Annotated in this window: 40 protein-coding genes (1 of these 40 running past the window's edge); 29 read left to right on the top strand and 11 right to left on the bottom strand. The window is 64.7% G+C overall.

Annotation, left to right across the window (positions count from 1 at the left end; all coding sequences use genetic code 11):
- The first annotated feature begins 870 nt into the window (after positions 1-870).
- The gene (locus R3P93_RS18665) at positions 871-1,488 is read left to right on the top strand and encodes a DUF6188 family protein (RefSeq protein WP_317533751.1); all 618 of its coding nucleotides are present in this window, start codon (positions 871-873) and stop codon (positions 1,486-1,488) included.
- On the opposite strand, the gene R3P93_RS18660 is transcribed toward R3P93_RS18665, so the two are convergent.
- The gene (locus R3P93_RS18660; protein ID WP_255183387.1) at positions 1,467-2,216 is read right to left on the bottom strand and encodes a YqjF family protein; all 750 of its coding nucleotides are present in this window, start codon (positions 2,214-2,216) and stop codon (positions 1,467-1,469) included. The genes R3P93_RS18665 and R3P93_RS18660 overlap by 22 nt on opposite strands.
- A gap of 23 nt (positions 2,217-2,239) precedes the next feature.
- Positions 2,240-2,908, bottom strand: coding sequence for an SIMPL domain-containing protein (locus R3P93_RS18655; protein ID WP_317533750.1), 669 nt, complete (start codon positions 2,906-2,908; stop codon positions 2,240-2,242).
- 87 nt (positions 2,909-2,995) lie between these two features.
- On the opposite strand from R3P93_RS18655, the gene R3P93_RS18650 reads away from it, so the two are divergent.
- Positions 2,996-3,988 (top strand): isopenicillin N synthase family dioxygenase, encoded by a 993-nt coding sequence (locus R3P93_RS18650; RefSeq protein WP_317533749.1) that lies wholly within the window; start codon positions 2,996-2,998, stop codon positions 3,986-3,988.
- Here the strand turns inward: R3P93_RS18650 and R3P93_RS18645 are convergent.
- A complete protein-coding gene (locus tag R3P93_RS18645) occupies positions 3,982-4,410 on the bottom strand; it encodes a DoxX family protein (RefSeq protein WP_149407892.1) in 429 nt (142 codons plus the stop codon). The genes R3P93_RS18650 and R3P93_RS18645 overlap by 7 nt on opposite strands.
- A 34-nt stretch (positions 4,411-4,444) precedes the next feature.
- On the opposite strand from R3P93_RS18645, the gene R3P93_RS18640 reads away from it, so the two are divergent.
- Positions 4,445-5,512, top strand: a complete 1,068-nt coding sequence (locus R3P93_RS18640) for a DNA polymerase IV (protein WP_317533748.1) — start codon at positions 4,445-4,447, stop codon at positions 5,510-5,512.
- Here the strand turns inward: R3P93_RS18640 and R3P93_RS18635 are convergent, their stop codons facing one another.
- The 3 genes from R3P93_RS18635 to R3P93_RS18625 all read right to left on the bottom strand — a co-directional run bounded on the left by R3P93_RS18635 (position 5,513) and on the right by R3P93_RS18625 (position 9,325).
- Complete coding sequence (locus tag R3P93_RS18635) at positions 5,513-6,217, bottom strand: TerD family protein (RefSeq protein ID WP_068051137.1); 705 nt, start codon at positions 6,215-6,217, stop codon at positions 5,513-5,515. It lies immediately after the preceding gene.
- A 117-nt stretch (positions 6,218-6,334) separates the two neighbouring features.
- Positions 6,335-8,086: a pyruvate dehydrogenase gene (locus R3P93_RS18630; RefSeq protein ID WP_317533747.1), complete on the bottom strand. Its 1,752-nt coding sequence runs from the start codon at positions 8,084-8,086 to the stop codon at positions 6,335-6,337.
- Between the two features lie 186 nt (positions 8,087-8,272).
- Positions 8,273-9,325 carry a LacI family DNA-binding transcriptional regulator gene (locus R3P93_RS18625; protein ID WP_317533746.1) on the bottom strand — a complete coding sequence of 351 codons (1,053 nt, stop codon included), beginning with the start codon at positions 9,323-9,325 and terminating at the stop codon, positions 8,273-8,275.
- Positions 9,326-9,437: 112 nt separating this feature from the next.
- Between R3P93_RS18625 and R3P93_RS18620 the strand changes: the two genes are divergently transcribed.
- The 10 genes from R3P93_RS18620 (at position 9,438) to R3P93_RS18575 (ending at position 20,188) form a co-directional block, all read left to right on the top strand.
- The gene (locus R3P93_RS18620; protein WP_317533745.1) at positions 9,438-10,472 is read left to right on the top strand and encodes a formamidase; all 1,035 of its coding nucleotides are present in this window, start codon (positions 9,438-9,440) and stop codon (positions 10,470-10,472) included.
- A gap of 159 nt (positions 10,473-10,631) precedes the next feature.
- The gene (locus R3P93_RS18615) at positions 10,632-11,264 is read left to right on the top strand and encodes a flavin reductase family protein (protein ID WP_317533744.1); all 633 of its coding nucleotides are present in this window, start codon (positions 10,632-10,634) and stop codon (positions 11,262-11,264) included.
- Positions 11,261-12,154 (top strand): carbon-nitrogen hydrolase family protein, encoded by an 894-nt coding sequence (locus R3P93_RS18610; RefSeq protein WP_317533743.1) that lies wholly within the window; start codon positions 11,261-11,263, stop codon positions 12,152-12,154. Before R3P93_RS18615 ends, R3P93_RS18610 begins: the two co-directional genes overlap by 4 nt.
- Positions 12,132-13,163, top strand: coding sequence for a hypothetical protein (locus R3P93_RS18605; protein ID WP_283347516.1), 1,032 nt, complete (start codon positions 12,132-12,134; stop codon positions 13,161-13,163). The genes R3P93_RS18610 and R3P93_RS18605 overlap by 23 nt, the downstream gene beginning before the upstream one ends.
- A 1-nt stretch (position 13,164) precedes the next feature.
- Positions 13,165-14,424, top strand: coding sequence for an FAD-dependent monooxygenase (locus R3P93_RS18600; protein WP_317533742.1), 1,260 nt, complete (start codon positions 13,165-13,167; stop codon positions 14,422-14,424).
- Complete coding sequence (locus R3P93_RS18595) at positions 14,421-15,851, top strand: MFS transporter (RefSeq protein WP_231893678.1); 1,431 nt, start codon at positions 14,421-14,423, stop codon at positions 15,849-15,851. The genes R3P93_RS18600 and R3P93_RS18595 overlap by 4 nt, the downstream gene beginning before the upstream one ends.
- Entirely contained in the window at positions 15,851-16,702 is an 852-nt protein-coding gene (locus tag R3P93_RS18590; RefSeq protein ID WP_317533741.1) for an FAD binding domain-containing protein, read from the top strand. The genes R3P93_RS18595 and R3P93_RS18590 overlap by 1 nt, the downstream gene beginning before the upstream one ends.
- Complete coding sequence (locus tag R3P93_RS18585) at positions 16,699-19,065, top strand: xanthine dehydrogenase family protein molybdopterin-binding subunit (protein WP_317533740.1); 2,367 nt, start codon at positions 16,699-16,701, stop codon at positions 19,063-19,065. Before R3P93_RS18590 ends, R3P93_RS18585 begins: the two co-directional genes overlap by 4 nt.
- Entirely contained in the window at positions 19,062-19,565 is a 504-nt protein-coding gene (locus R3P93_RS18580; protein ID WP_149407882.1) for a (2Fe-2S)-binding protein, read from the top strand. Before R3P93_RS18585 ends, R3P93_RS18580 begins: the two co-directional genes overlap by 4 nt.
- Positions 19,562-20,188, top strand: coding sequence for an SRPBCC family protein (locus R3P93_RS18575; protein ID WP_317533739.1), 627 nt, complete (start codon positions 19,562-19,564; stop codon positions 20,186-20,188). The genes R3P93_RS18580 and R3P93_RS18575 overlap by 4 nt, the downstream gene beginning before the upstream one ends.
- Before the next feature lies 1 nt (position 20,189).
- On the opposite strand, the gene R3P93_RS18570 is transcribed toward R3P93_RS18575, so the two are convergent.
- The gene (locus tag R3P93_RS18570; RefSeq protein WP_317533738.1) at positions 20,190-20,855 is read right to left on the bottom strand and encodes an aspartate/glutamate racemase family protein; all 666 of its coding nucleotides are present in this window, start codon (positions 20,853-20,855) and stop codon (positions 20,190-20,192) included.
- Between the two features lie 3 nt (positions 20,856-20,858).
- Positions 20,859-22,277 carry an MFS transporter gene (locus tag R3P93_RS18565; RefSeq protein ID WP_094639858.1) on the bottom strand — a complete coding sequence of 473 codons (1,419 nt, stop codon included), beginning with the start codon at positions 22,275-22,277 and terminating at the stop codon, positions 20,859-20,861.
- Between the two features lie 199 nt (positions 22,278-22,476).
- Between R3P93_RS18565 and R3P93_RS18560 the strand changes: the two genes are divergently transcribed.
- The 5 genes from R3P93_RS18560 (at position 22,477) to R3P93_RS18540 (ending at position 26,106) form a co-directional block, all read left to right on the top strand.
- On the top strand, positions 22,477-23,151 hold the full coding sequence (locus R3P93_RS18560) for a GntR family transcriptional regulator (protein WP_094639859.1): 675 nt from the start codon (positions 22,477-22,479) through the stop codon (positions 23,149-23,151).
- A gap of 210 nt (positions 23,152-23,361) precedes the next feature.
- Positions 23,362-23,661, top strand: a complete 300-nt coding sequence (locus tag R3P93_RS18555; protein WP_317533737.1) for a type VII secretion target — start codon at positions 23,362-23,364, stop codon at positions 23,659-23,661.
- Entirely contained in the window at positions 23,658-24,665 is a 1,008-nt protein-coding gene (locus R3P93_RS18550) for a WXG100 family type VII secretion target (RefSeq protein WP_317533736.1), read from the top strand. The genes R3P93_RS18555 and R3P93_RS18550 overlap by 4 nt, the downstream gene beginning before the upstream one ends.
- Complete coding sequence (locus R3P93_RS18545; RefSeq protein ID WP_317533735.1) at positions 24,662-25,579, top strand: hypothetical protein; 918 nt, start codon at positions 24,662-24,664, stop codon at positions 25,577-25,579. Before R3P93_RS18550 ends, R3P93_RS18545 begins: the two co-directional genes overlap by 4 nt.
- A complete protein-coding gene (locus R3P93_RS18540) occupies positions 25,576-26,106 on the top strand; it encodes an LpqN/LpqT family lipoprotein (protein WP_317533734.1) in 531 nt (176 codons plus the stop codon). Before R3P93_RS18545 ends, R3P93_RS18540 begins: the two co-directional genes overlap by 4 nt.
- On the opposite strand, the gene R3P93_RS18535 is transcribed toward R3P93_RS18540, so the two are convergent.
- On the bottom strand, positions 26,103-27,470 hold the full coding sequence (locus R3P93_RS18535) for an MmgE/PrpD family protein (protein WP_317533733.1): 1,368 nt from the start codon (positions 27,468-27,470) through the stop codon (positions 26,103-26,105). The genes R3P93_RS18540 and R3P93_RS18535 overlap by 4 nt on opposite strands.
- A gap of 178 nt (positions 27,471-27,648) precedes the next feature.
- Between R3P93_RS18535 and R3P93_RS18530 the strand changes: the two genes are divergently transcribed.
- Positions 27,649-28,461 (top strand): cyclase family protein, encoded by an 813-nt coding sequence (locus tag R3P93_RS18530; RefSeq protein ID WP_068051189.1) that lies wholly within the window; start codon positions 27,649-27,651, stop codon positions 28,459-28,461.
- Positions 28,458-29,885 carry an MmgE/PrpD family protein gene (locus tag R3P93_RS18525; RefSeq protein ID WP_317533732.1) on the top strand — a complete coding sequence of 476 codons (1,428 nt, stop codon included), beginning with the start codon at positions 28,458-28,460 and terminating at the stop codon, positions 29,883-29,885. The genes R3P93_RS18530 and R3P93_RS18525 overlap by 4 nt, the downstream gene beginning before the upstream one ends.
- Before the next feature lie 67 nt (positions 29,886-29,952).
- On the opposite strand, the gene R3P93_RS18520 is transcribed toward R3P93_RS18525, so the two are convergent.
- Together R3P93_RS18520 and R3P93_RS18515 are read right to left on the bottom strand one after the other, a co-directional pair.
- Complete coding sequence (locus tag R3P93_RS18520; RefSeq protein WP_317533731.1) at positions 29,953-30,780, bottom strand: HpcH/HpaI aldolase/citrate lyase family protein; 828 nt, start codon at positions 30,778-30,780, stop codon at positions 29,953-29,955.
- Positions 30,777-31,565 (bottom strand): IclR family transcriptional regulator, encoded by a 789-nt coding sequence (locus R3P93_RS18515; RefSeq protein WP_068051171.1) that lies wholly within the window; start codon positions 31,563-31,565, stop codon positions 30,777-30,779. Before R3P93_RS18515 ends, R3P93_RS18520 begins: the two co-directional genes overlap by 4 nt.
- 210 nt (positions 31,566-31,775) lie before the next feature.
- Here R3P93_RS18515 and R3P93_RS18510 point away from each other — a divergent pair, with 210 nt between their 5' ends.
- The 9 genes in view from R3P93_RS18510 to R3P93_RS18470 are tightly spaced (at most 20 nt apart) and all read left to right on the top strand, a layout consistent with a single transcriptional unit that may run on beyond the window.
- Positions 31,776-32,996 (top strand): ABC transporter substrate-binding protein, encoded by a 1,221-nt coding sequence (locus R3P93_RS18510; protein ID WP_068051173.1) that lies wholly within the window; start codon positions 31,776-31,778, stop codon positions 32,994-32,996.
- Positions 32,993-33,982: a branched-chain amino acid ABC transporter permease gene (locus tag R3P93_RS18505; protein ID WP_094670731.1), complete on the top strand. Its 990-nt coding sequence runs from the start codon at positions 32,993-32,995 to the stop codon at positions 33,980-33,982. Before R3P93_RS18510 ends, R3P93_RS18505 begins: the two co-directional genes overlap by 4 nt.
- Positions 33,979-35,022 carry a branched-chain amino acid ABC transporter permease gene (locus R3P93_RS18500; protein WP_068047081.1) on the top strand — a complete coding sequence of 348 codons (1,044 nt, stop codon included), beginning with the start codon at positions 33,979-33,981 and terminating at the stop codon, positions 35,020-35,022. The genes R3P93_RS18505 and R3P93_RS18500 overlap by 4 nt, the downstream gene beginning before the upstream one ends.
- Positions 35,019-35,741 carry an ABC transporter ATP-binding protein gene (locus R3P93_RS18495; protein ID WP_317533730.1) on the top strand — a complete coding sequence of 241 codons (723 nt, stop codon included), beginning with the start codon at positions 35,019-35,021 and terminating at the stop codon, positions 35,739-35,741. The genes R3P93_RS18500 and R3P93_RS18495 overlap by 4 nt, the downstream gene beginning before the upstream one ends.
- Positions 35,738-36,442 (top strand): ABC transporter ATP-binding protein, encoded by a 705-nt coding sequence (locus R3P93_RS18490; protein WP_068047080.1) that lies wholly within the window; start codon positions 35,738-35,740, stop codon positions 36,440-36,442. Before R3P93_RS18495 ends, R3P93_RS18490 begins: the two co-directional genes overlap by 4 nt.
- Before the next feature lie 13 nt (positions 36,443-36,455).
- The gene (locus R3P93_RS18485) at positions 36,456-37,088 is read left to right on the top strand and encodes a hydantoin racemase (protein WP_317533729.1); all 633 of its coding nucleotides are present in this window, start codon (positions 36,456-36,458) and stop codon (positions 37,086-37,088) included.
- Complete coding sequence (locus tag R3P93_RS18480) at positions 37,085-38,458, top strand: FAD-dependent oxidoreductase (RefSeq protein WP_317533728.1); 1,374 nt, start codon at positions 37,085-37,087, stop codon at positions 38,456-38,458. The genes R3P93_RS18485 and R3P93_RS18480 overlap by 4 nt, the downstream gene beginning before the upstream one ends.
- A 20-nt stretch (positions 38,459-38,478) precedes the next feature.
- Entirely contained in the window at positions 38,479-39,945 is a 1,467-nt protein-coding gene (locus R3P93_RS18475; RefSeq protein ID WP_317533727.1) for a dihydroorotase, read from the top strand.
- Positions 39,942-40,462, top strand: the 5' end (the start) of a protein-coding gene (locus R3P93_RS18470; RefSeq protein WP_317533726.1) for a CaiB/BaiF CoA transferase family protein. It continues 670 nt past the right edge of the window; only the first 521 of its 1,191 coding nucleotides appear in the window; the start codon lies at positions 39,942-39,944; its stop codon lies beyond the right edge, outside the window. The genes R3P93_RS18475 and R3P93_RS18470 overlap by 4 nt, the downstream gene beginning before the upstream one ends.

Here is a 40,462-nt window from a genome sequence, read left to right as displayed (position 1 = left end):
CCCGGAAGCTAAGCCCTCCAGCGCCGATGGTACTGCACTCGACAGGGTGTGGGAGAGTAGGACACCGCCGAACACAACATCCCAGAATGGCCCCCGACCACGGTCGAGGGCCATTCTGCATTTCGAAACCACACACACCACAAACTATCCACGAGCATCCGACGAACGCGCGCGCATTCGCGACGATCCGGGCCTGACCTCGGCGGGCAGACTGACGACGCGACCGCGGACGCTCTTACGAACGCAGACGCGCGCGCATTCGCCATCCGCGCGCACAATCGCGCCCCGACCAGACACCAATTCCCGCGCACCCGACGAACGCGCGCGCATTCGCTTACAGCCCAGGCCTGGACCTGGATGCGGTCAGACGACGCGACCGCGGACCACGAATACGAGCGCAGACGCGCGCGCGTTCGCTATCCGCGCGCACCCGGCGAACGCACGCGCATTCGCGGCGATGCATAGGCGGCAGCAACTGCCATGCCTGCAATAGCGGACCCACGAGCTGCCCGGCACCCCAGCCCCCACCCCCTCCGACACACACACGCGCGCGTTCGCTATCCGCGCGCGGAATCGCGCCCCGACCACTCACCATTCCCCGCGCACCCGACGAACGCGCGCGCATTCGCGACGATCAGGGTTTGGACCCGGGTGCCGGCTCCACACTGTCGCCCCCGAGTTGCCTACGATGGTGGTCCCGACACAGACGCGCGCGCGTTCGCCATCCGCGCGCACAATCGCGCCCCGACCACTCACCAATTCCCGCGCACCCGACGAACGCGCGCGCATTCGCTCGCCGCCGGGTCCAACATCCTCTCCCCGGCGAGGCTTTGTGGGTGTCGACGAGATTCTGTGGCACAGTCGATGTCGATGAAACTTCCCGTCGAACGGCGCCGTGTCAGCAGAATTCTGCTCGATTTCGATCTGAGTATCGAGTTCGACAACGGTGCCAGCGTTGCTTTCAGTGAGGTAGTGATCGATGGCCTCACTGTCGATGAGGACAATCAGTTCGAGGGTCTACGAGCCTTCGCAACACTGCACGGTCTTGTCTGCGAGGACGCAGACTACGACGAAGCCGGTGTTCTCCGTCTGACGTTCGCGGGCAGGCAAAGGGTGGTGGCCGCCCCGCGAGACGAAGTCGAATCCTGGGAGTACAGCGCGGTGGACGGTTCGACCGTGTTGTGTGGACCGGGAGGGGCCGTCGAATCGTGGCCCGCACCCGAGCGTCAGAAGGCAGAGCCACCGACCGTCGAAAGGCTTCCTTCGATCGGTGCCACTGTGGTCCGGCTCTCGACCGGCGACGATCCTGCCGTCGAGTTCTCGGACGGCACGAAGCTGTTGTTCGACCTCGCCCTCGACGCCGGGTATCTCGTACTGCGGGAGAGTGTGACGTCGAGTTCCCACTCGGACGGTGCTGCCACAGAGGGGGATTGGGTCGTCGAACTATCCTCGGGTCACGTGATCTTCTACCGGCCCCGCACGGTGTAGGGCTTGCCGAACTGAGTTTCGACACCGGGGGAGTACAGCACCGAGTCGGGTGGCCGAGTACTGACATCGGGTAGGCCTGCCGCAGCGACGAGTTCGTCGGAGCAGTGGGTGAGTTCAGCATCGACCAGCTGCCAGTGTCGGTGCACGTTCGGCACGTAGAGCAATCGCCCGGCCAACGATGTGTGCAAGCCCCACCTCGCGGTGAGGAAGACCGCGAGCGCGTCCTCGGACATATCGCGAGTTCCTCGGACGATTCCGAAGTCGGTCGTGGCACCGCGATGCGGGGGAGCGAGCCGCCGACTTCGATAGCTGATTGTCGTCGTGTCGTCGTCTATGTCGATCGACGACCAGCGATACGGAATGCGAGCGGCATTGGTGCCCAACACGACTGCGAGTCTGGACGCCTCGAGAGATCGGAACACGACGCCGCGTCGACCTTCCGCGTCGATCGAGTACAGGCGCACGTTGATCTCACCGAACGTGCCGAAGTACGGAACGGGGTGACGGTAACCGAGGCCGGCACCGACCATGTGGAAGCCGATCAGCCCGACCCACGACGAGCCGTCGAATTCGTCGGGCGTGCACCCGCGAGGCAACAGCGGGGCGACGGCCGAACTCGGAACTCGCCAATGCAGAAAGACGAGCCGTTCCCAGCGCTGATCCATCAGGATCGGACGAGGCAGCAGCGGCGGCCGCGGCCAGAGGCGTCGGGCATCGTCTCGATTCATGATTCGAGCCTAGGCGCGACGCGTCAGGAGGCCGTGAACCGGGCGTGCACGCTCGCGGAGATCGTGATGTTCTCGGGTTTGAGTGCGAATCCGGCAGGGGAAGACTGCGCGGCGAACATGCGTGCGGAGGGCTGTGCTCCACCATGTTCGGTGGTCCCCGGAAGCAGGCCCGGGTCGGCTATCGCCACAGCGTGCACGCCTGTACGGCCCAGGCTCGATGCATAGGCCTCGGCCTTGGAGACGGCGTCGCGCACAGCGAGTTCTCGGACCGCGAGAGTCCGAGCAGTTCTGCTGGATTCGGTGAGGTCCCAGTCGAAGTGGTCGATCGACACTCCCTCCAGTGCAGAGGCTGCGTAGACGAACGCGTCCACCAGATCGAGTTGGCTGAACTGCACCTCCACCGACGCTTCGGCTTGGTAGACGTAAGGGAGTTGTTCTCCGTCGTTGTTGAACGGGCGGTGGCGCGAGTGGCGCACCTGGTCCACCGACCAACGATCGATCGGTCCGCCGTCGCTGTTGTAGAGCGGCTCGACCAGTCTCGTGAGTTCCCGGACGAGTTGCTGAGCGGGTTCGGACGCGGACTCCGCCGTGCGGCCGTCGGTGCGAACGGTGAGCGAGAGTGTGCACTGCTCTGGTGGGTAGGTCGCTGCGCCGTGACCGACGACGGTGATGTCGAGTGCTTCAGGGCTCATGGCGTCCAGTCTGGCATCCACGCGCCGATATTCATCGAACCTCAACAGTGCTGGCCGACGCGTCAGGTGCGGAGGACAATTGCGAGCATGCTTCCCGTTCTGGATCTCGGTCTGGCCGATGACGACCCCCGCTCGTTCGAGCTGTCGCTGCGTGAAGCGGCTCACGGGTCCGGCTTCTTCTATCTCGTCGGACACGGGATCGAGAACGCACGTATGCACGATGTGCTTCGCCTAGCGCGTGAGTTCTTCGCCGTGCCGGACCATGTCAAGGACGAGATCAGTCAGCTGAAGAGCCCGCACTTCCGCGGTTACTCGCGGGTGGGTGGCGAGCTGACCAACGGTCGGGTGGATTGGCGGGAGCAGATCGACATCGGTCCCGAACGTCCGGCGATCGAGGGTGCGGCGGGCTACTGGAATCTTCAGGGCCCCAATCTCTGGCCTTCGCAGCCCGCACGATTCAGAGAGACGTTCGAGCAGTGGGAACGGACGGTGTCGGGTCTTGGACTCCGGCTGCTTCGGCACTGGGCACATTCCCTGGGAGCGCCCGAGACCGCGTTCGACGACGCTTTCGCCACCGCGCCCGCGACACTGATGAAGGTCGTGCGTTACCCGGGCACTTCCGATCATTCGCAGGGCGTCGGTGCGCACAAGGACTCCGGGGTGCTGACGCTGCTGCTCGTCGAGCCGGACTCGACCGGCCTGCAGGTGGAGACGACGCCCGACACCTGGATCGACGTGCCGCCAATGGACGGGGCGTTCATCGTCAACATCGGCGAGCTGTTGGAAGTGGCGACCGGCGGCTATCTACGGGCGACGCGGCATCGGGTGGTCGCGCCCGGGCCCGGCACCGATCGAGTCTCCGTGCCACACTTCCTGAGCCCCGCCCTCGATGCCGTCGTACCTGTCATCGAACTGCCACCGGAGTTGGCGCTGCAGTCACGAGGCGTCGAGAACGATCCCGACAACCCCATCTACCGCACCTACGGCGAAAACGCGTGGAAGTCCCGAACGCGAGCGCACCCTGACGTGGCGCAGTTGCACCACGGCATTGCCCCAGCAGAGCAACGGTCGACCTACTGACTCCTGCTGCGTCCATGTCGTGACTGTCGGTACTGCGCCCATGCCCCGGTGCACCACAGTGCCCAGAGGATCAGCAGGGGCTGGAACAGCAATCGGATTCCTCGCGCAGTGTCGGAGTCGAGGCCGAACGCATCGGTGTGCGTGAGGAACTGTGAGATGTTGCCGGGGAAGACCGCGACGAAGAACGCTGCGACCACCCAACCCACGAGCGGCGCGCGAGCCGTCCAGAACAGCAGTGCCAAGCCGAGCACGATCTCCACGACGCCCGATGCCAGTACGACGAAGTCGGTGCTCAGCGGCACCCACTCGGGAACCTGCGCTGCGAACGTCTCGCGCGCCCAGAAGAGATGACTGAGGCCGGCGAAGACTAGGAACGCTCCCAGTACTACTCGCCCGATGGTGCGAGATATCGATTTCGTCATGGCGTCATGAGACACCACGGGCAGACTGAGCACTATGACCGGGAGTACACCGACCGACTCAGCGCGGCACCGATGGGTACTGCACGTCGACCTCGATCAGTTCATCGCTGCCGTGGAAGTGCTCCGCAATCCGGATCTGGCGGGCAAGGCAGTGGTGGTCGGCGGCAGGGGAGATCCCACCGAGCGTGGGGTGGTCTCGACCGCCTCCTACGAGGCGCGTGCGAAGGGCGTCGGATCCGGAATGCCACTGCGCGTCGCCGCGAAGAAGATTCCCGACGCCGTCTTCCTCCCCGTGGACAAGCCGGCGTACGACGAGGCGTCGGCGATGGTGATGGACACTCTGCGGACGTTGGGATTCGTCGTCGAGGTGATCGGTTGGGACGAGGCTTTTCTCGGTGTCGAGACCGATGACCCCGAGGGGGTAGCGAAGACAGTGCACGACGCTGTCTTCGACGCGACGGGGTTGCATTGCTCGGTCGGTATCGGGGACAACAAGTTACGAGCCAAGATCGCCACCGATTTCGACAAGCCGCAGGGCGTCTACCGGCTCACACAGGACAACTGGTTCGAGGTGATGGGCGATCGCAGTACCGATGCGTTGTGGGGGATCGGCAAGAAGATCTCGAAGAGGCTGGCCGCCCTCGGCATCTCGACAGTCCGAGAACTTGCCGATGCCGAGGACGCGGACCTCGCCGCCGCGTTCGGGCCGAAGATCGGTCCGTGGCTCGGTACGAAAGGACGAGGCATCGACCTCGCACCGGTGACGTCCGAGCCGTGGGTTGCACGGTCGCACAGTCATGAGATCACGTTCCAGACCAACGTCGCCGACTGGGCGGTCATCCGAGACGAGGTGGCCGGTTTGACGTCGAAGGTGTTGGCCGACATCGAGGCCGAGAACCGGCCGGCAGTTCGAGCTGCACTGAAGATTCGCTACGCGCCGTTCGAGACGCATACCGTCAGCGCACCGATCGTCGGCGCGCCGACCTTCGATCCGGAGATTCTGACCTCTGCTGCGGTGGCGCTCGTCGATCGCCTCGACCACACGAGAGAGGTTCGATTGATCGGCGTCCGGCTGGAAATGATTCCGCCGCAACCTCTCTGACTACTTGCGGCCCGCCGCCCAGCGCAGTCCCCAGCCGTACTTCTTGTCGAGATCGGCCTGGCTCCCCTGGATGTACTCGACCTCGCGGGTGACGGTAATGCCCGCAGAGGTGTTCTCCAACAACGCGATCGAGCAGATTCGCGCGGAGTTCTCGGCAGAGTCGAGGCGTACCTCTACCTGCGGTCCGCTGGTGGGGTAGAGCGTCACCACTCCGTCCACTGCGGCCCAGTTCGGTGCGCCGTCGTAGATCATCGCGAAGATCAGGATTCGAGCGAACTTCTCGGGATGGGCAAGGTTGATGTGCATGTTCTCGCCGCCGCTGACCGAACCGGAGCGATCGTCACCGTCGAGCGCGATGAACGGGGCATCCTGCAGTGAACCGAAGCTGTTTCCGAGTGCCTGGACGACGCCTTTGGAACCGTCGCGCAGTTCGTAGAGGCAGCCGAGGTCGAGATCGACACCGCCGGAGCCGTACGACGCCGCGGCCAGCTTGGCCAGGAAGCCCTTCTTCTTCGGCTGTGCCGCGGGTGCGCCGGTCGACCAATTAAGGTTCACCCGCATCGAACCCTGCTTCTCACCGGACTTGGTGAGGCTGATCGTCGGTGACGCCTTGGACAGCGTCACTTTGCTCAGGCTGACGGGAGCTCCGCTTTGCTGCGCTGGGTTCTGCCCGGTCGAGGGCTTGCGGGTGTAGTCGATGGCCATGGTTGTGCCTTCCGGAACGGTCGGTTACCGGATCGAGGTGTCCGGTTTGGGCGGTGTGTCGACAATAACTGCCCGCCCGATCACCTCGATGATCGCACCGCTGCGTACGAGACGTTGCTACGGCCGTGGCACGTTGCGCAGATTCGACTTGGCCATCCGGACTGCCTCGCCGACGCCACCGTTGAGCACGACCTTGCTCATCGCGAGCGCGAATCCCTTGATCTGCTCCCCGGTGATGGTCGGCGGCACCGACAGCGCCATCGGGTCGGTGATCAGCTGGACCAGTGCCGGACCGTCGACCGCAAAAGCGGTTTCGAGTGCGCTGCGAATGTCACCGGGCTGTTCGACGCGTTGTGCGTGGATGCCGGCGGCGGCAGCGATGCCGGTGTAGTCGACCTGCGGCACGTCGACGCCGAAGTCGGGCAGACCGTCGACGAGCATCTCGGCCTTGACCATGCCGAGTGTGGAATTGTCGAACAGCACGATCTTGACGGGCAGCTTGTACATCGCGACGGTCAGGAGTTCGGAGAGCAGCATCGAGAACCCGCCGTCGCCGGAGATCGAGACGACCTGGCGGCCCGGGTTGGCGAATTGCGCGCCGATGGCGTGCGGCAAGGCATTGGCCATGGAACCGTGCAGCATCGACGCGACGAAGGCCCTTCTGCCGGTGGGGTTGATGTAGCGCGCGGTCCACACGTTGCACATTCCGGTGTCCGTGGTGAAGACGGCGTCGTCGGCGGCGAGGTCGTCGAGCACCGACGCGGCGTATTCGGGGTGGATGGGAACGAGCTTTTCGGCGTTGCGGGTGTATGCGCCGATCGTCTTGCCCATGAGGTCGTTGTGCTTGTCCACCCACTTCTCCACGTACCGGCGGTCGGTTTTGCGAGTGACCAACGGCTGCAACGCATTCAACGTCGCGAGAACATCACCGTGGATCGGGTACTGCACCGAGGTTCGGCGTCCGAGCTTCGTCGGATCGATATCGATCTGTGCGGTGGTGACGTCCTCCGGCAGGAACTGCTGGTACGGAAAATCGGTGCCGAGCAGGATGAGCAGGTCTGCGTCGTGGATACCCGCATGGGCTGCGCCGTACCCGAGCAAGCCCGTCATTCCGACGTCGTACGGGTTGTCGTACTGGATGAACTCCTTGCCGCGCAACGAATGTCCGACGGGAGCGCCGATCGTGTCGGCGAACGCGACCACCTCGTCGTGGGCGCCCTTGACGCCGTAGCCGGCGAAGATGGCAACCTTCTCGGCGTTGTTGATGGCGTCGGCCAGCTTCTGGATGTCCGCCGCAGGCGGTGTGACGACCGGTGTGGACGGAACGGCAATGGGATCCATCGTGCCGGACGCCGACAGCTCGGCGATGTCTCCGGGGAGTGTCACGACCGACACCCCGCCGCCGGTGATGGAGGCGTTGATCGCCGCGCGGAACACCCGGGGAGCCTGGTCGGCAGTGGAGACGAATTCGTTGTAGAGCGAGCATTCACCGAAGAGACGGTCGGGGTGCGTTTCCTGGAAGTAGCCCGAGCCGATCTCGCTGCTGGGAATGTGCGACGCGATCGCCAGAACCGGTGCGCCGGAACGGTGTGCGTCGTAGAGGCCGTTGATCAGATGCAGGTTCCCGGGCCCGCAGGAGCCGGCGCAGACGGCCAACGTGCCGGTGGTCTGCGCGTCGGCCGAAGCAGCGAACGCCGCCGCTTCCTCGTGTCGGACATGAATCCAGTCGATACCGCCCTTGGCCGATCCACCGGTACGGCGCACCGCGTCGACCACCGGATTGAGACTGTCGCCGACGATGCCGTAGATGCGCTGAACGCCGGCGTCGACGAGTCCTCGAACGAGTTGATCGGCCACTGTGGTGGGCATGTCACTGTCTCCTCAAAATTCGGTGACGCACCGATGTGCCTCGGCTGCGTCTTCTCGACGCCTTCCCTGGACCGAGGGTCTGCCAAACATGGAAGTGCACGTCGATGAGGGCCGTCACGAGGAAAGTGCTGGTAGAACGCCGTGGCGATCTCCGTCACGTCGCACTACGCCCACCGATGACTGCGGTTACCCGCCGACCGGCGAGAACTGTGTCGGTGCAGTTCGCCCCGGAACCGTGGAATCGCGGACGACCAGTGTCGGTGTGAGTGCCACCGAGGACACCGGCAGTCCGTGGGTGACGGCCAGCAGCATTTCGGCTGCGCGTGTGCCGATTTCGCGGTGCGGACTGTGAATTGTCGTCAAGGGCACCGTCAATTCGCTGCAGATCGAGATGTCGTTGTAGCCGACGACCGCAATGTCGCGTCCCGGCTGTAGTTTCGCTTCGCGCAGGACTCCGAGGACTCCGATGGCGCTGAAATCGTTGGTCGCGAAGATCGCGGTCGGAGGTGTCGGTAACGCCAGAAGTGCTGTGGCCCCGCGTCGTCCGGCCTCGGGATCGAAGCCCTCTTCCCGTACGTACTCGTCGGGAACGTCGATGCCTGCATCGCGGAGGGCAGCTCGGCAGCCCTCCGATCGGTCGATTCCGGTGCTGGCCCACGCCGGGCCGGACACGATCCCCACTCGGGTGTGGCCGAGCCTGGCCAAGTGCTCGCCGGCAAGGTAGCCGCCCCGATGGTCGTCGCACGTCACCGAGGTCATCCCCGGGTATCTACGGCTGATGAGTACGAACTTGATCCCTCGGCGGTGAAGGTCCTCGAGGTTCTCGCTGTCGAGGCGAGCATCACCGAAGATCAGGCCGTCGACGTTGCGGCCGAGCAACAGATCGATGCGGCGACGCTGCTGAATCGGATCGTCGTGGGTGTTGGCGACGAAGGTCTCGTACCCGGCCCGGTTCGCTGTTTCCTCGATGGCGTCGTACATCGCCGAGAGCACCACGTCGGTCAATCGTGGGACGAGTACTCCGAACGCGGTGGACTTCTTGGTGGTCAAGCTCGCCGCGTTGGGGTTGGGGACGTACTCCATCTCGCGGGCCAGCTCGAACAATCGCAGATCTCCGGCGCTGGCACCGGCCGGGTCGAGCGCGACGCGTCGTAGAGCTCGGGAAACGGTCGAGACATGCACTCCCGCAGCAGCTGCAACCGTTTTGAGCGTGACGCTTCCCGACGTAGTGCTGTCCACTGGCGGTTCCCCTCGGTCCTCCGTCGGCGCTGCCCCGACCCCTGATGACCCCTAAGCTAGCACCGTGCGCAATCGTTTGCGCAACAAGTTGCTCTCGAGGAACGGACATTCGATGACAGGTTTGGGTGGTCTCAATCCATCGCCGACGTCGCTCACACTCGGCCTGGTTCAACAACAGGTTCCGCTGATCACCAGCATGGCCGACGTGGATGCGACGACCGATCGCGTATGCAGGCAGTTGCGTGAGGCGAAGGCTGGATTCTCGGCCCTGGATCTCGTGGTGTTCCCGGAGTATTCGCTGCACGGCTTACGTAAGTCCTCGTGGGCATCCGACGAGGTGATGTGCGATATGGACGGTCCGCAGGTGGAGCAACTGCGTGCCGCGTGCCGCGAGTCGAAGGTCTGGGGGTGCTTCAGCATCATGGAACGCAACCCGGGCGGGGCGCCGTTCAACTCCGGAATCATCGTCGACGACCGAGGCGACGTAGCCCTGTACGTCCGCAAACTGCATCCCTGGACGCCCAAGGAGCCCTGGGAGCCAGGCGATATGGGTCTGCCGGTCTGCCCGGGGCCCAAGGGTTCGGTTCTGTCGTTGTTGATCTGTCATGACGGGATGTTCCCCGAAGTCGCCAGGGAGGCGAGCTACCGCGGTGCCAACGTGCTGCTGCGCACGGCCGGGTACAAGTTTCCGCTGCGGCAGTCCTGGCGTATCACCAACGAGGCCAATGCCTTTCACAACTTGGCGTACACGGCATCGGTGTGTCTGGCGGGGGAGGACGGCAATGGCATCCCGTCGATGGGCGAGGCGATGGTGTGCGACTACGAAGGAACCATCGTCGAGCGCGGCGATTCGACACCCGATCGAGTGGTGACGGTATCGATCGAGCCGTCCCGCGCCGATGCGGCACGTCGAGAATGGGGAGTCGAGAACAACATCTACCAACTGGGGCATCGCGGGTTCACTGCCCTGGCCGGTGGCGCGCAGGACTGCCCGTACACCTACGTTCGCGACCTGGCCGACGGAACCTATCGACTGCCGTGGGAGGACGAGGTGCGCATCGTCGACGGGACGTCGGAGGGGTACGGGCCCCCGCGTAGACCCGACAGTGCAACCGATTCGGCGCGGGCCGGTCTGCGCGGCGAGTAAGGCGGAGGTTACGCGGCCGGTGCCCGTGTAACGGTGCCATTAATTGGTTCCGGATTTGTCGCCCAAAGCTCGACATCGAGCTCGAAACCCCTCTATCGTCAGAGCAACGCAATCGGTTGCACGATCGGTTGCACAGCAAGCGAAAGAAGGCTCGTTTCGATGACTTCCCAGGTAGGCGACTCTCTGGAGCTCACGGATCGCACCCGCCACGACATCGATTCGATGTCTTCGGGGGATGTGTACAAACTGCTGTCCTGCGCGGTGCAACCTCGTCCGATCGCGTGGATCTCGACCGTCTCCGGCGACGGCGTTCGCAACCTGGCACCGTTCAGCTTCTTCAACGTCGCCTCGCGCAATCCGGCGACGCTGATGATCTCCATCGGCGAGCGCATCGGGTCCCCCGGAGAGCTCAAGGACACGTTGGTCAACATTCGCGACACCGGCGAATTCGTCGTCAACATTCCGTCCGCCGACACCGTGGATGCGGTGACCGCGAGTTTCGCCACCGTCGATGCGGAGATCGACGAGTTCGAGCTCTCGCAGATGACCGCGGTGCCGTCGGTGTCGGTCTCGGCTCCGTCGGTCCTCGAATCCCTGGTCTCGCTCGAATGCCGAACGTTGCAGGAAATTGCGCTCGGCTCGGACACCCTGGTACTCGGGACCGTGACGACGGTGACCAGCAGGCCCGGGTTGCTCACCACCGACCTGCATGTCGACACACTCCAACACCGATTCCTCGGCAGGTTGGCCGGCCCGTTCTACACCACCGACATGAACCGGGTGGCGCAATGACCACGTCGGCCCGCCTGCGCGGCGTCGACACCCAGCCGGTGGTCGACACGTTCGATATCGCTGTGGTGCAGACCGGTTCGCGGACCGGTGCCTGGCAGCAGAACATCGATGCAGTGGCCGCAGAAGTGCGTACGCTCGCCGCCGCCGGGTCCAAGCTGATCGTCCTACCCGAATTGTTCGCCAGCGGTTACGATCTCGACGACCTCGATTCGATGGCCGAGTCGGTACCCGGTCGTACATCGATCGCGCTCGGTGAGCTCGCTGCCGATACCGACACGGTTCTGGTGACGGCCATCGTGTTTCGTGACTCCGCAGGAGTCGTCTTCGACAGCTCGCTCGTCGTGGGTCCGGACGGCCTGCTGGCTGTGGGACACAAGCGTTTTCTCTGGGACCGAGAGAAATCGGTGTTCACTCCTGGCGCGGAGAGCGGACTGCTGGTCAGCACTCCGTTCGGCACCATCGGCGTCGTGATCTGCTACGAGGCAGGCTTTCCCGAGACGGTCCGCGATCTGGTCCAGCGAGGAGCCGATGTCATCGCCGTGCCGTCCGCATTCGGGCACGTTCGCCTGCACGTGTGGAAGCTACTCACCCGGTCCCGTGCACTCGAGAACGGCGTCGTAGTCGCGGCCGCCGGACTCACCGGACAGGCCGGCGACGGCCCACGGTTCGCGGGCCACAGCGTCATCGTCGGACCGCAGGGGCGCACCATCGTCGAGATGGACGAGGGCGTCGGATCGGTATCGGCCACAGTGACTCGACGCGAGATGCTCGACGCACGCGACGAAGTGCCCTATCTGAAAGACCTTGCCCTACTGGGCGGTATCACCGAGACACGGACGACCGAGAACGATCACGAGAGGAACCGAGATGTTCGATCTGCGATCAGCTGATCTGTTGCGCGCATTCACCCGTCAGCTCGAGCTGTGCAAAGTTCAGCCCGGAGAGCAGGTGGTGATTCTCGCGGAACCGTCGAGCCGCGGTGATTACATCTCGGCTGCCTTCGGTGCGGCCCAGAGCCTGGGTGCCCAGGTGCTCGCGGCAACGGTCCCCGGCGGTAGTCCGGCGCCGATGCCGAGCACCCACACCGGGGCAGGCCCCGGCCTGGTGTCGGTCATGAACAGTTCGGTGGCTCAGGACATGCTCAAGGGCGCGGACCTCGTGGTCGACCTCACCAGTGAAGGCTTCATCCACGCGCCCATCCAGCAGGAGATCCTGGCCGCCGGAACGCGCATCATCTTCGTCTGCGACGCCCCGGACGTGTTGATCCGCAACATGCCCCAGGACGGCGACAAGGAGCGAGTACAGGCCGGTGTCGACCTGATCCGCAACGGTTCGACCATGCGCATCACCAACGAGGCCGGCACCGATCTCACCGTGCAACTGAGCAATTCGCAGCCCGAGTTCCAGGTGGGCTTCGCCGACGACAAGGGCCGCTGGGATCATTGGCCGTCGACGATGGTGCTGTGCTGGCCGGAGATCTCCAACGGAAAGATCGTGCTGTCCGAGGGCGACATCTTGTTGCCGTTCAAGGAGTACGTCCGAGACGAGACGACGCTGACGGTCACCAACGGTCACATCGACGAGGTCACCGGCGGCGGCGAGGCGGCGCTGCTCAACATGTTCTTCGCCGACTCCAACGACAAGTGGGCGCGCTACCTGTCCCACATGGGCTGGGGACTGATGAAGACCGGCGACTGGTTCGCGGCCGCGATGTACGGCAAGGACGACATCATGGGCATGGACGCCCGCGCGTTCGCCGGCAGCTTCCTGTGGTCCACCGGCCCACACCCCGTACTCGGCCGAGACTCCTACGCACACCTCGACATCGGAATGCGCGCCTGCACCGTGTCCATCGACGGCATCGATGTCGTCACCGAGGGTCGATTGGTGGAGAGCTGACATGGCACCGATCGAAGTAGTGATCGCAGGCGGTGGCCTGGGCGGTCTGACCGCGGCGCTCTCGCTGCGGCACAGAGGAATTCAGGTGACGGTACTCGAGGCCGCTGCCGAGCTGGGCGAGGTGGGCGCGGGAATTCAGACCGCTCCCAACGCCAGCCGTATCCTCATCGCCCTCGGGATGCGCGAGAAGCTCGAAGCGATCAAGACCGAGCCGATGGATCAGGTGCGAAGGCGCTGGGAGAACGGCAAGGTCATCGCGCTCACCGCGCTCGGCGAGTACTGCAAGAAGACGTTCAACGCCCCGTACTGGCACTATCACCGCGCAGACCTGCACTCTGCCATCCACGCGCAGTGTCTCGACCCCGACGGCCCGGGCCCGATGGTGGTGTTCGAGACCGACGCGAAGGTCGTCGAGGTCGATCGAAAGAATCCGACGCGGCCTGTCGCGGTCACCGGAACCGGTAAGCGCTACGAATCGGACCTGCTCATCGGAGCCGACGGAATTCGCTCGACGGTGCGCGATCTCATCGGTCTACCCGATACGCTCGTGTTTTCCGGCGAAATGGCCTATCGCGCACTCATTCCGGGTGATCGCATCGTCAAGGATCCGGCCACTCGCTGGCTCGTCGACCGATACCAGAGCACCATCTGGTACGGACCGGACCGGCACCTGGTGCACTACATGATCCGTAACGGCGAATACCTCAATGTCGTTGCGCTGGCTCCGTGTACCGACGAGGTCCGCGACGGTGGACCACGGCTCGTCGGGCCCGAGGAACTGATGGGGACATTCCCGGATTGGGACGATCGCGCCCACGCGATGCTCTCCAAGGCCGACGAGAACGTGCTGTGCCAGGCGCTCTACTACCGCAGGCCCGACCCGCGGTGGACCGACGGCCGCGTCGCGCTGCTGGGCGATGCGTGTCACGCCATGCTGCCGTATCAGGCACAGGGTGCTTCGCAGGCCATGGAAGACGCGGCAGTGCTGGCCGAGGAACTCGCGAAGGTCACCTCGAGCGGGATCGACGAGGCGTTGGCGCGCTACGTCTTTCGCCGGGCCAGGCACGCGCGGATGGTGCAGGACGCGAGCCTGCAGAACAAGACTTTTTATCACATACCCGATGGACCCGAGCAGCAGAAGCGGGACGCGACACTGGCGTCGTTCGATGGGGAATCCGACATCTCGTACGACTGGCTGTGGAGCGGTACCCCGCTCGACGACAGCGACGACGAGAAATTCCATTACTCGTTCGTCCGATGACGACCTCGGACCACAACACCGCGCCGGAGGCTGCGATGAAGACTGGTGATCAGGTAGTACAGGAACTCCCCTGGAAATGGGGTGTGCAGGGCAAGATCTTCATCATCGGCGGGCTGGGCTACATGTTCGACGCCTGGGACGTGGCGCTCAACGGCTTCTTGACCCCGCTGCTCGGAAGCTACTGGGACCTGTCCCAAGCCGAGCGCGGTCTGGTCGCCACCGGCAACCTGATCGGCATGGCCGTCGGGGCCGTCGTGTGGGGCACGATCGCCGACCGAGTCGGACGTAAGCGTGCATTCTCGTTGACGCTGTTGATCTTTGCGCTGTTCTCGGTCCTGGGAGCGTTCGCGCCGAGCTTCGAGATCTTCATCATTCTGCGGTTCCTCGCCGGGTTCGGCCTCGGTGGCTGCATCCCGGTGGACTACGCGTTGGTCAGCGAATTCTCACCGCGTCGGATTCGCGGCAAGATTCTCTCCGCCATGGATGTCTGGTGGCCGATCGGTGCCACCATCTGCGGCGTCGTCGCCACGCTGCTCGTCCCGATCGACGGCGACGTTCGCTGGCGCTACATGCTGCTGTTCATGGTTCTGCCTGCGCTGCTGCTGTTCTGGGTCCGACGCGGCATCCCGGAATCACCCATCTACCTCGCCAAGGTCGGTCGTGAGGCCGAGGCCCGCGCCGTCATCGACGACATGGTGACCCGTACCGGATCCGAGGCCGTCGACTACGTCATCGTCGCCGACACCGCCCCGAAGGGACCGGGCGGAATGAAAGCCGCTCTGACGCAGCTGAAGTCGGTCTGGCGCTACAGCCCGCGCATCACCGCCGCAGCCTGGATGCTTTTCGTGTCCATCATGCTGCTCTACTACGCAGCGCTGAGCTGGATGCCGTCCATCCTCCGCGCCGAGGGCTACGGAGAGTTCGCAGCCTTCGCCGGTACGACGCTGATGACCGGCGTCGGCATCGTCGGTGTGCTCACGTCCGCGTTCATCGTGGAGATCTTCGGACGCAAGTGGGTCATCGGACTGTCCGGCCCGATCGCGGGTAGCGCGCTGGTCATGTTCGCCGTCATGCTCGACATCCAGTCGGCTGCGCTGATCTGGCTCGGCATCTTCGGATTCGTCATTCAGCTGACCATCCCGGTCCTGTACTGCTACGTCTCGGAGTTGTACCCCACCAACATCCGCGCCTCGGGATTCGGCTACGCGTCCTCGGTCAGTCGGGTCGCAACCGGCTTCGCGCCGCTGTTGTTCGGCTCCGTCATGTGGCCGATCCTGGGTCTTCCGTTGACCTTCGGCATCGTCACCGCGTTCGTGTTGTTCGCGGTGATCTGGATGGCGTACTTCGCACCCGAGACCAAGGGTCGCGAACTCGACACCCTCGTCGACGAACCCACCGAGGTCGTCGCAGGCGAGGCTCGAGTCTGATGAAGCCCGCGCAGTTCGACTACCACCGGGCGCGCGATGTCTCGGGTGCAGTGCGGCTGCTGTCCGAGCTGGGCGAGGACGCGAAGATCATCGCCGGAGGCCAGTCCCTGGTCGCCATGATGAACTTCCGCCTCGCCCGGCCCGGGCACCTGGTCGACGTGGGTGGGTTGAACACTCTGCAGTACATCCGCCGGGAATCCGACGGCCTGCACATCGGAGCGCTCACCACCCACCATGATGTCGAATGTGGCGACGTGGGAACGGATTTCGGTGTCCTTCGCGAGGCCATGCGGTGGGTGGGGCACTATCCGATTCGCACCCGCGGGACCGTCGGGGGCAGCATCGCCCATGCGGACGCCACCGCGGAATGGTGCTTGTTGGCCATACTGCTCGACGCCCGCATCGTCGTCGAGAGTGTGCGGGGGCGGCGAACCGTCGAGGCAGACTCGTTCTTCTTCGGGTACTACTCCACCGATCTCGCGTTCGACGAGATGATCGTCGAGATCGTGTTCCCGAACCCGGCACCGCACGCTGCGGTCACCGAATACGCAGAGCGGCAGGGAGATTTCGCGATCGTGGGCGCAGCGGTGTCCCTCGATCTCGACGGCGTGGCCGTGGTCGGCGGACGGGTTGCCCTCGCGGGAGTGGGAGCAACTCCCGTGCGATCGCCGGCAGGGGAAGCCGTCCTGGCCGCAGGCGGGACCTTCGCAGACTGCGCGGATGCCGCAGCCGAATCATTGGAACTGGAGGACGAGGGCATGGTCACCGCCGAGTACCGCCGCACCCTGGTGCGCACGTTGGTCGCCGAAGCCTGCAGCGACGCACTGGTATCGCAGGGGGTGCCCACGTGAGCGTCGATCAGGTTCTCACGCCGAAATTCGTCGGCACCTCGGTCGCACGCCGGGAAGACCCGCGGTTGCTCACCGGCCGAGGCAGATTCGTCGACGACATCGCGATGCCGGGAATGTTGCACGCCCAGTTCGTCCGCAGCACCGTCGCGGCCGGATCGATCACCGGTCTCGACGTCGGTGATGTCGCCGGAGTCGAGGGGGTGCGCGGCGTCTTCACCGCGGCGGATTTGGACCTGCGGCCGATCCGCGCCGAGTTGTCGCGTCCGCTCAGCGAATTCGTGCCCACCGACATGCCCGTGTTGGCGCACGACGTGGTGCGCTACGTCGGTGAGCCACTGGCCATCGTCGTCGCCGCCGATGCCTACAGCGTCGAGGACGGGCTCGAGGCGGCACGAGTGTCGTACCGGACCGTCACCGCCGTCACCTCCGCAGATCAGGCCATGTCCGATGACGTTCCCCTGGTTCACGATTCGGTTCCGAACAACATCGTCGTGGACGTGCAGATGTTCGCCACCGACGGCATCGACGAGATCTTCGACGACGCGCACACCGTGGTGTCGGTGCAATCCAGAACCGGCCGGCAGAACGCGCTTCCACTCGAGACCCGCGGATGCATCGCGTACTGGGACGATCGCGACGAGCAGCTGATCATCTACATTTGTACTCAGGTGCCACACCAGGTTCGGACCGTCACCGCGCTCTGCCTCGGGCTGGACGAGCGCCAGGTGCGCGTCGTGGTACCCGACATGGGCGGCGGGTTCGGGCAGAAGTGCGTCGTCGGCCGCGAGGAGATCGCCGTCGCCGCAGCTGCGTTGAAGCTCCGCCGTCCCGTGAAATGGATCGAGGATCGCAAGGACGCACTGACGGCGTCGTTCCTGGCGCGCGAACAGCAGTACGACGTGCGGGCAGCATTCGATTCCGAGGGCCACATCCTCGGCCTCGACGCGGACGTCGTGTGCGACATGGGCGCGTACTCCTGCTACCCGTTCACTGCCGGCATCGAGCCGCTGATGGCCTCGGCGGAAATGCCGGGGGTGTACCAGGTTCCGGCGTACCGGGTGCGAGGCCGTTCCGTGTTCAGCAACAAGGCACCGACCGCGCCGTACCGCGGCGTGTCCCGGCCGCAGTACGTCATGGTGATGGAGCGGCTGTTCGAGCGAGCAGCCCGTGAACTGCAGCTCGATGCGGTGGAGATCAGGCGGCGCAACGTCATCACCGCCTTCCCGTACACCGGCGTCAACAACATCACCTACGACCCGGGCTCGTACCTCGAGGCGCTGAACCTGTGCGAGCAGACCCTCCGTGACGGCGGTTGGTACGACGTCCAGGAGCGGGCAACCGCAGACGGCCGACACATCGGCATCGGATACTCGTGCTTCAGCGAGCGAACCGGATACGGCAGCAGCGCATTCGCGGCGCGCAAGATGAACGTGGTGCCCGGGTTCGACATCTCGGAGGTCAAAATGGACACCTCCGGCACGGTCGTCGTGACCACCGGAACGATGAGCCACGGTCAGAGTCACGAGACCACGATGGCTCAGATCGTCGCCGATCGCCTCGGCATCGGCGTCGAACAGGTCAAGATCGTGCAGGGCGACACCGATCGGATCACCTACGGCTTCGGCTCGTTCGCCTCTCGCTCCATCACCATCGGCGGCAGTGCGGTGGCGTTGGCGTCGAACAAGCTGGGAGACAAGCTCTGTGAGATCGCAGCGCATCTGCTGGAGACTCGCGACGACAACGTCGAGTTGGCATCGGGGCGCGTACGTCAGCGCGACGACCACTCGAAGTACGTCACCTACCGGGACATCGCCGACGTCGCGTATCTGAAGGCGCAGCTGCTGCCGAAGGGCGTGGAACCCGGATTGTCCGCGACGGCAAGCTTCGACGTGTTCAACGACGGCACCTTCTCCAACGCCACCCACGGCGTTGTGGTCGAGTTGCACGAGGGCACCGGACGAGTGGAGATCCTGAAGTACGTGTGCGTCGAGGACTGCGGCGTCGCGATCAACCCCAAGATCGTCGAGGGCCAGTGCCGGGGTGGGATCGCCCAGGGCATCGCCGGGGCGTTGTTCGAGCAGGTGTCGTACGACGATCACGGAAATCCACTGTGTGCCAGCTTCATCGACTACAAGGTGCCGACTGCCTGCGAGATTCCGGACATCGAGATTCACCACCTCGAAACTCCCTGCCTGTTCACCGAATCCGGAGCCAAGGGAGCCGGTGAGGGCGGAACGATCGGTGCACCCGCCGCTGTGCTCAACGCCGTCAACGACGGATTGCGCTCCACCGGAGTCGAACTGAACGACACACCGATCACCCCCGTGGCAGTACAGGCGGCATTGGCGAAGGGCAGGCCATGAGCAACAAGCAACTGATCGAACTGAACGTCAACGGCACCGTCCGTGAGGTGATCACCGAACCACGCCGAACTCTGGTCGACGTACTGCGGCACGATCTGCAGCTCACTGGAACGCATGTCGGCTGCGAGCACGGCGTGTGCGGAGCCTGCACCGTGCTGATCGACGGCAAGCCGGCCCGCGCGTGCCTGACGTTCGCAGCGCAGGTGGAGAACTCGGACATCGAGACCGTCGAATCACTCGGCATCGACGGTGAATTGAACGATCTGCAGCAGGCCTTCGCAGACCATCACGGTCTGCAGTGCGGGTTCTGTACACCGGGGTTCCTGATGTTGGCCGAGGGCTACCTCGCCGACAACCCCGATGCCACCAAGGAACAGATCCGCGAGGTGGTGGCGTCGAACTACTGCCGCTGTACCGGGTACCAGACCATCGTCGAGGCCATCGACTCGTGCGCCGAGCAGCGCCGCTGCGCCGGCTGTGTGAACGGAGTTCCCAAGTGATACTGACCAATACACTCGATATCGACGCGTCCGCCGAGGACGTGTTCCGGCTGATCAACGACGTCGAGAAAGTCGCGACCTGCGTACCGGGGGCGGCCATCACCGGTAAGGACGGCGAGACCTACCTCGGCGGCGTGAAGGTCAAAGTGGGCCCGATCAGCGCGTCGTACGCCGGCACGATTCGGTTCCTCGAGGTCGACGCGGAGACCCGCACGCTCACACTCGAAGCCAAGGGGGCGGACTCGCACGGCAACGGCGACGCCGAGGCCCAGGTCGATCTGGCGGTCGAGGCGCTCGGTGATCGATCGCGGTTGACCCTGAATACCGATCTGGTGATCAGCGGAAAGATAGTCTCGTTCGGCAAGGGCGCGATCGTCGCGGTGTCGAACAAGGTCCTGCAACAGTTCGCCGTCAATCTCGGTGCGCTGCTCAGTGGTTCGGCCACGGCCGAATCGACCACGCCTGCAGCTGTCAAGGCTGCTGTTGCGAGCCCGATGGGCGGCGAATTGAACGCGATGAGCCTGATGCCCGAACCGGTGCGCAAGTACGCACCGATCGCGGGCATCTTCCTCTCGGGAATGGTCGAGGGCTGGCTGGTGTCCAGGGCCTTCGGACGTCGATAGTTCAGCTGCGTACCGCGTTCGAGATTCTGTCGAAGACCATCGCAACGGCACTCGGAACCGGCTCGATGACGTCCACGTCGGTGCGCAGTGCCAGCCGCCGGGCCGAATCGCTCAACGGACCGCCGCCGATGACGACCGCCGTCGCTCCGGCGGCGACTGCTGCATCGACCGCTGCTCCCAGTTCGACGACGCTCGATGCGAGGTCCTCGGCCAGGACCAACGGCGATGACGCGGTGAGGAACACACCCGCGAAATCGCCGTCGGGCACGGTGGCACGGGTCAGTGCATCGAGTTGGGCGGCGAGATCGGCTGTGGTGGTGGCGATCGCGAAGCGCCGACCACCTCGTGCAGCGTGCAGGATTCCTGCCTCGCCGATCCCGACGACCGGAATGTCGACGAGGGTTCGGAGTTCGGCGGCACCGGGATCACCGAACGCGCCGACGATCACCGCTGCCGGGCCATGGTGCTCGATCGCGTCGAGGGCCGCGGTTACGACATCCGGTCCGGCAGCACGCAACTGTTCGGTGCCGGTGATCATCGCCGGTCCGGTACCCGCGGTGACCCCGACGACGGTGAATTCTGTGTCGTGGACACAACGCCGCGCGACGTCGACGAGCAGCTGCGTCGTTGCAGTGTTCGAGTTGGGGTTGATCACGAGAATCTTCACTGCTCAGCCATCTTCCGGCATCGGTTGTCCGAAGGTCTCTTTCGGGAACTGCACGGCAATCCCGCACACGATGAACAGGCCGGCCAGCATCGCGAACATGGCACCCACGCCGGACGAGTCCAGTACGGCTCCGGCAATGAGCGGGAACAGTCCGCCGGAGAGGGAGCCCAGCGCCAGGATCACCGACGTCGCGAGGCCACGGATTCGTGTGGGGTACTGCTCGGGTGCAAACAGCCAGATCGTCGTGTTGAGGATGATGACCGAGAAGTTGAACAGGGCACCGAAGAACAGTACGAGGCCGATGGACGTTGCGAAGAAGCCGAATCCGAGCCCGGCGACGATACCGAGCACAGCGCCACCGGTCAGCGTCACCTTGCGGGGGAGTTTGCGAGCGATGAGTGCGGCGGTCAGCGCGCCGATCAACGACCCGGACTGCATCACGAGGGTGTACCAGAGCGCACTCGAGATCGACATTCCCCGCTCGGTCAGGATGACGGGGATCAGCGTGAGCATCGAGATCTGTGCTGCGTAGGACATGCAGACGGCAATGCCGAGGGCGAGAGTGCTTCTGCGGTAACGCTGCCCGAACATCTCCGTCCACCGTGCGCGCGGTGCGGCGTGATCATCGACCGTGGTGTCGACGTTCAAGTACTGAACCTCGGAGTCGAGGGTGCCGCGAAGCTTGCCCTGCGCCAGGCGGTTGATGACGGTGTTGGCCTCGGCCACCCGGCCCGTCGCTGCGAGGAAGCGAGGTGTTTCCGGAAGCGAGCGGCGATAGAACACGACCGCGAGTGCGGGCAGTACCAGCAGACCGAACAGCCAACGCCAGCGGTCGTCACCGGTGAAGATGGCGAAGACGATGACCCCGAACAGTGGGGCGAGCATGTTGCCCAGACCTGCGGCTGCGACGTTGATCATGCCGACCGCGGTACCGCGATGCTTGGCGGAGAAGAACTCGGAGAGCATGATCACCGCGACGGCGATCTCACCGCCGAGTCCGAGCCCGACCAGGAATCGAGCGCCCACCAGCACCTCGTAGTTGGGTGCGAATGCGCACAGTAGCGAGCCGAACGCGAAGACGAGAAGGTTTGCGCCGAGGAGGGTTCGACGACCGAAACGGTCCATCACCGCTCCGGCCAGGATGCGCCCGAGGGCGACGGCGGTGAACGTCGCGGTGTTCAGCAGTCCGATCTCGGTTCCGCCGAGGCCCCAGGATTCACGCAGGAGCGGTCCGGTGATGCCGACGGCATTCTGTTCGATGGCATCGAAGAACACACCGAACAGGACCATGGCGACGATGCCGAAGTGCGCTGTGGTGAGGCCGATCTTCGAGTACGACGCCTCGATCTGTTCACTGAGGCTGCCGGCCTCGGGCGGTGGGTCGATCGGTGACGGCTTCTCGTTCCTGGTCGGGACGCTCATCCCAGTGCCTCTCGCTAAGTGGTATACCAACAACGGAGAATTTACGGAGCATTGGGCCGCGAATGGTTTCTCGGCGGTAACGCTTGTGTTTCCAGGTCCTCTCACCTGGCTCTTGCTGTCTAGGTCTTTGTTGGGCAAAGCCTGCCGATGAAGCTGGCGGATGCGCGGTATACCTACAGTTCGCTGGTATACAAGCATCATGGCATCCACGGAAGGTCGCGAATCGCTGTCGCGATCGGTGTTCGACGCGATCAGAACACGCATCCTCGACGGCCGCCTCCGGCCTGGTGAAACGCTGAGCGAGCGCAATCTGGGAACCGAGCTGCAAGTGTCGAGGGTCCCGATTCGCGAGGCGCTTCCATTGCTCGAAGCAGCAGGGTTGGTGACGCTGTCGCCGCGACGCCCTGCCGTGGTGACAGGAGTGACCAGAAGTTCCGTCGACGAGTTGTACGACATCAGGTCCGCGCTCGAGCCGCTCGTTGCTCGACGGGCAGCGTCCGCTGTGGCGGCGGGCGCGGACTCGTCGTCGTTGGTCGACGCGGTGTCCCGTGCAGGTGCAGCGCTCGACCGGGGCGATCTGCTCGAATTCCATCACGCGAGCTCGGGAGTGCACTCGGGGATCGAGGCATTGTCCGCCAACCGGCTGTTCCCGGTCATCATGGAACCGTTGCGCGAGCGCAGCAATCGACTCAACATGGCCAATCTCGAACGGGATCCGTCGCTACGACACGGGGAGCATGTCTCCCTCGTCGACGCCATCGCCAAGGGGGACACGGAATTGGCTGCCGCTGTTGCGTTCGCGCACGTGGAATGGGGTCGAGCGCGAACGTTCGAGACTCTGGCGCAAGTTCCGGGCTACGACCCACAGCACTGAGCCGAGTCCGCCGTACTCACCGCGACGCGGGCAGTCATGCCGCGGTAGGTCCGATGGGCGGTGACTGGGCGATGACGGAGCGGTGCTCATCACCGTGATGCCCATGAACGTTTCTCGAAGCGGCCGGAGGGAACCGATCGGGGCACACTCGCGTCAAACCCGATGACGCCGATTCACCGGGCGTCGCTACGGTGCAACTCGGGGAGCGTCATGACAGTGAATGTGGATCCAGCGATCCTGCGGCAGTTCTCGAATGTGTTGTCGGCAACTGGCGGGGTGATCCGTGAGGTGGATGCTCTTGCTCCGTTCCGTGCGTCGGAGAATGCGTTGCAGGGTAGTGACTTTCACGCAGCATGTGCGGCGGCAGCAGCCGCGGCGGCCGGAGCTGTTGCAGCTCTGGCCGGGCGGGCCGAATGCGTCGCGGACATCGCCCGCGGCGTCGGGCAGAACTACGAGATCGCCGACGACGAACTCGCCCGCCGCCTCGCAGCGATGGACCAGCCGAAATGACCTCGACGGTCCCGCACGTCGCGGGTTGGGAACCGGAGTCGATGCGCAAGACGATGATCGAGTTGTCGGAGATCGTCGAGCGCGTCAACGGCCAGCGCACCGGAGTGCTCGAGGAGCAGGACGTACTGGCCGAGACGTGGACCGGCGAAGCAGCCGACGCCGCAGCCGAGCGTGTGGTGAGCGAATGCTCCCGGATGAGCTCGGTGTGCAGTGAAATCGATTCACTCGGTAGAGCATTCGAGACCGCAGCAGGACTGGTCGATGCTGCGAAGGACCACCTGCAGGCGCAGGTCTCGGCGGCGACGGCGAGCGGGTTCGCCGTTCGGGCCGACGGTGTAGTGGATCCAGACGGGATGATCGCATTGATACCGGACGTCCTGGGTGAAGAAAAGATACGGAAGGCCGACGAACTACGCTCTGCTGCAGCGCAGTTGACCGAGGACATTCAGGGAGCTCTGAGACAGGCAGACAGGGCCGCACTCGACGCTGCGCAGCAGTTGGCCGAGCCCACGAAGCTGTTGACCGGGCTTGCGCTCAGTAGTCCGGCCGGGAAGTTCGTCGAAAACCCGGACGGGTCCTTCTCGTGGATGCCGGATTGGCCGACGACCGTTGCAGCCACCGTCATCGGTGGTATGACCGACGTGACGAGGAGGGCTCTCCAACTTCCGGGTGTCGGTTCCGTCGACGATGTTGCCAAGAACATCGGTCGGGGGTTGGGGGCGTTCGGCGCGGTGGCAGGAACGGTGCCCTCGATTGGCCACGATATCGATGAGGGGGTGAGCCCCGCTGAGGCGATTGCGGTCAATACGGCGAGTACCGCCGCCGGCCTCGCAGCTGCGAGCTACGTGACCGGTGCTCTGGTGGGAGTCGGTAGTGCCGCGGGTTCGGTGTTTCCCGGGCCGGGCACGGTTGCCGGTGCTGCCGCAGGCGTTGCGTTGGGTGCCCTGGTCGGGGGCTCCGTCAGCCACGGCGTCTCGAAGGTCTTCGAATGGACACTGCGATGACCGATCGTGAGGACACAGGCGCGAACATGCCTGCGACAGCGAATCCGGGACCTGTGTGGGTGCGGAGGTGGCGCAGTGTTCACCTCGGCTGGCTCGCAGCGGTTTTCGGCATCTGTACGGCAGTGGTGGGACTGCTGGTTGCTGCCGTCCCTGTGATTGCCAGGACGGGCGCAGGCGGCCTCCTGGCACTGTTGTGGCTCGCGTTCTTCGTGCTCCTTCCCTTGGGGATGGCGGTGCCGATGTCCGGCATCGGAGCTGCGCGATTGTCACGTTTCGTGCGGCGGGTCGACGTTGCAGGCGTCGGCGCAGGTTTGTCGGTGCCCGGGCGCGGGGACTTCGTGGCCAGGGCAGGTCTACTCGCCTTCGCGTCGGTGGTGGGCCTGTCCTACTTCGTATTCAGAGACGACGGACCGGACCCTCGCCAAGAGAGGGCAGAGTTGCTGACGGCGATAGGCGCGCCGGCATGCCTGGCGTGGTTCGTGGTCGGGTTCGTCGTCGTCAACCGCACCTGGATCTCTCTGCACCCCGAAGGTATTGTCCAACAGATCTATCGACGTCGTGGGTGGAAGGTGTCGAACGACGTGATGGTCGTGCCCTGGAGCGACATTGCGGATCTGCGCCTGGAGGAGCATCCGAATCCAGCAGTACCGCACCGAGGTGACCTGCCGGTGATCAGAGTCTCGCGCCGATCGAGCGAGACCGACGAGCCGGAGCTGGTCATCATGGCGTGTGAGAAGAAGGTCGAACCGAATTCGCTGCTCGCGCTGCTTCTGTGGTGCCGCGACAATCCCTGGGCCCGTGCGCAACTGGGCCACGACGATGCGCGGGAGTTGCTGCGCCCGCCCAGGCTGCGCGAGCGTATCCGCGCCGACCGTGCCGCAACGACTGTCGGTGGAAGGAACACTGTCCAGTGACGGTTCGACAAAGGACGGTATACACCTATCTCCAGCAGCAGGGTGTCGAACTGGCACCGGTGCATCGCGACGAATGCGACAGGTTCGGGCTCGAGCTCCCGGTGCTACCGGACTGGGAGGCTGTTTCAGAGCTTCACTTCCCACACGCCACCGCGGTGCTGTGCTCGCCGGCGAACGCAGTCGACGGATTCGTACCGAATGCGGTGGTTCTGGTCGGGAAGCTCGCACGGTCGGTCGACCCGGATGCCCTACTGGAGTGCGGCTTCGGAGACGCGTGGGCACTGCCCGGCTGGGTCGAGATCAGTCACGACCGAGGTTCGTTCTGCGGTCTACCGTCCGTCTCGATCGCGGGTCGCTACGACTGCGCCGGTCGGTTGCTCTTCGCCCGGACCCGGTACTTCGTCGTCCACCACATCGTCGACCAGTACCTGGTTCAGGTGACGGTCACCGTGCCGGATTCGCTACGACAGAGATTGTCCTGTGCTGCAGACGAGTTCGTCGACGAGCTGCGTATCGGTCGACGCTAGCGAATCGGTAGTGCGCGCAACAGCGCCGCAACGTCCTCCGTATCGCCGAGGGAGTCGACGATGTCCTCGATGACCGCGGTATCGGATTCGCCGACCAAGCGGGCGATCTTGGCGCGCACCGCGCCGTAATCCATCGGAAAATGGTCGATGTCGCCCAGCGGATTCGGGGCAGTCGCCGAGAGTGTGGTGCCGTCCCGAAATTCGATCGTCACTTCGGCGGCTCGGCGCTCTGGTAGCAGCGCGTCGAGCTCGCTCGACGATGCGACGTCGACTCGGGCGCTGAACGCTTCGGCCGCCGAGAATGTCGCACCTCGGGGATCCAGAGAATCCACGTCTATCGCGTCGGACACGAACGCTGCGGCCACCACGAACGGCAGCGAGAACATCGCGCCCAACCTGTTCGACGGATGTCGGCGGAACAGGGGTTCCGCCAACGAATGTGTCAGCACCCGAACATGTTCGATGTCGGCGGCGGACCATTCGGCGTCAGCGCGCAGGCTCTGCACAGCGTCCACGGCGGCGTGCGTGTACGAGCAGCTGGCGTGCTGTTTCGTATAGCCCTCCAGCGTGAGCCATCGCTCGCCGAGATCCTCGGTCAGTCGGGACGTGTCCAGTGTCCCGACCAGAGCGCCCAGGGTGTGCTCGATGGTCCCCGAGTTGTGCACTGCCCCCGATCGAGCAAGCCTGGCCGCGGTCACGCCGGCCCGTGCGGCACCGCCGATCCACAGGTTTCGCGAGAAATTGCCGTCGAGAACCACAGCCCAGGGCGCTACCTGAATCAACGCAGACGACGAGTCGATCGCCGCGGCAACCTCGTTCGCATCGGCACCACGAATCGACGCGGCTGCTGTGGCCGCGCCCGTGGCACCCCAGTGCCCATGGGTGTGCCACGCACTGTGCCGGGTCAGAGCCCAGCCGAATCGAGCGGCAACCTCGTATCCCGCCACGACGGCGGTCAAGAAGGCCCGGCCCGAGATCGGCGTCGATGCCAGCCTGGTCGCGGCGATCGCTGCAGGAAGCACATGCGCAGCAGGATGTCCGGCGGCGTACTTGTTGCCCTCGTCGAGCTCGAGGCAGCACGATGCGATGGCGTCGAGCTCGGCCGCAGTCTCGATGGTGGTGCCGGTGCTTCCGCCTATCGGGTACGTCGATCCTGGTTCCGAGTCCCACTTCTTCCGTAGTTCGACCATCTCGCCGGTGCGGGCACCGGCAAGGGTGACGCCCAGCAGGTCCAACAGAATCAACCGCGCTCGATCGCCGAGCGGTGCGGGGAGGGGTGACATCCGTAGGTCGACCATCGCGGTGGCCAAGGCGTCGACCGCGCGCGTGTGTTCCGTTGAGCGAAACGCCGTTGAACCGTCCATGACTGGACTGTAGAAGGCTCAGAAAGAAAGAGTCAATGATCGAGACGTGCAACCTGCCGACTGCTAGGCTCGGCCTACCGCCGGCGCGAGTCCATACCGCTCAGAACCGTTCCGGCTAGCGAAACGAAACAACGCTGGTGTGAGGTTCGCACGCAGCGTCGAACGAGGAGACGAAGCAATGTCCGATCAACTTCTTCGTGCAGTCCAGGGGGGCGTGCGCGCGGTCGATCTCGGTAGACAGTTGAGGGTCGGGATGCCGCAGTCGCCCAATCATCCTCAGTTCTGGCACACCCTGCCGCGCAGACACGGCGACGTGACTCGAGCAGACGGCGGCAGCGCCGCGAACGACATGATCACCACCGGAACGCACGTGGGCACTCACATCGACGCTCTCGCTCACGTCAGCCACGACGGAAAGCTGCACGGCGGTGCCGATGCCGGGCAGTCGTGCCTGGGCGGCAAGTATGTCGAACACGGCGTCCACACCATCGAACCCATGATCCGCCGCGGCGTGCTGCTCGACATCCCGAGGCTCCTCGGTGTCGGTCGCTGCGAGGGCGGGTACGAGATCACTGTCGATGATCTGCAATCGGCATGTGCTGCAGAGAAAATCGAGATCGAACGCGGCGATGTCGTGCTGATTCGCAGCGGATGGGGGCAGTTGTTCGCCGAGGGATCGCCGTACGTCGGCGGCCCGTCCGGAGTTCCCGGAGTCGGAGAAGCAGGCGCGCAATGGCTGGCGGACAAGGGTGTACACGCTGCAGGCGCAGACACCATCGCGTTCGAGCGGCTCGCCCCGGGCGGTGGTCACGCGCTGCTCCCCGCGCACCGAGTTCTGTTGGTGGAGAGCGGTATCTACATCATCGAAGCACTCGACCTCGAAGAGCTCTCCCAGCAGGAACTGTTCGAGTTCACGTTCGTTCTCGTTCCCCTGAACATCTTCGGCGCAACGGGTTCGCCGGTACGGCCGCTGGCGGTGACGTCCGCATGAGCGAACGTACGCTCGCGCAGCACCTGGCGCGTTTCGCCGCGACCACCCACTATCAGGATCTACCCGACGCCGTCGTCAACTCGGTCGGGATGCGGGTGCTCGATACGCTCGGGATCGCGGTTGCGGCCACCGACCTCGAGACGAGCAAGGCTGCGACCGCATGGGCCCGCGAACAAGGCGGGGCAGCAACGGCATCCGCGGTCGGCCTCGACATCGCTCTCCCTCCGGCCCTCGCCGCTTTCGTCAACGGAGTGCTCGCACACTCGCTGGATTTCGACGACACGCATCTTCCATCGATCCTGCATCCGAGCGCCAGTGTCGTGCCCGCGGCTCTCGCGGCTGCTCAGGAGCACGGTACCGACGGTCGAGAACTCGTCCGCGGCATCGCGATCGGGCTGGAAGTGTGTGTGCGCATCGGTATGGCGGGGTTCGACCCGGAGACCAAGAACTCGGTGTTCTTCGAGCACGGACAGCACGCGACGTCCATCTGCGGTGCGATGGGTAGCGCTGTGGCTGCCGCTGTCATCGGTGGTGCGTCGGAGGAGCAGATCGTCGACACGATGGGCATTGCCGCGTCGATGGCGTCGGGCATCATCGAGGCCAATCGCACCGGGGGCACCGTCAAGCGCATGCACTGCGGTTGGGCTGCGCATTCCGCGCTCTCGGCCGCAGGCCTTGCGCGTCATGGGATCACCGGGCCACCGACGGTCCTCGAAGGACGGTTCGGCTTCTTCCAGGCCTGGCTGCACGAACCTGGCCGAGCCAACGAGATTCTGGACGGACTCGGCTCCGAGTGGGCCGTTCCCGGAATCTTCTTCAAGCCGTACCCCGCCAATCACTTCACCCATGCGGCAATAGACGCAGGAGCAGCGCTGCGGGCGAGAGGAATCCGGCCGGAGCAGATCGAGAAGCTCGAGCTGGGAGTGCCCGCGGCGAACCTGCGGACCATCGGTGAACCCATCGACGTCAAACGCACGCCCGAGACCGGGTACATGGCGCAGTTCAGCGGACCGTACGCAGTGGTGGTCGGCTTGCTCGGCGGGGGAGGACTCGGTGCTGCGCTCGAGGACTACACCGACGAGTTGGCGAAGTCAGCAGATCGGCGAGCTCTGATGGCCAAGGTCGACGTCGTTCCGAACCCGAAGTGCGACGCCATCTTCCCGCACCAATTCCCGGCGGTGCTGACCGCAACTCTGACCGACGGAACAGTAGTGGTCGAAGAGGTGCTCACCACTCGTGGCGGACCCGAACGGCCGCTGACCTTCGGTGAGGTCTCGACCAAGTTCACCAGCAACGCGGGGCCGTTCCTCTCCGACGTCGAGCTGAAGGAACTGGCCGGCCGATGCGATCGTCTCGGGGACCTGACCGATATCGGGACACTGCTCGCACCGTTGACCGACCTGAAATCGACCACGCAACAATAGAACAGTTGTCCCACCGGCTCGGGCACCGTCACTCGTGTGGCGGTGCCCGAGCTGCAGTTCGGTCGGTTCAGGCCCGGGCGAGGATTTCCCGTGCGCCCCGCACCACTGCCTCGTCGACGAATCTGCCGTTGTCGTCGACGGTCGGTCCTCCCTGAGACACCTCGTACAGCTCCACCAGTCGACGTGCTGTGGTGATGTCGTCCGAGGTCGGGGTGAGCGCGGCATTGATGATCGGAACCTGACTGGGGTGCAATGCCGTCCGGCCCCGGAAACCCATCTGCACGAAACGGGCCGTGGTGCCGACGAACCCGTCCAGATCGCGAAAATCGGTCGACGTCGGGGCAATCGGTGCTGCCAATCCCGCAGCAGCACAATCGATCACGACGTTCAGCCTGAGTGCGTCGATCATCGCTTCCGTCGATTCCGAACGGGTGATGCGCAGGTCCGCGAGGAGGTCGACTTCACCGATCCCGAATGTTCGCACTCTGTTGCATCGAGCCATCTCCGGCAGAGCGCGCAAGGAGTGAGCCGTCTCGATCAGCCCGATCAGCTCGACCCCGGGCAGGTTGTGCTCGGTGAGCAATCGGTCTGCGCGCGTGAGTGACTCGACCGAACACTTCGCCACCATGATGCCGGTGACACCGCCTCCGGCGACGGCCTCGAGGTCCTGCGTCATGAATTCGGGGGTGATGCGAATCCAGATCTGGGTATCGGTCGACGCCGTCGAGGCCAACCACCCCGCGAGGTCGGCACGCGCTCGGCCTTTGTCCGCCAACGGAACCGCGTCCTCGAGGTCGATGATCACCGCGTCTGCGGCACCGCGCACGGCCTTGTCGAACAACTCGGGCTTGTTTGCCGGTACGTAGAGGAACGACCGGGCGGAGGTAGGGGTCATCGAGCTGCACGCGCTTCCAGGATGGTGGTGATCGACTGGGCCGCCGCGACGACCTGACCAGCATGAACGATGTGTTCGTCGTCCGCGGACGAGGAGTAGCGGAAAGCGGGGCCCGAGGAGCTGACCGATCCGAGTACGTGCCCTGCGGCGTCGAAGAACGGCGCGGCGATCGACGCTGCACCGGTGTTTCGCTCGTTCGTCGAGGTTGCGTATCCGTTGGTACGGATCTCTGCGAGGCGGGCGCGGAAGCGGGTCTCGTCGGCGTCGGGGGAACTGCTGCGGAGTTCCTGGAAGGCCTCGTCCGCGAATCGATCGGGGAGGAACGCCAGGATCGCTCGGCTCGAGGCTCCCGAGTGCAACGCGTACTGAGGGCCGATCTCGACCACCATCTTCACCTCCTGGGGGCTCTCGTACTGATCGAGATAGACACGACGGTGCCCCACGAGCACCGACAGCGTTGCGGTCTCGCGTGTGTTCGCGCGAAGCGCGCGCAGCACGGGAGCCGCAATCGACCGGACGTCGAGCTGGCTCCACGCCTTGGTGCCGAGTCCGATCGCCGCCGGGCCGAGGGAATACGTCGACTCGCCCGCAACCGGCTGCACGATCGACCGCGATGCCAGCGACTGCAGAATGCGGTGCACCACAGCCTTGCTCAGGTCGAGAGTGCGAGCGATCTCGGACACGCCCAGTGCCCGATCGGATTGCGCGAAGGCGATGAGCACATCGGCGACACGATCGGCGGACTCTGTTCCCGTCGACGTCTCCAGTGCAGGCCTGCTGACCATAAGTGTCACCTTTCGGATGTGCGTGCGTTCCGCTGAGCGAACCATACCCGTAACAAGAAATTGACGGAAGAGCCTGTTCTGAGGCCGTGATGCGTGCCATACTCGATTTCAGCGAGATCAATCATCAATCTGATGGTGCGCTCAGCGGAACGATAGGTTCCGCCCAGTGGTTCGACTCGGCGCCGATGGGCGCGGAAGGCAGACTCAACAATGAAGAAGCTCGTAGGCGTGCTGACAGCCGTTGCAGTCGTGGGTGCGGCAGCATGTGGCTCCTCCACCGGCTCGGACGACTCCGGCCCCATCAAGATCGGATCGGTTCATCCCACCACCGGAGCTCTGGCGGGAGTGGGCGGGCTGATGAACGACGGTGCTGCCCTCGCCGTGGCCGATATCAATGCAGCAGGCGGCATTTCGTCCATGGACGGTCGGCAGTTGGAGTTGGTGTCGGGCGACAGTCAGGGCAAAGCAGAGGTCGGACAGAGTGAGGCGCAGCGGCTGATCGACGACGGCGCGGTGTCGCTCATCGGCACGTACCAGAGCGACGTCACACAGAACGTCGCCTCGGTTGCCGAGCGATCTCGGGTTCCGCTCGTGATCGATGTGGCGGTGGACGACAAGATCCTCGACCAGGGTTACCAGTACTCCTTCCGCATGCAGCCGAATGCGTCCAGCATGGGAACCGACGGTGCCAAGGCGCTCGCCGCGATCGAGGAGCAGACCGGTCAGCCGATCGACCGCGTCTCCTACCTGCACATCGAGGGATCCTTCGGCGACAGCGTCTTCAACGCATTCGAGGCCGAGGCCGCGAACCAGGGAATCTCGTCGGTGCAGGAAATCACCTATCCGGCAACGAATTTCTCCGACGCCACCACGCAGGTGCGTGAGGCTGCAGTGTCCAACCCCGACGTCATCGTCGCCACCGGCTACTACCCGGACGGGCTGCTGATCGCACGTGCGGTCGAGCAGCTGAACCTGAACGTCAAGGGCGTCTACGGAATTGCCAACGGCGCGTTCGACGACAGCTCGTTCCCCAGTGACGCAGGTGCCGCAGGCGAGGGCGTGTTGAGCGCCAACTACCACTTCGACGCCACCAGCGACCGCGTCACCGACATCCGCTCGCGGTTCGAGGCCGAGTACGGACGCCCGATGGAGACCGCAGCAATGCTGTCCTACCAGGCAGTCGAGGTCATCGCGGCCGGACTGAACGACGGTGCGTCGAGTGATCCCGAGGATCTGCGCGACGCCATCTCCGGCGTCTCGATCGAGGATCCGCTTCTCGCGTTCAACGGACCGATCGAGTTCGACGAGACCGGCCAGAACAAGAACGCCACCGTCATCGTCATGCAGGTTCGCGACGGAGCAGTCGCTCAGGTCTTCCCCGAGGAGTTCGCAACGGACGCAATCCAGTTCCCCGCGGGAGCCGGCCAGTGACGGCCGCTACCTCGACCGCAGAGAAAGCGGGGAACAAAGGTCTCGCGGGGCTCAACCCCGGTATCCCGGTCGCAGCAGCGATCGTCGTCATCATGGCGGTGATCTACCTCGTCGGTGGAAAAGACCAGGGCCTGGTCACACAGTCGGTCGTCTCCGGACTCCTTCTCGGCGGTGTGTACGCACTGATCTCCGTCGGACTGACGCTTATCTTCGGTGTTCTCGGCATCGTCAACTTCGCCCAGGGTGCGATGCTGACGATGGCGATGTACATCGTCTACGCGCTGTCCACCGCCGGGTTGCCGGTCTACGTTGCAACACTGGTCGCCGTTCCGGTGATGTTCTTGTTCGGCATGGTCGTTCAAGCAACTTTGTTGACGAAACTGACCATCAGCGGCAGTCACGACGGCCCGCTCCTGGTCACCCTCGGCCTGTCGCTGCTGATCATCAACGTGCTGCTGATGATCTTCGGAGGGCGACCGCAATCGGTGCAGGCTCCGATCGACGGTTCCCTCGACGTGCTCGGTGCCGTCGCGTCGTGGCCGCGAGTGATCGCGTTCATCGGGGCCGCGTTGGTCGCCGTCGCGCTCACCGCGGTACTGAAGCGGACGCCGCTCGGATTGTCCATCCGCGCAGTCGCATCCAACTCCGAGGGAGCCAAGCTCGTCGGCGTCGACATCGGTCGGGTCTACGCGCTCACCTTCGGTATCGGCGCAGCCTGTGTCGCGGTTGCCGGCGGGTTGATGACACCGTTCACCAGCCTGACGCCGTCGGTCGGAGAACAATTCACCATCCTGGCGTTCGTCATCGTGGTTCTCGGCGGACTCGGAAGTGTCGTCGGAGCCATGGTCGGCGGGCTCGTCATCGGCCTCGTGCAGACCGTCGGCGCGCTGTACCTCCCCGGAACAGGTTCGCTGATCCTGGTATTCGCGGTGTTCGTTCTCGTTCTGTTTCTCAAGCCCGAAGGATTGTACGGAGCGCGCCGATGACTACGACAAGAAGCGCACCCACACCGGTGCAGCACGATCCGCGGTTGAAGGACACGTGGCTACGCCGCCAATTGATCACGCTGGTCATCGGATTCGTCGTCGTGGCGGCATTGCCGCTGCTCCTCGGCGAGCAGGCCCAGACGGTTGCCGTGCGCACGCTCATCTTCGCCGTGATGGCCGTGGCGTGGAACATCATGAGCGGGTTCGGCGGCATGTTCAGTTTCGGCCACGCCGCGTTCTTCGGAATCGGTGCGTACTCCGGTGCGTATCTTCTGGTCGAGCACGGAATCTCCCCGTGGATCTCGATGGTGGTCGCGGCAGTCCTCTCGGCCACGGTGGGCACACTCATCGCCTACCTGTGCCTGCGCTACCGACTCGCCGGGTCGTACTTCGCACTGGCGACATTCGCCTTCGCGCAGATGTTTCTGCTGCTGGTGCAGAACCTCGAGGTGTTCAACAAGACCGAGGGCTTCAATGTGCCCATCCTGCCGCGTGATTCGTGGTGGATGCTGCAGTTCGAGAAGGGCAGCCCCAATTACGTCTGGATTCCGCTGGTCATTCTGACGCTCGCGGTTCTCGGCACCATCTTCTACACCCGTTCCCGCGCAGGGCAGTTCGTCCAGGCCACCCGCGACGACGAAACCGCTGCAGCCTCGCTCGGTATCGACACGATGAAGTATCGGTTGATCGCCGTGGCGGCGAGTTGTGCGCTGACCGCCGTAGCCGGGGTCTACTACACGCAGTACTACTTCTTCGTCGGTCCCGAGCAGGCCTTCGGTTCGGCGGTTTCCGTCGAAGCGATCGTGCCGGCCGTCATCGGCGGCATCGGAACGATCTGGGGCCCGGTCATCGGTGCCGCCGTGATCGGGCCGCTGTCGGAGTTGATCAACGAACTGCTCAGAAACCCGCCCGCCTTCCTCGAATTCCTGCAGGGAACAATCGGATTGGACGTCGCCGCGTACTCGGTGATTCTGATCGCGATCGTGATCTTCCTGCCCAAGGGAATCTTCGGCACGATCCGTGAGAGGTGGAACCGATGAGCTTGTTGACCATCGAGAACCTGAGCAAATCCTTCTCGGGAATCCACGCGGTACGCGAGGTCAGCCTCGACGTGCCCGAGCACGAATTTCTCGGCATCATCGGCCCCAACGGGGCAGGCAAGACGACCCTGTTCTCCCTGCTGTCGGGTGAGCAGCCCCCGACAGCAGGCCGAGTGATCTTCGACGGTACGGACATCACCGGATGGCCGGCGAGCAAGATCGCGCGCGCCGGGCTGGTACGTACGTTCCAGCTCATGCGCCCCTTCGAGTCGATGTCGGTGCTCGAGAACGTCACCATCGCCGCACTGTCGAAGCGCAAGTCACGCAAAGACGCCCGGCAGCATGCCCTCGACGTCCTCGACCGCGTGCAACTGTCCGACCAGGTCGGCGGCAAGGTCTCGACCATGTCGACGGCAGGCCTGAAGAGACTCGAACTCGCTCGCGCCCTGGCCATGGAGCCACGCGTCGTGCTCCTCGACGAGGTTCTCGCCGGGCTCGTCCCGGCCGAGCGAGCACCGATGATCGAACTGCTGCGCACGGTGCATCAGCAGGGTCAGACGGTGCTGTTCGTCGAACACATCATGGCTGCGGTGATGGCCCTGTCCGAACGTCTGGTGGTCATGCACGAGGGGGCGGTGCTCACCTCGGGCGACCCACGCACGGTGGTTGCCGACGACCGCGTCGTCGAGGCATACCTCGGTGAGGAGAAGACAGCATGATGCTCGAAATCGACAACCTGCACGCCGGATACCGTCGTCTCGAGATCCTGCACGGGGTGAACCTCTCGGTCGATCGGCACGAGATCGTCTCCCTGATCGGCGCGAACGGCGCGGGGAAAACGACCACGCTGCGTGCGCTCTCCGGCATGGTGTCCACGTCCGGTGGCAGAATCATGCTGGACGGCAACGCCATTCACGGGATGCGGGCGGACCGGATCGTGCGAGCGGGGCTGGTGCACGTCGCCCAGGATCGGGCGTTGTTCGGCAGCCTCACCGTGGCCGACAACCTCGAGATGGGCGCGTACACCCAGAAGCGCAGCGGCGTGAAGGAATCCCTCGACCAGGTCTACGCCCTGTTCCCCATTCTCGCCGAACGACGAGAGCAGCGGGCCGACACCATGTCCGGCGGTCAACAGCAGATGCTCGCCATCGGCCGCGCCATGATGTCCAAGCCGCGAGTACTGACACTCGACGAACCGTCCGTCGGGCTCGCTCCCAAGCTGGCAGCTCAGGTGCTCGAGGCGATCGTGCGTATCCGTGACTCGGGTGTGACCGTACTGATCGTCGAACAGAACGCCGCGCAGGCACTCGCGATCTCCGATCGGGCCTACGTCATCGAGAGCGGGTCCATCGTGCTGACCGGCACCGGGCCCGAACTGGCACACGACGAGCGGGTCAAAGCTGCCTACCTCGGTATTTAGGAGTTCACCTCACATGCATCTCTTGGCTTTCACCCCGATCGACGTCGACGCGGCAGAACTGCAGCGCCGGCAGGATCGGTACGACCACCTTTCGCCCGCGGGGATCACCGTCGAGCTCCGTAACGTCGGGCCCGACGCGCCGAGCGCACTGGATACCGAACTCGACGTCAGACGGTCGGAACAGGTGCTGTCACGGGCCTTTCGTTCCGTGCCGGACACGCACGCCGACGGGTTCCTGCCCGACTGCGTGCTCGACCCCTGCGCCGAGGAAGCGGATTCGTTCGCTCGGCCGCTCTACGGCCTCACCCGGCTGACGGCCTCGTTCTATGCCTCCCAGGGGCACCGGATCGGTGCCCTGGCGAGAAACGACGCGATCGCTGCGGAACTGGACCGCCGACTCGGGTTCTACGGGATCGTCGCCGAGGCCACCGGAGTACTCGGGCTCGGTGTGCACGACATCGCAGACACCGGCACCTGGGGGAGAGCGGTCTCCGAACACGCGGGCAAGCTCCGCTGCACCATCGCCATCAACGCCTGCTCTGCCGTCGATCTCGTCGATCCACCGACGTCACCGCAGGTGGTGGACCCGACCGGCACGGCGTTGCGGCTGCTGGGTCTGCGTTCCGAGCTGCAGGTCTCCGCGTGAGCGAGGACGGACCCGACCTGGTGGTGGCCGGCGCGGGCGGTGGCCTCGTCGCTGCTCTGCGTGCAGCCGAGCTGGGGCTCGACGTGCTGGTCGTCGAGGCCAGTGCGCACTTCAAGCGGGGCAACAACACGGCGATGTCCACGGCCATGATCCCCGGTGCCGGCTCACGGTGGCAGCGAGCGGCCGGAATCGACGATTCGCCGCAACAGTTCCTGGACGACGTCCTGCGCAAAACGAAGGGCACTGCCGATCTGCGGCTGGCGTCCACCCTCGCCGATGTCAGTGCGCCGTTGGTGGAATGGCTCGCAGATCACGTGCAGCTGCCCCTCACGCTCGTCACCGATTTCGCATACCCCGGCCATTCGCAGTTTCGTTGTCACACGGTCGAAGGCCGTCACGGCAGTGGGATGCTCGAGCATCTTGCGCGAGCGGTCGCCGCCGAGCCGCGCATCGACATGCTGATGCCCGCCCGGCTGACCGATGTGTCCGTCGATTCCGACGGGGCCGTCGACGGCGTGACGATCACGATGCCCGACGGCAGCGTCGACCGAGTTCCGACGCGCGCAGTCCTGTTGGCCACCAACGGCTACGGTGCCAACGCCGAGTTGGTGGCAGAGCACGTACCGGAGATATCCGCGGCGCGCTATCACGGAAGTGAGCACTCCAACGGTGACGCGCTGACCATCGGGCGCCGTCTCGGTGCCGATTCGGCGTATCTGGATGCGTACCAGGGACACGCGGCACTCTCGAAGCAGGCGACGACTCTCGTCGGATGGGCGACGGTGATGCACGGCGGCGTCGTGCTCGACGCATCCGGGCACCGGTTCGGTGACGAGACGACCGGGTACTCCGAGTACGCAGCCATTCTGGCCGCCAGGCCGGGCTCGGAGGGCTGGGTCGTCATCGACCGCGAGATCTACGACAAGTGCCTGTCGTTCAAGGACTTCCAGCAGACCGTCGACTCGGGTGCCGCGGTGTGGGCCGACGACACGGACGGCCTTGCTGCCGCAACGGGGCTTCCACCTGCGGCAGTGGCGGAGGAGCTGGCCGCTGTGCAAAAGTATTCACGGGGAGAGGCGTCGGATCCGTTCGGCCGCACCTCTTTCGAGCATTCGCTCACCGGACCGTACGCAGCCATCAAGATCGTGCCCGCGTTGTTCCACACCCAGGGCGGGCTCGTCGTCGACGAGAACGCACGTGTTCTCCGCACCGACGGTTCCGCCATCACCGGTCTGTTCGCTTCGGGCGGTGCCGCAATGGGCATCTCCGGCCACGGTGCTGCCGGGTATCTCGCGGGGAACGGACTGCTCCCGGCGCTCGGACTCGCATACCTCGCGGCAAGTTCGCTTCGAACAACCCAACTCTTGTGAAAAAATTCGAAAGGACCACCATGTCAACGCTGTTGATCACCAATGCGCGCGTAGTTCGACCAGGATCCGACGCCCCCGACGAGGGCGAATTTCTGGACCTGCTGATCGAAGACGGCAAGTTCACTCGCATCGAAGCGAATATCGATGCCTTGGCAGCGGATACCGTCATCGACGCGGCCGGCAAGGTCGCGTTCCCGGGTGTCGTCGACGCACACCAGCACTGGGGTATCTACAACTCCCTCGGTGACGACGCCGAGACCGAGTCGCGGGCGTGTGTCCAGGGCGGCGTCACCACGTCGCTGTCCTACATGCGGACCGGGCAGTACTACATGAACACCGGTGGTTCCTACGCGGATGTGTTCCCCAAGGTTCTCGCGGCCACCGAGGGACGCCCCTACGTCGACTATGCGTACCACCTCGCGCCGATGTCGAAGGAACACATCGACGAAATCCCCGCGCTCATCGCAGATCACGGCGTCACGTCGTTCAAGATCTTCATGTTCTACGGCAGCCACGGGCTGCACGGCCGGTCCACCGATCAGAGCGAATTCCTCATGACACCCGAGGGCGAGCGCTACGACCTGGCGCACTTCGAGTTCGTCATGCGCGGCATCCAGGCTGCCCGAGAGCAGATGGGCGACAAGGCCGATCACATCTCGCTGTCGCTGCACTGCGAGACCGCGGAGATCATGAGCGCGTACACCAAGATCGTCGAGGAGGACGGCACTCTCGAGGGCCTCGCGGCATACAGTGCGTCGCGGCCACCGCACTCCGAGGGCCTCGCCGTCACCATCGCGTCGTTCCTCGCCGACGAGACGCAGCTGCCCAACATCAACCTGCTGCACCTGTCCTCGCGCAAGGCATTGACCGCGGCGATGCGGATGGCAAAGGCGTTCCCGCACGTCAACTTCCGCCGCGAGGTCACCATCGGGCACCTGCTGGCCGACATCGACACCGCCTACGGACTCGGCGGCAAGGTCAACCCGCCGCTGCGCCCGCGCGACGACGTCGAAGCGCTGTGGGAGCACCTGCTCGCGGGTGACATCGACTGGGTCGTCAGTGATCACGCCTGCTGCAAGGACGAGAAGAAGTTCGCCGAGGACCGAGGCGACATCTTCGCCGCGAAGTCCGGCTTCGGTGGTGCGGAATACCTGCTGCCCGGTCTCGTCAGCGAAGGACGCAAGCGCGGCCTGAGCTGGCGTCGTATCGCCGAGCTCACGTCACTGAACCCGGCCCGTCGCTACGGGCTGCCGGGCAAGGGTGACATCGCCGTCGGCATGGACGCAGACATCGCCCTCATCGACCCCGATCACACCTGGACCGTGCGCCCGGAGGATTCCGAGTCGGCTCAGGAGTACACGCCGTTCGAGGGATTCGAGCTCGGTGCCAAGGTGACCGACACGTTCGTCCGTGGTCAGCGGGTACTCGCCGACGGCACCGTCGCCGGTGCCCCCGCAGGCCGCTACCTGCACCGTCCGTACCTGTGACGGGCCCACTGGAGGGCATCAAGGTTCTCGACATCTCGACGATCCTCGCCGGCCCCCTCGTCGCGCAGATCCTGGGCGACTTCGGGGCAGAGGTCATCAAGATCGAGCACCCCACCAAGCCGGACGGCATGCGCGGACACGGTCTGGACAAGGACGGTCACCCACTGTGGTGGACGATGATCGGACGGAACAAGCGGACGATGACCCTCGACCTCGGAAGCGCGCAGGGCGGTGCGCTCTTTCGCCGCCTCGCCGCGGAGGCCGACGTGGTGGTCGAGAACTTCCGGCCCGGGACCCTCGAACGCTGGGGGCTGGGATACGACGTGCTCTCCGAGCTCAACCCGGGTCTGATCCTGTTGCGTGTCACCGGTTTCGGTCAGACCGGACCGTACGCCACCAGGCCCGCCTTCGGCACGCTCGTCGAATCGATGAGCGGGTTCGCGCACCTGACCGGTGAAGCCGACGGGCCGCCGACACTTCCGGCGTTCGGATTGGCCGATTCCCTCGCCGGGATCGC

The organism is Rhodococcus cerastii (assembly GCF_033042195.1).
Classification (GTDB): Bacteria; Actinomycetota; Actinomycetes; order Mycobacteriales; family Mycobacteriaceae; genus Rhodococcoides.
This window is presented reverse-complemented; position numbering and strand designations above follow the sequence as displayed.

Bases quoted from the DNA above. Each gene is read 5' to 3' on its own strand.
- R3P93_RS18620 (WP_317533745.1), top strand. From the start codon at position 9,438: ATGACAGGTTTGGGTGGTCTCAATCCATCGCCGACGTCGCTCACACTC.
- R3P93_RS18490 (WP_068047080.1), top strand. From the start codon at position 35,738: ATGATGCTCGAAATCGACAACCTGCACGCCGGATACCGTCGTCTCGAG.
- R3P93_RS18660 (WP_255183387.1), bottom strand. From the start codon at position 2,216: ATGAATCGAGACGATGCCCGACGCCTCTGGCCGCGGCCGCCGCTGCTG.
- R3P93_RS18635 (WP_068051137.1), bottom strand. From the start codon at position 6,217: ATGGCCATCGACTACACCCGCAAGCCCTCGACCGGGCAGAACCCAGCG.
- R3P93_RS18545 (WP_317533735.1), top strand. From the start codon at position 24,662: ATGACCGATCGTGAGGACACAGGCGCGAACATGCCTGCGACAGCGAAT.
- R3P93_RS18595 (WP_231893678.1), top strand. From the start codon at position 14,421: ATGACGACCTCGGACCACAACACCGCGCCGGAGGCTGCGATGAAGACT.
- R3P93_RS18555 (WP_317533737.1), top strand. From the start codon at position 23,362: ATGACAGTGAATGTGGATCCAGCGATCCTGCGGCAGTTCTCGAATGTG.
- R3P93_RS18535 (WP_317533733.1), bottom strand. From the start codon at position 27,470: ATGGACGGTTCAACGGCGTTTCGCTCAACGGAACACACGCGCGCGGTC.
- R3P93_RS18495 (WP_317533730.1), top strand. From the start codon at position 35,019: ATGAGCTTGTTGACCATCGAGAACCTGAGCAAATCCTTCTCGGGAATC.
- R3P93_RS18530 (WP_068051189.1), top strand. From the start codon at position 27,649: ATGTCCGATCAACTTCTTCGTGCAGTCCAGGGGGGCGTGCGCGCGGTC.
- R3P93_RS18610 (WP_317533743.1), top strand. From the start codon at position 11,261: ATGACCACGTCGGCCCGCCTGCGCGGCGTCGACACCCAGCCGGTGGTC.
- R3P93_RS18590 (WP_317533741.1), top strand. From the start codon at position 15,851: ATGAAGCCCGCGCAGTTCGACTACCACCGGGCGCGCGATGTCTCGGGT.
- R3P93_RS18580 (WP_149407882.1), top strand. From the start codon at position 19,062: ATGAGCAACAAGCAACTGATCGAACTGAACGTCAACGGCACCGTCCGT.
- R3P93_RS18565 (WP_094639858.1), bottom strand. From the start codon at position 22,277: ATGAGCGTCCCGACCAGGAACGAGAAGCCGTCACCGATCGACCCACCG.
- R3P93_RS18550 (WP_317533736.1), top strand. From the start codon at position 23,658: ATGACCTCGACGGTCCCGCACGTCGCGGGTTGGGAACCGGAGTCGATG.
- R3P93_RS18520 (WP_317533731.1), bottom strand. From the start codon at position 30,780: ATGACCCCTACCTCCGCCCGGTCGTTCCTCTACGTACCGGCAAACAAG.
- R3P93_RS18665 (WP_317533751.1), top strand. From the start codon at position 871: ATGAAACTTCCCGTCGAACGGCGCCGTGTCAGCAGAATTCTGCTCGAT.
- R3P93_RS18615 (WP_317533744.1), top strand. From the start codon at position 10,632: ATGACTTCCCAGGTAGGCGACTCTCTGGAGCTCACGGATCGCACCCGC.
- R3P93_RS18655 (WP_317533750.1), bottom strand. From the start codon at position 2,908: ATGAGCCCTGAAGCACTCGACATCACCGTCGTCGGTCACGGCGCAGCG.
- R3P93_RS18510 (WP_068051173.1), top strand. From the start codon at position 31,776: ATGAAGAAGCTCGTAGGCGTGCTGACAGCCGTTGCAGTCGTGGGTGCG.
- R3P93_RS18645 (WP_149407892.1), bottom strand. From the start codon at position 4,410: ATGACGAAATCGATATCTCGCACCATCGGGCGAGTAGTACTGGGAGCG.
- R3P93_RS18485 (WP_317533729.1), top strand. From the start codon at position 36,456: ATGCATCTCTTGGCTTTCACCCCGATCGACGTCGACGCGGCAGAACTG.
- R3P93_RS18630 (WP_317533747.1), bottom strand. From the start codon at position 8,086: ATGCCCACCACAGTGGCCGATCAACTCGTTCGAGGACTCGTCGACGCC.
- R3P93_RS18500 (WP_068047081.1), top strand. From the start codon at position 33,979: ATGACTACGACAAGAAGCGCACCCACACCGGTGCAGCACGATCCGCGG.
- R3P93_RS18640 (WP_317533748.1), top strand. From the start codon at position 4,445: ATGACCGGGAGTACACCGACCGACTCAGCGCGGCACCGATGGGTACTG.
- R3P93_RS18475 (WP_317533727.1), top strand. From the start codon at position 38,479: ATGTCAACGCTGTTGATCACCAATGCGCGCGTAGTTCGACCAGGATCC.
- R3P93_RS18650 (WP_317533749.1), top strand. From the start codon at position 2,996: ATGCTTCCCGTTCTGGATCTCGGTCTGGCCGATGACGACCCCCGCTCG.
- R3P93_RS18605 (WP_283347516.1), top strand. From the start codon at position 12,132: ATGTTCGATCTGCGATCAGCTGATCTGTTGCGCGCATTCACCCGTCAG.
- R3P93_RS18515 (WP_068051171.1), bottom strand. From the start codon at position 31,565: ATGGTCAGCAGGCCTGCACTGGAGACGTCGACGGGAACAGAGTCCGCC.
- R3P93_RS18560 (WP_094639859.1), top strand. From the start codon at position 22,477: ATGGCATCCACGGAAGGTCGCGAATCGCTGTCGCGATCGGTGTTCGAC.
- R3P93_RS18525 (WP_317533732.1), top strand. From the start codon at position 28,458: ATGAGCGAACGTACGCTCGCGCAGCACCTGGCGCGTTTCGCCGCGACC.
- R3P93_RS18600 (WP_317533742.1), top strand. From the start codon at position 13,165: ATGGCACCGATCGAAGTAGTGATCGCAGGCGGTGGCCTGGGCGGTCTG.